Genomic DNA, 57,671 nt, shown 5'->3' on the forward strand with positions numbered 1-57,671 from the left:
AGAATCTGTCAATAGCCAATTACGTAAGGTTACTAAGAATAAACGGGTTTTTCCAAATGATAATGCTGTTTTTAAGACCTTATATTTGGCAATTGATTATATGACCAAGAAATGGGTTATGCCGATTCCAAACTGGAACGCAGCTATGGCTCACTTTTTGATAAAATTTGAAGGTAGAATTTAAGCCCTATGAAAAATTTACACACTTAATTAGAAAGGCTCAAATATATCTGTGAAGTGTAAGATTTTGTTAAAAAATATCCTATCTTTTCTTGATAAGATATTTAAAATTTATGTTGAAACGACGCACTGCAAGTGCGGGGTTTTTCTCCCAAAATGGGACAATAAATATACAGTACAGGAGTTTCGCAGTTAGCAAAATTGCGAATCAGCTAAAAGGCATCTAATGTTGTTCTGAATTGATGTTTTTATAACTTCCCAAGTTTGTTGATATAAAGTAATTTTTTCATTTATCCTCCTTTTGTTCATATCGAGCCAAGCAAATACAGCAAGGCAAATATGATTTCTCTGAGCTCGACCCGTGCGTGCCTGACAGCGTTCAATACCACAAGTTTGTTTTAATTCTCGATGATAAACTTCTATAGACCACCGTGCCTTAACAATTTTCTCTATTTGTTCACGTGTTGGATTTTCTAAGTTAGTTGTTATGTAATCAATGCGACCATTTTTTGCCACAAACTTAAATACCGTAACCCAACCGTATCCACGTAGGTGAATTTTTAGTCCCTCATCAGGAATCTCTAAACTTTCTAAGCTAACATTATGATTAACTTTTCTATTTTTTCTTAGGTTACTAACCCATGTCCAACCTAAATTACGTATATGTTTCAAATTCTCCAAACCGCTATACCACGCATCCATTACTACTGCATCAGGATTGATCCCTCTTTCCTTAGCTAAAGTAAGCATATCACAAAAATGCTCATTCTTTGTTTTTCCATCAGTTTCTTTATCATATATTCTATAATCTACAGGGGTAGATTGATCAGTTTTAGCATTGTAATGCAGTAAGTTGACCATCCCTATACCAGGTATAACATCATGTACAGCTCCAGAATATTGATAATGTACAAGCTCAATTTTCTTACTGTATTGCTTTGACAATAACGTGTCATCTCCCACTAATAAACAAGAAGCTTCCCTATCAATATATTTTGACACTTCTCTGTAGATCCCGCTAGGGCGGAAATCCTTACTATTTAACCATCGACTTGCACTATCATGAGATAGGTTTATTGGACTTACTTCAGATAATGCTTTACCACTATATCTTACGCTACTTGCTTGTAAAAATGATTTATATAAGTCTTTGCTACATTTTGATCTTGCCATGCTTAACTAAAACTCTTTCTTGCTAGATTAACATATTTTTTGCTAAGTGCGAAACTCCTGCAGTAAAGAAATTTACTAAGCAATTAGTAAATGATCAAGCTGCATCATCGAATACGATAATATCAAGGAAGAATTTTATTAAAAGAATTTGTGAATATTTAAAAGACAAATGGCATGGATATTCTGATGACAAGAGCAAACTACCATTGGCTGAACAATTGAAGAATGAAGCAAAATTTGTCGGGCAAAAAGCAAAATCACATATATCATCTAAAGCACCAACGTCACCACCTCCACATAATGAAAAAACAGAAGGTAAAGGAAGAGATTAGGAAAATTTTTAATAGACTTCTTGCAGCAATAGAATTATGTAAGAAGTCTAATCTTCGCATCAGCTGGTTTAATATATAACGGATCTATGGAGTTAGAGAAATTGTGCTTCCTTATTTTATCCGTCATATATTTACATATATGCACTGCCTTAACTCTAGTAAAACGAGGTAAGATTGTTAAATTTTTTATATCCCTAATCTTGTCGTATATCATCTCTACCCCACTACCTGCACAGACATTAATAGCAGCATTTTCTGTATTTAATAATTCCACAGCTTGGTCATAATTTATCAGTGACGGAATAGAAGGTTGTTCATCTTGATCAAAAACTTGGCTATATAATTGCCCTCTATATGCATTAAGAAAAATAAAAATTTTATCATAATTTTTTACTTGCCTGCTGGCTCTCCACCAGGAAAACTCAAAATTAGATATAGTAGTGCCCATTATATCTGTACTTAGCAAAATGCCTTTTGCCACTGATAAGCCTATTCTAATGCCTGTAAAACTACCTGGACCGTTTGTAACGGCTAAATAATCTAGGTCATGATAAGAAAGCTTTGCTATTTTCAATGCTTCTTCAATCATTGGCACAATAGTTTCAGCCTGCATGGAAGACCTTAATTCCTCAATATAGGCTAGAATAATCTGATCTTCAGAGATTGCAACAGATGCACTATTATTTGCCGTATCAAATGCTAAAATTTTCATTTATAATATATACTGCTATGATTTCAAGTTTTGTAAGTATACTCAATTATAATGACAATGGAAATAAATAGAACAATTTTTAGACTATACGACATTCGTGGCAGCAGTCTAATAGATATTAATCCAACTATTGCTTATAAAATTGGCTTTTGTTTTACCAAAATGCATATATCAAAGCAAGGGAATGAAATATTTATAGGATGTGATGGTAGATTAAGCTCCCCTGCCCTTTATCATGCTTTGGTTAATGGTATTATTTCAGCTAAGGGGAAGGTTACCTCAATAGGTATTGTACCCTCCCCTGTTTTATATTTTGCTGATAAAATATTTAAGCCACAAGCTAGCATAATGATAACAGGATCCCATAACCACAAAGATGATAATGGCTTTAAGTTGTTATCACAAGGAGAGTCTTTTTTCGACCAACAAATACAAGATTTACTAAATAATATTCTAAGTCAAGATTGGTCCACCAATCTTATTATACCAAAAAATTTTCTAGCACTAAGTAATATACGCAATTTAAATGTTACCGATAAATATCTAGATAGGATTTTGCAAGGAATAACTATAGAACCTCAAATAAAAGTCGCATGGGATCCTGCCAATGGTGCGGCTGGAAATATTATTGACTTATTAGCATTAAGATTACCCAACAAAAATATCGTTATAAATTCAGAAATTGATGGTAATTTTCCTAATCACCATCCAGATCCAACCATTCCCAAGAATCTAGAACAACTAATAGAGATAGTTAAGACTCAGGATTGCGATATTGGTATTGCATTCGATGGGGATGGAGATCGTATAGGCATTGTAAGTAAGAAAGGACGAATAATTTTAGGCGACCAAATTCTTGCTATATTGGCAAAAGATGTAATTGAGCAAAATCCAAATGCAACTATTATAATGGATATCAAATCAAGCAGTAGCATATTTAATCAGATTAAGTCCTATGGCGGAAACGTGATAATATGCAAAACAGGTCATTCCTTTATCAAAGATAAGATGCAAAAAACTAAGGCGTTACTTGGCGGTGAAACTAGTGGTCATATATTTTTTGCTGATAAATATTATGGATATGATGATGCAATTTATGCTGCCCTACGGTTTGTTGATTTACTATCAAGGTCAAAAAAAACTTTGGACGATATGATAGATGAGTTACCTAAATGTTATAGTACCCCTGAAATTAAGATTTCTGTATCAGATAACCTTAAATTTGATATTATTCAGCAAATAAAAGAGGATTTAAACAGCAGAAATATCACTTTTAACGATATTGATGGTATAAGGGTTGACTCACATAATATGCCCAATGAATCTCAAGGGTATGCATGGTGGTTACTAAGAGCTTCAAATACTGAAGCTAAAATTATTGCTAAATATGAATCAGATAGTTTGGAAAAACTAAATAGTCTAAAACTAGAGCTTTCATCTTTACTAGCCAAACATGGTTTGAAGCTATAGCTAACCCAAAAATATTTTAGCTATATACCCCAATTTGGGATAAGAATTGACAAACTCTTATCCCAAATTCGCGTTAACCACATATTTTAGCTACGGTTTTGTCGCATCTATAAATCATACTACATCAAGATTGTTAAAACTAAGGTTTTGGACATTATGATGCCATTAACATAGCAAAATTCTCAAAAGTAGAAAGATTATCATTAGCTCCAATTATTTGTCTTTTTTGCATCATACGAATATTTTCTATACCGGTAATAGTCATTTCTGCAGAATGAAAACTCTTAAAACCAAGCATTGGCTTTGTACGTTTTTTGATAAACCTATGATCTTGTTCTACAAGATTATTCAGGTATTTGGTCTGAATAACCTTAATTTTATAATCTTTAGGAACTTCTGTATTCAAATCATTAAGAGCAGCCGTATTACTACCGCTTTTATCAATTACTACTTTCTCAGGAAAATTATTCTCTCTAAAGGCTTTACGAAAAAATGCAAGTGCTGCAGGCTTGTCTCTATGCTTACGTAGCAGAAAGTCTACAGTATTACCAAGACTATCTAGTGCTCTATATAAATAAACCCATTTACCGTTTAATTTAATATAAGTCTCATCCATTCTCCAACTACTACCAACTGGCTTCTTTCTTTTTCTAACCACCTGATCTATCAATGGTACAAATTTTATAACCCATCTTTGTAATGTAGAGTGATCAATTTTTGCTCCCCTTATACTCATCATTTCTTCCAAATCTCGATAACTTAAAGAAAATCGGCATTTCATATAGACAAATAACATTATTATTTCTGGTGAAGAACAAAATCCTTTGAAATATGATAATAATCTTGCAGTAATACGAAACATCTTAACATCTTTTTTAGATCATTATATCAATCTTTTTTCTATTGTCCAACATATGCGACAGAACCTTAGATTGATCATAGGTTTGAAAAATAACGCGATAGCATTTCTGTATTTGCATATTAATAATTTTTATGAATGTTAATTATCTGCATGATAACATATTATTTAAATGTTATCACTACCTATATTACTGTTCCGCCTATTATTAATTTATTACATCGATGGTTGAGGTTATGTTATAATCTTCTGAAATCATCTAATTCTAATTAGGTATAGCTTGTTTAAGAAAATACTAAAAATAAAATTTATTTTTATAACTACTACATTGATTTTATTGATCAGCGGAATCAATTTTTGTATATTTTACTTATTTGTACCTAGTTTACTTGCAGAAAGTAAAACTCTAATAATTAAGCCTAAGTTGTCGATTGATCAAATTACTACGATATTAAATGATAATAAAATCATAAAATATCCTTATTTATTTGCATTTCTTACAAAAATATATTCATTAAAACATCCTATAAAAAGTGGGGAATATACTTTTACTCAAAATATTTCTCCAATGCAAACTTTAAAAATATTGTCCAGTGGCAAATCGATTATTCATAAAATGATTATACCTGAGGGTATGCTTGTATATGAAATAATACAAAAGATTAATAATGAAGAACACTTAATTGGGGAGATTCTAGGAACAATTCCTGAAGGATTTTTAATGCCATCTACTTATTTTTTTTCATATGGTGATCAAAAAGAGCAGATCATTGATAAAATGCGAAAATTAATGTCCCTGCATCTTGACAAAGTCATGGAAAGATTATCACCCAATTCCCCATTAAAAACCCGTCTTGACGTCTTAATTTTAGCGTCCATTGTGGAGAAGGAAGCTAGCTTAGACGCAGAAAAACCTTTGATTGCTGCTGTATTTCTAAATCGCCTTACCAAACATATGAAATTGCAAGCAGATCCAACGACGATTTATGCTATAACACTTGGGAAAGATAAACTAGCAAGGCGATTAACTAAAAAAGACTTAGCTATCCAATCACCCTATAATACATATTATGTCTTTAATTTACCACCTGGAGCTATTTCTTGTCCTGGAGTAAAATCTTTAGAAGCTGTAGTAAATCCTGCTAAAATTGATTCATTATATTTTGTCGTTAACATTATGGGAGGGCATAATTTTTCTAATAACCTTAACGATCACAATAAGTACGTTGAGATGTATCGCAAAAGTTTAAAGGAGCATTAAGTATGGACAATACTGAATTTGCCAAATTGGCTGAAAAAACAATATCTTTAATTGCCGATACGATTGAGGCAGAAGATAAGAATTGTCTTATCGATATTGATTTTCAAGGTGATATTCTAACCCTAACTACTAACCAAGGAGTATTTGTTATTAACAAACACTCAGCTGCTAAAGAAATTTGGTTATCTTCACCGATTAGTGGTCCTTACCATTTTTATTATGTTGCTGGTAAATGGAAATCAAAATCCTCTGATGATCTAGTTGTTATTTTAGAGCAGGAGTTAAAAATTAATATGCTAAATTGTAGCTATTAGTTGTTATCTTAGATTTAAGGAATAATGTTTAAGATTCATAATACCCCTATTCGGGGTAAGAATTAGTTAATTCTTATTCCGAATTGGCTTTAATAGCAGGAAAAATGCATTCTTAAAAAGGTTTTGCGAATGCATTTTAAACCTTTCTGAAGCTAAAAACATGATTTTAAAATCAGATGTAGAGCCGTTTCAAATCTGATTGTTTCGATAATTTCACCGAATTTGGGATAAGAATTGATAAATTCTTATCCCAAATTCGCGTATGATGTTATATTATTGTACTCTTTATTCAATTCTCTAATCACCCACATCCATATAATACAAATTATACCAAATATTATCATTAAGTATATAGAAATAGATTGATAAGTTGCACAAGGCAAAATAATAAATATTAAAGACTGGAGAAGGGCACTTGCTGACTTTCCAAGCTTAGTACCAATTACGTCGGCAGCGGCTTTACCTTTTGTCTTAAGTTCGGTATCTAGAGGAACATATGACATTTCTTTTGTAGAATCAAATAAAGTATATTTACTTGATTTACTTAGAACATTGTTGACTAGCCCCATGGTAATAGCAATCAAAGAAGGATCGGTTAGCATAAAGCTAACTACGATTATGGCAGAAAACCCATCAAAGTTAGATACTGAGAAAAATAGCATGCCAGTTATAAAGACCATTATTGGCGTTATACTTGCTGCTGTAAACCAGCCCAACCTTCTTACAATATTAGAGCCGAGAATAACAAATAAAATGGTAAATATGCCAGTAATACTTAGATAACTGCCAACAAAAGCAGCAAATTCCGTCGGTGTTTTATAAATCTTTGAAGCTGACGCTTTCCAAGGTCCTTCGACTAAATTTATAGCTATACCATAACAAACAAGTAGTGTAGCAATTAATCTAATATATCTTGAAGAAATAACCATTTTAAAACTTTCTATAATAGTCATGGATTGTCTCTTGACAGAAAATTGTAGTTTTTCTACCTGAACTTTATCTAATATTTTATGGTTTAGTACCCAAAAAGTTGCTAATGCTACTACACCTAATACCAATACACAGCCTAATATAATTTGTACTGAAAGTTCAGTCTCTGTATGTTGTAGGTCAAACCTTTTAATTAAAGATTGATTTAAATAAGCTAAATTTTCTAGAAACTTCCCTGATATATAAAGTCCTGTTTGAGCAAAAAGTCCAAATAAAGGATAGAATCTTTTCGATTGTTCCACCGAGGTTATATTATTAACAAATTGCCAAAAAAGTAACGCAAATATCACGCTTGGCCATAATTCTGCTATAATATAAAACATGGAAAAACTCCAATTAGATAGAAGTAATATAAACCATTTCAAATTGGGATAAGATTTTATTAAAATGCCGGCATGTTCACTACTCAAATGTAATGCTAGATGATTAGGAAAAATATAAAAGGCAAATAAGGCAAAAAATAGTAGAAAAACTGACAATATAAGGTAAAATATATACTCCCCTTTTATGTTATTTACTAATTTCACATAGATTATTGACAGTAGGAATGCCGAAGGTAGAACCCCCCAAAATTTAAGAAATGATACAGTTTCAGTACCAATCATAGTATTAATAAGACTATCTTTTAAAGCTCTGATAATATTTTGTATAAATAAAATACAGAACATCAACAATGTTACACTTAGAAACTTAGATAATTCACGCCTTTCGATAGGAAAGACATATTCTGACAATCTATTTGTTAGTTTTGAGGTGGGGGATGTGTTGCGAGTTATAGAGAGATACGAAAAAATTCTAGAAATGACTGCCATATAAGACCTAACCTACTTATTTATTGGCTAGGGCTACATATTAAAGCTTATTGTCTTTAGTGTCAAGAAGAATAAGCACGAATTTGAGCAGGGTAATTAAAAATTATAATCAATAGTTGATATAAACATAAGTTTAACCGCTCCTGATATCATTAATTTTTGAAAGCAGCGAAGAATTGATACTAATATTATATCTCTTGCAGAATTCGCTTCTGCTAGGGAATTTGTAGGAGGACCGGAACGCAGAACCGCAACGTACTCAAACGTACGTGAGGATTCAACTACCGTACCGACGTACAAATTACCAGCAGAAGTAGAATTATGCAAGAGGTCTTTATTTTTATTGTCCCACTTTGGGAGAAAAACCCCGCACTTGCAGTGCGTCGTTTCAACATAAATTTTAAATATCTTATCAAGAAAAGATAAGAATGAATCATACAGATATTTTTTAACAAAATCTTACACTTCACAGATATATTCTTTTTGTGTTGTGACACTTTCTAAATGAGCCATATACAAATAGTTTCTAACTTTTAAGTTAGTACATACATTAGGCATTCATGCCGTAATATTAAGCTCTGCACTTGCAGTGCAGAGTGGTTAACTACGGTTCTACCTGCGTTGTTGTATTACCTGCTAAAGATATATCTGGAATCTCTTCTAGTGGTATTGTTATTATTGACAAGTTAGTATCTACTGAGCAACGAATATTTTCGTTCTTACTATCAGAACTTTCACATACTTCTATTGGAAAAACTATTGGGAGATCAACGTTTTTGTTCTTACTGCCAAAACTTTTACATGTTCTGTATACAGCAATCCGAACAGAACTTATAATAGCAAGACCAACAATTAAACCACCAGCTGTGTATAAAATTTCTCCTGTTGACATTGTATCACTAACATCCTGATTATGAGAAATTGGTTTTTTAGTAGTATCATTTTTAGGAGTAGTAATGCCATCAGAGGTAGTAGCACCCTCTACTGTATCACCCTCACTTATTGCACGTTTTGCAATATAATGTGCTGACAGATTATCATTATCATCTATCGAGTTAGGACGAATCATAGAAAGAGTTGTCAATAACAGCATATCATCTTTAGCTGTATATAACTTAAGAGGCTCTACTTCTTTAGAAAGAGGTTTATCTTGTTTTAAAAAATTATGTTCCCGGTAATGATTAGCCCAGTTTCCCTTATTATGTTTGTTACGTCCCATATTTTTTCCTCCTTGTACATTAACAAATTTGTTGCATTCAACTACTTTAGATAAAGTATCAATTAATATCAAGTAAAATTATTATTTTAATAGCTAATATTCTAAATATAATAGCATATTAAAAATTACTATATATATTTGGTGTTAAAAAGATTATTTCAGTATCTTTATGATTGACTAAATAGGATTATTATAGTGTATATTAAATTTTGCTAGATTTCACGTTTAGCAAAAAATATATAAAAACATTTTAGGAGCATATGATGATAAAAAAAAATAGATTAATTACTACTATAATAGGATTACTATTACTAAGTTCAAATAGCTTAGCAAGTACAACAGCTGTAAAATCAAATGCCAATAAAACTAATGTTAGTAGTAGTGGCACTAATGATGAATTACAAGAAATTGAGAGAGATTTCAAGTCTTATGCTGCAGGAGTTTCTGCAAAATTGAGAGAAGAAATACAAGCATATCGTATAGCAGTTGCTAAACTTAATGGTCAAAAACGTGACTTATATAATAAAATCTCACAAGAAGCTCAAGAGTATTTTCGTAAGGAGCGGGAATATAAAAAAAGAATACTATCCTTAAGCAAAAATTCAGCTAAAAACCAAGAGGATACTAGCTCTATTGAGAAAAAATCTGACAAAAAAGATTTGCCTAAATAATGCTTTATGAACAATTTCAGCAGAATATTGAAAAGCTAGTTGATAGACCTCACCTGAGGTCTATCGCATTGGCTATTTCAGGTGGTTCTGATTCCATAGCCCTTTTAATGTTAACACATAAATGGGCTAGCACTAATAGTATTAAGCTAGTAGTGATGTTAGTTAATCATCATTTACGAGAGCAGGCTAAGTTGGAGCATGAGTATGTACGAGACTTAAGCCATAAATTGGGACATAGATATCACCAGCTTCATTTCGATCACCAAAATAATTTTTCTAATTTACAAGCAAGAGCTAGAGAAGGTCGTTATAAATTAATGACTGATTTATGTAGCAAATTAGATATATTGACAATTTTAACAGCACATCACTTGGATGATTATATAGAGAATTATTGTCTAAGATCAGAAAAAAAAAGTAGTATATTTGGACTTAGTAGCAGCAATATTAATTGGTATAATAATGTTAAAATAGTGAGACCATTGTTTAACATTCCAAAACAACAGTTAGTTGCATATTTAGTTACCAATAATGTAAAATGGTTTGAAGATGAATCTAATAAATCTGACAAATATCAACGAAATATCATTAGAAAAAAGCTATCCCTAGAAGGAGAATATATAAAGAATCAAATAACTTCTCAACAATCTAGAATTAACCAAGTAGTAGAAGAGAAATGGCAACCGGAATTGATTGCTTGCATCGCAGAATCAGTAAAAATTTATGATTTTGGTTTTGCTACTGTAAATTTATTAAAATTTGCAGAATTTTCTAGTGCAATAACACTACAGGTAATCAGTTTTGTACTTATCATTATTAGCGGTAAGAACCGTGCCAGTAGATCAGGCTCAATAAGCATGATAACAGAACTATTACAACAAAAAATAGACTTTATTAAGACACTCCATGGTTGCGTGATTAAAAAAATTAGTAATAATCTAATAATTTACCGAGAATTTGGTAGGAATTTACCTATAGATATTAGACTTAATAATGTAGATGCATGGGATGGTAGATTTTATTTCTATATCAATAGACCTCTTGTAGAATTCGCTCTAGCTCAGGAATTTGCAGGATATCCGGAACGCAGAACCACATCATACTCGAATGCATGTGAGGATTCGAGTACCGCACCGACGTCCAAATTACCAGCAGAAGTAGAATTATACAAGAAGTCTAATAATTCAGGCTATTTGATCAGTAACCTAACGATCAAGGATTATAGTAAAATAAGGCAAGATTTAGATTTTAAAATACTGAAAGACGCAAGTTTTAACAATCATATAGCTATTTTATTCACCCTACCAGTAGTCAAGATACTTGAAAAAGTTATAGCCATACCCCATATATCGTATTATAATGACCAAGGTTTGAGAAGCAGGCTTAGTGTTTCTTTCTCTCCCAATTTTATATCGCGTTTTACACATTTCTGTTAGGTGAGTAGTAGATGAATAATCAAAGTAAGAATGTTCTAATTTGGGTGTCGGTTTTTGTTTTAATGATACTTGTTTTTCATGCATTTCAAAATGATGGTTTTATTGGAGGAAGAAGTAATATCGCTTTTTCAGATTTTTTAACCAAAATTGATGAAAAATCAATTAGTGCTGTTAAAATTCAGGGTAGAATGATTGAGGGAACTCTAAGCGATGGATCTTCTTTTTCGACTTATGCTGCTGACTATCCAGATCTAATAAATCGCCTAAATAGCAATTCGGTTCATATTGAAATAGTGCCACCTGATACAAAAATGAACTTGTTGTTTAACATATTTGTTTCGTGGTTTCCAATGATTCTTTTGATAGGTGGGTGGGTGTTTTTCATGCGTCAAATGCAAGGTGGAGGAAAAGCCATGGGTTTTGGTAAATCTAAAGCTAAGCTAGTTTCAGACAAAGGCCCAAAAATTACTTTTAAAGATGTTGCTGGAATTAACGAAGCTAAAGAAGAATTAACTGAAATTGTTGATTTCCTTAGAGACCCAAGCAAATTCCAAAAACTTGGTGGTAAAATTCCAAAGGGATGTTTACTTATAGGATCACCTGGAACAGGTAAAACTCTCCTAGCAAAAGCTATAGCCGGCGAGGCAAATGTCCCATTCTTTAGTATATCTGGCTCTGATTTTGTTGAAATGTTCGTTGGCGTTGGTGCTAGCCGTGTCCGTGATATGTTCGAACAAGGTAAACGCAATGCTCCTTGTATAATTTTTATTGACGAAATAGATGCAGTAGGTCGCCACAGAGGTATTGGTATGGGTGGTGGCAACGATGAACGTGAACAAACACTAAATCAAATGCTGGTCGAAATGGATGGGTTTGAGGATAATGAAGGGGTAGTTATTATTGCTGCAACTAACAGACCGGATGTATTGGATCCAGCGTTGCTAAGACCTGGGAGATTTGATCGCCAAATTACTGTTCCTAATCCAGATATTGATGGTAGAGAACAAATTTTACAAGTACATTTGAAGAAAATAAAATGTGCCTCAAATATAGTAGCTAGAATCATAGCTAGAGGAACTCCTGGATCTTCAGGAGCATATCTTGCTAATCTTGTCAATGAATCTGCATTAATTGCTGCTCGCAAGGGTAAAAAAGAAGTAAGTATGACAGATTTAGAAGAGGCAAAAGATAAAGTGTTAATGGGTGTAGAAAGACGTTCTATGGTTATGTCAGATGAGCAGAAAAAACTAACTGCTTATCATGAGGGAGGGCATGCATTGGTTGGGTTGTATTGTCCTGCTTCTGATCCAATTCACAAAGCAACTATTATTCCAAGAGGTAGGTCACTTGGAATGGTTATGCGACTTCCTGAAAATGATCGTTTTTCTATGCCACGTGATAAAATGGAAGCTGACATAGCGGTGGCAATGGCTGGCAGGGTAGCTGAGGAGCTTATTTTTGGCAGAGATAAAGTTACTTCTGGGGCTTCTTCAGATATTAAAATGGCAACCCAAATGGCTAGAGCTATGGTAACGGACTGGGGGTTAAGTGATGCAATAGGACCAGTATATCATGGTTCGAGTAATGAAGATCTATATACTAGTGGTAGGGGAGCAGGTCATACTTCTGTACATACAGCAGAATTAATTGATACAGAAGTAAGAAAAATTATTGAAAAAGGTTATGATTTTGCCAAAAATATATTAACTACACATATTGATCAACTTCATTTGTTAGCTAAATTATTGATTGAACATGAGACATTGTCTGGTCAGCAAATTAAAAACTTGCTGAGTGATAGATCAATGAATTCAGAAGAGGAAAATTTATTTCCAATAAAAAATGACTATGGTGGTACTGTAAAAGTTAAGAAACTAAATCAGAAAAGAACAGCTGGGTAATTTAAAAGTCGTGGCTATGGTAAAGAAGTGTGCTTGATGTCACCCCACAACTGTTGAAAGTTAAAAATCGTCTATTAGCGAAGTGCTGTTGTAAGTCTTAAACCGTCATTGCGAGGAGTCGCTGCAAGCGGCGACGTGGCAAGGAGGTCTTGACTATCATGAAGATTGCCACAGTGCCTAACGGCGCTTCGCTAATAGACGATTTTTAACTTTCAACAGTTGTGCCGTCTACGCGGGGATGACATCTTTTCACCATTGATTACAACTTGTAAATTGCTCTGAAATATAGTTAGAATTTTAGATGAGGAATAAACATGGCAGAACTTAGATTACCACCTAATTCTAAAGTCCGTAAAGGTACTACATATAAACATTCTGGAGAAGCGGTTAAGTTACGTAATATCAGAATTTATAGATATGATCCAAATTCTGAAGAAAATCCTAGAATTGATATTTATGAGTTAGATCTATGCAAAACAGGTCCAATGGTTCTAGATGCCTTAATTAAAATAAAAAATGAAATAGATTCTACATTGACTTTTAGGCGTTCTTGTCGTGAAGGAATTTGTGGTAGCTGTGCGATGAATATAGATGGAACTAACACACTTGCTTGCATTAAGGCTATTGAAGAAATTCGTGGAGATGTCAAGATATATCCTCTACCGCACATGAAGGTAGTAAAAGATTTAGTACCTGATATGTCGCATTTCTATGCTCAATATGAATCGATAGAACCTTGGCTAAAAACTGACAGTCCGCCACCTTCCAATACTGAAAGATTGCAGTCTCTTAAGGATAGAGAAAAACTGGATGGTTTATATGAATGCATATTATGTGCGTGTTGTTCTACCTCTTGCCCAAGTTATTGGTGGAATGGTGATAAATATTTAGGACCTGCGATTTTACTACAAGCATATCGGTGGATTGCTGATTCTAGGGATGAGTATACTGGAGAACGTTTAGATGCTTTAGAAGATCCATTTAAATTATATCGTTGTCATACGATTATGAACTGTACAAAGACTTGTCCGAAAGGTTTAAATCCAGCTAAAGCTATTGCAGAGATAAAAAACGGTTTTGTCGCATCTATAAATCATACTACATCAAGATTGTTAAAACTAAGGTTTTGGACATTATGATGCCATTAACATAGCAAAATTCTCAAAAGTAGAAAGATTATCATTAGCTCCAATTATTTGTCTTTTTTGCATCATACGAATATTTTCTATACCGGTAATAGTCATTTCTGCAGAATGAAAACTCTTAAAACCAAGCATTGGCTTTGTACGTTTTTTGATAAACCTATGATCTTGTTCTACAAGATTATTCAGGTATTTGGTCTGAATAACCTTAATTTTATAGTCACCTTTTTGGTTAAAACCCCCAGCTTCAGCTGGGAAAGACTTCAGTCCTTGTTCTAATATTTCAATTCACTATAACTTGAATATATGATATTTTAATATACATAAGAGCAAGCTCTTCATGTATATTAAAATATCATATATGACAGATTATAACAAGACTAGCCACACTGTATTTTACCATCGCTTTCATGTTGTTTGGATCACTAAATATCGCTACAAAAGTATTGCAGGGTAACTTATAAGAATTAGGATCAGAGAGATAGCACAGGCATTAGTAATATCTCTTTAGAGTAATAGCGACTTCCAGTCTAGATATCAACCCACCAGCTTCAGCTGGTTGTTATTGAGAATCTTTAGGAACTTCTGTATTCAAATCATTAAGAGCAGCCGTATTACTACCGCTTTTATCAATTACTACTTTCTCAGGAAAATTATTCTCTCTAAAGGCTTTACGAAAAAATGCAAGTGCTGCAGGCTTGTCTCTATGCTTACGTAGTCTGTCCGGCAAAACTCTATAAGTCTTATAGATAATAGGGTTTAATGGCAGAAAATAGTTAACCACTCTGCACTGCAAGTGCAGAGCTTAATATTACGGCATGAATGCCTCATGTATGTACTAACTTAAAAGTTAGAAACTATTTGTGTATGGCTCATTTAGAAAGTGTCACAACACAAAAAAATATATCTGTGAAGTGTAAGATTTTGTTAAAAAATATCCTATCTTTTCTTGATAAGATATTTAAAATTTATGTTGAAACGACGCACTGCAAGTGCGGGGTTTTTCTCCCAAAGTGGGACAATAAATTGGTCTGGTCTAGAAGAATGGTTATCAAAAAATGTTTCTATTAAGAGATTTGGTAGAAATAGAAAATGTCATAGAGTGATGCTTGGTGTAACGATGCTACAAGCAATGTATAATTTTTCAGATTCATTAGCAGAGGAAGAACTAAAAGAAAACATGTATATAATGGACTGAAAAAATTAGACAAAGAAGCAGGTATTTTTGTTTCTCAATAAGTATAGAATAATAAATAAAATTAAAGAGAAACAAATGGGTAAAAAACAAATTAAAAATTTTAGTGCAGAAGCAAAAACTAAAATAGTATTAGAGATGTTAAAAGAAGAATCAACAATAGGTCAGTTATCGGTCAAATATGAAGTAACGGCTAAAACTATGCAAAACTGGAAACGACAATTTTTAGATAATGCGTCATTGGCATTTGAGCCAGCAAAAGCTGTTAGTGAGTACAAAGGGCAGATTAGTGAACTTAAGAATCAAAACGATGAACTTGCAAAAGCATTAGGTAAGGCTACAGTCGAGAGGGACTGGGCGGTGGGAAAGCTAAACAGCTTGGACTTATCAAATAAGAAAAGTCTTGTCGACCCCAAGCTGAGTACGTTAGCAAAGACAAGGCAATGTGAACTATTAAAGATAAGCAGATCTGGAGTATATTATAAAGCTAAAGTAATGAGCTTATATAATCTTGATATTTTAAATAGAATAGATGAAATATATACGGATAACCCTGAGTATGGTTATCGTTATATATACAAACAATTATTGGAAGACGGCTTTAATGTGGGCAGAGATAGGGTGCTTAAATATATGGGAATAATGGGTATAGAAGCTATTCATCCTCATAAAAAGCAATCTACTTTTGTGAAGGATGGTCAACATAAAATTTATAGCTATTTGCTTGAGCCGTACTGGCACAAATCAGGAACGAATAGAACTATTCATGTACCTTATGTTAATCAAGTGTGGAGTGGTGACATTACTTATATTAGAACTAACGGAGGATTTATGTATCTTGTGGCGATTATAGATTGGCATAGTAAGGCAATACTAAGTTATAAAGTATCTAATTCTATGGATGCATCACTTGTAACCGATGTATTAAAAGATGCACTGAATAAATACCCTGCACCACAAATATTCAATAGTGATCAGGGTAGTCAATATACTGGACATGAGCATACGGGAATTCTAAAAGAGAATAATATACAAATCTCAATGAACGGTAAGGGTAGAAGCATTGATAATATTGTGATTGAAAGATTTTTTAGAACTTTAAAATATAATTGTATATTTATAAATGATTTTAAAAATATCGCAGAACTTAAAGATGGTATTGATAAATACATGGATAAATATAACAATCAAAGATTCCATTCAAGTATTGGTTATAAAAAACCGATGAACGTGTATCTTGATTACTTACAAAATGCAGCTTAAAAATTATGTAAAATGGGAAACAAAATTAGTGAAAAATTTGTCTTGAAAAATCAGTCCAGTTTCATATATACCTTTATCGTTTAATTCTTTACATTTTTGATAAAGTTTTATCTGATCTGTTTCTGTAAAATCAAGTTTTGTATATTTAGTAAACAATGTATTATTTATAGGATGATAAGGAGGATCAATATAAACAAAATCACCTGTATTTGGAGAAATCTTACTGAAATCCTGATATTTTATATCAACATTTTGTAATAATTTACTACAAGCTAGTATATTTGTCTCATCAACTATTGCTGGATTTTTGTATTTCCCCATAGGCACATTAAACTCACCTTTGTTATTAACTCTATACAAACCATTATAACAGGTTTTATTAAGATATATAAAACGTCCAGCAACTTCTATGTCATTATCATTAGTTAACCACTCTGCACTGCAAGTGCAGAGCTTAATATTACGGCATGAATGCCTCATGTATGTACTAACTTAAAAGTTAGAAACTATTTGTGTATGGCTCATTTAGAAAGTGTCACAACACAAAAAGAATATATCTGTGAAGTGTAAGATTTTGTTAAAAAATATCTGTATGATTCATTCTTATCTTTTCTTGATAAGATATTTAAAATTTATGTTGAAACGACGCACTGCAAGTGCGGGGTTTTTCTCCCAAAGTGGGACAATAAATTGTTTCCGGATTTTATAGTAATATTCTTCACAATGATTGACTTTATGTTTTGCCAATAGCTTTATCAATTCTTGAGGTTTATTTTTAATCACGGCATATGTAATAACTAAATCTAGGTTTACGTCTGATATAGTCGCACCAGATGGGGCAAGAGCAAACAAAAGTGCTCCTCCTCCTATAAATGGTTCATAATAGCTTTTATAAGTTTGCGGTGTTCTTGAGGATAATTCTTTTATTAAACTTCTTTTTCCACCTACCCATTTTACAAATGGTTTTGCTTTATCGTCATTTTCAATTATTATGTCATCATTTTTTAGCACACTTTTTCCTATCCTTGATAAGGCTTCATTAAACGATATTCTTAAATTGTTTACTGATTCAATTTGCATAAGAATTTACCAAAATTTCATATGCCAAATATCTTTCGACATTACAAGAATATTATTAAACATACCACCTACTTTCTGATTCCTCTTTCACCTGTTGTTACCTGAAATAAGCAGTATCTAATTCTTTTTTAATAATTAAATTTTTAATCTAGATTTATCCCAATCTTTATTAAAAATCTCTAAACCGAAGTCTGTTAGTGGATGATCTAATAATTGCTTGATAATTTTACCAGACATTGTAGCAACATCAGCCCCATACATACTAGTTTGATAAACATGGTTAGGGTTTCTTATAGATGCAGCAAGGATTTTTGTTTGATACTGATAATTATCATATACTTGTCTTATATCACTTATTAAACTAATACCATTTTGACCTATATCATCAAGTCTACCGATAAAAGGCGATATATAATATGCTCCGGCTTTTGCAGCGATAAGAGCCTGATTCACAGAAAAGCATAAGGTCATGTTCACTTTTTTTTCTTTATTTGCAAAATATTGGCACACCTTAATACCATTCCATGTCATAGGTAATTTAATAACAATATTGCTGGATATTTCTAAAATTTTATTTCCTTGACTAATCATAGTATCAACATCATTTGCAACCACTTCAACACTAACGTCGGAAGTTATTATCTTACATATTTCTGCAATAGTTGAGACAAAATCATCTTTTGTCTTAGACATTAAGGAAGGATTAGTAGTTATACCATCAATTATACCTAATTGATTAATCTCATCAATTTCTTTAATATCAGCACTATCTAAAAAAATTTGCATTTAATTTAACCTCGACAAAATTGAATCAAGTTCTTCTAAATTACTATAGTGAAATACTAATTTTCCACCAATTGGGTAGTTTTCAATAGTTACTTTTATATTAAATCTTTCTGACAATGATTTAGCTAATAATTGTAGATCATTCTCTTTACTATTTTCTTTTAGAAATCTTTTCCCTACATGTCTATCATGTTCTGGGATTTTTGTATATTCATTTTTAGACCAATTTTTTACTATATCTTCAGTTTGTCGAACGCTTAAATCATTTTCAATAATATGGTTAGCTATTACCTCGGCCTGCTGATGATTAATTAGGCATCTTGCATGTCCCATAGTTAAAAGCCCTTCATTTATTTTATCTTTGATAGATTGTGGTAATTGATTTAATCTTAATAAATTAGCTACATGACTACGACTCTTGCTAAGTTTTTCTGCTAATTTCTCTTGTGTATAACCAAACTCTTTTATTAACCGCTCAAATCCTTCTGATTCTTCTATAACAGATAATTCCTCTCTTTGAATATTTTCAATTAGTGCTATCTCTATAATTTCTTTATCCCCTATATCTTTTACAATAGCAGGAATATCGCTAAGCTTAGCTATCTTACAAGCACGCCAACGTCTCTCACCAGCTATAATTTTATATTTTCCATCACTAGTTGAATTAACAATGATTGGTTGCAATAAACCATTATTACTTATGGAGTCAGCTAATTCTTTTATTTTATCATATTCAAATTTTTTCCTTGGTTGATTATTCCTAGCTTCAATTTTATCAATATCTATAATTTTTATTAATTCATCTTTTTCTACAATAAAAACCTCTTCTCCAAGCAAAGCCGATAACCCTTTGCCTAAACCTTTGTTTTTCATATATTTCTACCTAAAATCTCTTTTGTAAGTTCTATATAAGCAATAGAGCCAGTACATTTATGATCATAAATAATTGCTGGCTTGCCGTAAGATGGTGCCTCAGATAGTTTTACATTTCGCGGAATAACTGTCTTAAATACCAATCTTCCTAAGCATTTTCTAACATCATCCTCTACTTGCTCAGTTAATCGATTGCGCTTATCATACATAGTAAATAAAATACCGGCAATTTTTATTTTTGGATTTAAATTCTTTTCTACAATTTCAATTGTCTTTAGCAAATGACTTAATCCTTCTAATGAATAAAAATCACACTGCATAGGGATTAATACATAATCACAAGCTACTAACGCATTAACTGTTAGTAGGTTAAGAGCAGGAGGACAATCTATAATAATATAATCATATTTACTGACCAGCTTATTTAACAAATCTGATAATAAATATTCACGCTTTCTTATACTTAATAAATCCGATTCAGCACCGGATAAATTAGTGTTAGCTGTAATTAATTGTAAATTTGGAATATTCGTTTGTATTATGGCTTCTTCAATCGTTCTTAAACCAATTAATACCTGATAAATAGTAACTTTTCTATCTTGTTGGTTTATACCAAAACCAGTACTACTATTTCCTTGAGGATCTAAATCTATAACCAAGATTTTTTTATCCATTACAGATAAAGCTGTCGATAAATTTACAGTAGTTGTAGTTTTAGCAACTCCACCTTTTTGATTAACTATCGCAACTATTTTTGTCATATATGTTACTAATTTCTAGAATCTTACTATTATCAGAAGTCTCACTATCATACATAGAATGACAAAAAGACCATCTCTTTTTAGCAATTTCAATTTCTTTTTGATATTGCCCACCTTTAAATAATAAATACTTATTTCTTACATTAATATGTTGGGTATAAACAAATATTTTCTCTAACTGAGCACAGGCTCTAGAAGTTAATATATCACAATCTAATTTAACATTTTCTATTCGTTGATTAACCACATTGACTTTATTAGTAGAAATTTTAGAAGCTTGCAATAAAAAAAATAGATTTTCTTACATCAGATTCTACTAAAGTAACATTTTTTATTCCAGCAATAGACAAAACTATCCCTGGAAATCCACCACCCGAACCAACATCTATTAAATGAATATTTTAGTTATTTATATACTTCATTAGCTGTAAAGAATCTAAAATATGTCTTACCCAAAACTCACGCTCGGTATTACAAGAAACGAGATTAATAGTTTTATTCCATTTTAATGTCAATGATTGATACTTCTCAAGGGCATCTAATATTTCACGTGGAACATTACGACAGTCATACATTAATGTTTATATCTTGTTTTTATATAAATTATAATTGCTATTAAAGCAGCTGGAGTAACTCCAGATATTCTTCTAGCCACACCAATAGTCGCCGGTTTATGATACTGGAGTTTTTCTCTTACTTCTGTAGACAAGCTTGGTATTTTAAAGTAATCAATATTCTCATCTAATAATTCCAACTCTTCTTCTTTAAATAATTGAATATCTGCATTTTGTCTAATCAAATAAGAAGAATATCTTGATTCAATACAAAGATAATGAAGGATTTTTTTATTTAATGAAATAAGTTCTGGGAATATCTCTATTGTTTTATTAACACCAAAATTTGGTAGTCCTAGTAAATCAAAGGCTGTTTTATATGAACCATCTTGTGCGATAGACACACCCAAGTTAGCTAACTTAGTAGTTGTTAAAGAAATAGTTTTTACAATATTTTCTACCTTATGAATATCATCACATTTCTTACTAAAAATCTCTTTGCGTAAATTGGATATAACACCAATATCTATGGCCATTTGAGTTAGCCTTAAATCTGCATTATCAGCCCTAACAGAAAGTCTATATTCAGATCTGGAAGTGAACATTCTATAAGGCTCCACTGTACCAAGGGTAATTAAATCATCAATCATAACACCAATATAAGCATCTGCTCTAGTCAAAATAAAATCTGATTGATTTTTTATCGATAAGGCTGCATTAATGCCAGCCATAATTCCTTGCCCCGCAGCTTCTTCATAGCCAGTGGTGCCATTAATTTGACCGGCAAAATACAAACCTTTAATTTTTTTTGTTTCTAACGTTACTTTTAATTCTCTTGGATCGACATAATCATATTCTATTGCATATCCTGGTTTTAACATAGTGGCATTTTTAAGACCAGGAATTGTTTTTAGCAATGCTAATTGTATATCTTCAGGCAACGATGTAGATATACCATTTGGGTATATAGTATGGTCGTCCAAGCCTTCAGGTTCTAAAAATATTTGATGACTTGCTTTAGAGAATCTAGTAACCTTATCCTCGATGGATGGACAATATCTTGGTCCTATACCCTTGATTTGTCCAGAATACATAGCTGATTTATCTAAATTATTCCTAATAATTTCGTGGGTTTGTTCAGTTGTTCTAGTAACGAAACAATTTATTTGCTTTATCTTAACAGAATTTGTAAGTTCGGAGAAAGGACGTGGCACGGTATCTCCAGCCTGCACTTCTACTTCGTTATAATCAATTGTTCTTCCATCTATTCTTGGAGGGGTACCAGTTTTTAACCTGCCAAGAGAAAAACCAAAAGATTTTAAAGTGTTAGATAAACCGTATGACGGCTTTTCACCTATTCTACCCGATGGGATTTTTTTAGTTCCTATGTGAATGAGTCCGGATAAAAACGTACCTGTGGTTAATACAACTTTTTGACACTCAATACGCGTACCATTATCTAAGGTTAATGCCTTTACTTTAGAGTCGTGGACTTCAATATTTTCTACAGACGCACATAAAATTGTCAAATTTGGGTGATTTATCAAGGCATTAAGCATAGCTTTCTTATAAAGTTTTCTGTCAGCTTGAGCTCTTGGTCCCCAAACTGCTGGTCCTTTACTTTCATTGAGCATCTTATAATGGATACCGGCTTGGTCTATAATTTTACCCATGAGTCCGTCAAGTGCATCTATTTCTTTTACTAAAGTGCCTTTTGCTACCCCACCTATTGCAGGATTGCAAGACATTTCACCAAGATTATCTAATTTTAGAGTAATTAAGAGAGTATCTACACCTAAACGCGCAGAAGCCGAAGCTGCCTCGCAACCAGCATGACCACCACCAATAACTACAACGCTATATCTCATATAGACTATAATTATTCTACAATTTCTTTTTCAGTAAAGAAAATTTTTATCTCTCTTTCAGCACTTTCCAAAGTATCAGAACCGTGAATACTATTAGCCTCGATATTTTCTGCAAAATCTCTCCTAATTGTGCCTAGTTCAGCATTTTCTGGGTTAGTAGCTCCCATTATTTTACGATTTTGTAAGATAGCATTTTCCCCTTTAAGCACCTGTAAAACAACAGGACCAGAAATAATGCCCTCTATTAAACTACTAAAAAATGTTCTTGATTTATGTTCTGCATAAAAATGCTCTGCTTGATCTTTAGTTAAAATGGTCATTTTTTGAGCTACTATTTTCAGCCCATTATTTTCTAAATAAGAATTAATCTTACCAATTATATTTCTTCTCGTAGCATCTGGCTTAATCATTGAAAATGTATATTCTTGAGTCACAGTAAACCTTTATTAATTTATTGTTAATATTTATATAAATTTATATATTTTTGGCAAGCAAATTCTGATAACATGGTTAAAGTGGTACTTTATGCAATTTTTCTAGAACTATAATTCCAAGTTAAGGAAAAAAGTATTGCCCCCAAGAAAGCAGACAAGATAAAGAATAAAAAAACACCATTCCAACCTAAATTATCAGAAATCCAACCAACACATACCCCAGCCAATGCAGCACCAAGATAACCAAATAAGCCTGAAAGACCATTAGCTGTACCAACTGCTTGTTTATTAGTAAAATCTGCTGTAGCAACACCTATTAAGACTTGCGGTCCAGATACAAAAAAACCAGCCAAAGCAAGAATAATCATGCTAAATATTTCATACTCGTTTGGTATTTGCCAAAATAAAATAAGAGTAAAAGCCAAAACAAACATAAATACTGAACCAACTGGACCACGTCGTCCTTGAAATAAATTGTCTGACATCCATCCAGCAACAACACCACCAATTAAACCTAAAATATCATAAGAAGCAACTTGTAGACCAGCTTGAGCAATAGTAACGTTTTTTAGTTCACGTAAAAATACGGGTGCCCAAAAAATTACACCTGACCGTACAATATAAACAAACATATTAGCAAAACACACATACCACACTAACTTATTACAAAATACAATTTTTATTAGTTGACGCGTTAATAAATTATCACCATTGTTTCCAAGAGATATATCACATTCTTTATACTCTTCTACTATGGGCAAATTAACCTCATTGGGAGAATTACGTAATCTATTAAATAAAAATAACGATATTAATAATGCCACTATTCCAGGAATTATAAATGCTGCTTTCCAACCATAAACGTCTATTAAATAGCCACACACTATCATAGTAGTTGCTCCGCCAATTTGATTAGAAGTAGCCCCTAAAGACCATTTCATTCCTAATTCCTTAGAAGCGTACCAATAAGTCAACATACGTGTTGCAGGCGGCCATCCCATGGATTGAAACCAATTATTCAGAATCCATAAAAAACCCAGTAAGGTTATACTAGAAGCAAAACCCGATAACAATGTTATGATGCCTACAAGGGCAAGACCAACCACCATAAATATACGAGCATTTGATCTATCGCTCAAGAATCCATTACACAACTTTCCTACACCATAAACTATAGAAGAGGCTGTTAAAATCCAGCCAAGTTGAGTTTTTGTTACCTCAAAATGATCCATTAAAGCAGGCATCGCAATATTAAAATTCTGACGACAAAGTATGAATGTCGAATAACCAATAATTATTGAATATAAAATTCTAATACGCCAACTATTATACTTTCTAGCATAAGGAGGTCTTTCTTTGAAGGATGTACTTATCATCGTTTCCTTAGGTTATTACTTGCAAACATTTGAAGGAAGTATATATGCTTGTCAGGAAAAATGCCACAAGCTATTATGTATTTTGTATCTAAAACTTATTTTTTATCAAATGTACTTGAGATCTATTGCGAACTAGATTAACCTCCTATAGAATCTAAGACAATAAAATTAATTCCAAACGACAATTATGACAAAATTATTAAGATTTTCTCTGTTTTTTGTTATACTCTTGCAATTATTATCATGCACTCCTGGTCCTCCTTACGAGATTAAGAGCCCTTGTGTGTCTGTTGAATCAACAGATTCTTCGAGTAGTGGCAACCCATGTGTTCGTAGACCGGTAAACTTAACTAGAGATATTGCCTAAAGGTTTGCTTTTATAGTAATGTACAAAATTAGTAGATTTTATAATTACCTAGTAGATTATATCTTGCCAGCAAGATGTTTGTCTTGCCAGCAAGATGTTTGTCTTGTGCTGAAATGACTGCCACTAAAGAGGAATTTTGTCTAAATTGTTGGAAGAAATTTGACTTTATTACAAAACCTTACTGCAATATTTGTGGTTGTAGATTAGATATATCAATTTTAGATGATATGTGTTGTGCAAAATGCTTTCAATATAAACCACATTATAACATATCCCGTAGTTTAATTAGTCTGTCCGGCAAAACTCTATAAGTCTTATAGATAATAGGTTTTAATGGCAGAAAATAATAAAGAAATCCATAAGAAAATGTTAAAATATGCTAATAAACCTTATGGATTTCAGTCAATATGCCAATAGAAAATATTATCAAATCACAAAAACAAGGAAAACTTTTTGGTTATAAATTAAAAGAAGAATTAAACTCAAATAATAAGCTATATAAATTAAGAGAATTAGTTAACCACTCTGCACTGCAAGTGCAGAGCTTAATATTACGGCATGAATGCCTCATGTATGTACTAACTTAAAAGTTAGAAACTATTTGTGTATGGCTCATTTAGAAAGTGTCACAACACAAAAAGAATATATCTGTGAAGTGTAAGATTTTGTTAAAAAATATCTTATCTTATCTTTTCTTTTCTTGATAAGATATTTAAAATTTATGTTGAAACGACGCACTGCAAGTGCGGGGTTTTTCTCCCAAAGTGGGACAATAAATTGGTCTGGTCTAGAAGAATGGTTATCAAAAAATGTTTCTATTAAGAGATTTGGTAGAAATAGAAAATGTCATAGAGTGATGCTTGGTGTAACGATGCTACAAGCAATGTATAATTTTTCAGATTCATTAGCAGAGGAAGAACTAAAAGAAAACATGTATTGGCAATATTTCTGTGGGTGGGAATATATAGAAACAGATATAGCGATGTCGGAAACTAGCATAAGAAGATTTCGTAATTTATTAGGTGAATCTGGATATAACGAGATATTAGCAGAGTTGATAAGAGTTGGAATAAGAACTAACACAATTAAAAAAAAAGATTTGGAATTGATAATTGCTGATACAACGGTACAAATTAAGAATATCAAGCACCCACATGATGTTTATTTAATGGATAAAGCTAGGCTTAGTATTGTGAAGCTTTGCCAAAGTTTGGGTATAAGTTTAAACGAAACCTACGCTAGAACCTATAAGCGAGATATAATAAAGCTCTGGAAGTATAAAGAGCATAGCAAAGCCAAGAAGCGTTGGAAAATAATGAAGCATTTAAAAACGTTACTTGGTCGTTTGGTTAGAATATGTGAGCGTGAGATAAAAAATCAGAAATTAAACTTATCTATCAGAGATCAAGAAGTATTGAAAAAAGTAAAACAAATACATAGCCAATCTGTTTTAAAAAGAGAAGAGAAAAAGCAATACAAAGAACAGAATAAAATATTGTATAGTTTTCATGCCCCTGAGGTAGAGTGTATAGGGAAGGGAAAACGAAACAAGCCATATGAGTTTGGCAATAAAGTTGCGGTAGTAGTCAGTGGTCGTAGAAATTTTGTACTGTCAGCAAAATCGTTTCATAATAATCCTTATGATGGTCATACATTGCAGCAGAGTTTTGAAGCGGTAGAAAATGTAACTGGAATAAAGATAAAAAAATCGTTTGTTGATCTTGGTTATACTGGCAGCAATGTTAAAGAGAAGAGTAAGGTATATACCCCAAAAACTCGGAAAAAGTTATTGAAAGAAGACAAGTGTATGATCAGGAGACGCAGTGCTATAGAACCAATAATAGGGCATTTGAAACAATATGGCAGGATGGGCAGAAACTTCTTGAAGGGTGTGATAGGAGATGTGATCAATCCAATAATCTCTGCTATAGGTTTGAATTTACGATGTATTGCCAATCATTTACACATCATGCCTAACTCTACATAAAAAAATTATCATTAAAAAACTTGCTAAACGATTAAAAAAAATCGTTAACAATAAGCTCATGTAAAAATTTTACTAAAACAGAAATTTTTCAATAAAATTGAAAACAATTTTTAATTTTAGTGCAAATATTAGAATTTTTTTTGTAAAAATTTTATTCAATCATAGATTATGGGGGGCTTTAAATATTTTTGGCGGACGGACTAATTAAATTTAACGAGCATAGCAAGAAAATAATTCATGCTTTTAAATATCAAGACAAAACCATTCTTTCCAAAACTTTCAGCAAATTACTTTATATACAATATCACAGCGAATTTTAAGATATTGACCTGATTATTCCAGTTCCAATGAATAGATTCAAAAGATTGTTTAGAATGTATAATCCTGCTTTGATTATGGCTCAAGAAATCAGCAGACTACTAAAAAAACCGGTAAGTCCTGACGTATTAATTAAGTCAAGATGGACCAAATCCCAAACTTTTTTATCTAAAAAAGAACGAGAAAAAAACTTATCAAATAGCCTTATATTCAATAAAAAATATCAAATTATAGACCAAAAAATATTATTAGTAGATGATGTATTAACCACTGGCACTACCATTAACAAATGTGCTAAAATCTTAAAGGATTCCGGGGCTAAGAGTGTTTATGTTATGACAATTGCCATGACATAAATACTCTTATATCCCCCTTTTGCACTCATTAAATTGAGGATAAGCTACTTAAAAATTCACTTTAACCTTCAAACTACCTTGGTGACCAATATATTTGCTGGCAATGTTAACATTATAGATAATACCACATTCCATCATATTATATTTCGCAGTGAAACCAGTACCAACAGTGAAGAAGGTCTTAACAGGTTTAACTGATTTAGTCGGTAATGGTTCATTTATCCCATCTAACCTTGCATCAATAATTGGTGCTTTTCCTTTGAAGTCATGATTAACGTAACCATGCAATTCTGGTATTAACAGTACTTTGTTAGCCTTCAGGGTTGCCGCAGTTCTTAACCCTAAAATACCTTCAAATTTATTGTACGACCTTTTCTTAACAACTAGGTTTTGGAATTTTGTACCAGTTTCCGTATAGCCAGCATCCTTAAATTGCGAATATCTGAACCCAATTGTTGGAGTAATCATTAACTTTTCAGAAGCTATATAATTATACCCTGTAAGTAATTGACCACTATAAGAGATAGATTTATACTTAGCAGCAGCAGTCTCTAGAGCAGTAACATTTCTTTTCACATTCGTTGCAATTAGGCGTCCTTCTGAGTTCCTAACCCTAGTTATACCATATGATGCTATAGCTTCAGTAAACCAATTATTGGTAAGATTATATAAACTATATAAGGAGAAGATATTAGTCTTACCATTAGTTTTATCACCAAATTTCTTATCCTGATGAGACATTTGTGTGTTAATTCGGCTATAAGCTGCACCAAGTAGCAGATTATCATTTACTAAACCATCAAATCCAACTATTCCACCAGCTGATTTCGCTTTATAACCACTAACTCCTTTATACGTTTCTTGGCAAGCAGTACCATAGAATGGACTACCCCATACTCCATACCTTAGCGTATCATCATCACTAGAGCCTACAGCTGATGCAGCATTTTTCATAGGTACTGAATTTCCCATCCTTGTTGCAGTAATTTGGGTATCAGCTTGAGCCATCAATCCTCTAATTATTTCAGATGTTGGATTTCTTGCAAGGCTCTCTCCTATTGGATTTTCATTACCAGGCAATATTCTATCCATCGCTTGAAGGGCATGCTCTCTATCCATCAAACCTATATTGTTCCTGAACTTACCAGCAGAACTATTACGATCTGTTACATTATTCAACAGTGTATAAAATTTCCGTTCTTCCTGTGATAGGGATTTACCAGCAATGTCTTTATCTATAACTTCCTTAGAAATGTCAGTTATATATAGTTTTAGATCACTAGAATCCATGGACCACTGTACGAAACGGTTTTGTTCACCAGTTGGATCAAGCTTAATTTTACTGTGATCAATTGCAACAAGACCCTGACCATCAACTGATGAAATCACAACATACTTAGCACCCCCCTCAGGAATTTTGTTAATATCAGTCCGAGCATTCACTTTTATAGTCAGCTGGTCTGCTTTCGATAAATCCAATTTACTACCTTTCTGAACCTCTATATTACCACCTGCTGCACTTGATGGGTCGTAGGCAGTAACTAATTCTACATCTCCTGTCAGCTGTGCCTGACCAGTATATTTTAATTGATTAGCTGCAAGATCTACGGTTAAACCTTTAGCTGCTAAATTACCAGTTATAGAGGCTGTTTTAGGTAATATAATTATCTTAGCTTTATCTGCTTTAATATTAGCAAAGCTGATATTTTGTTCTAATATTACAAACTTATCTGCAGCAAAATTTACTTCTTTCCCATTAGCAGTTTGTTTAAACCAAACATTATCGGTAAACGTTACCTTACCACCAGTAATTTTGGCATCAACCAGTACTGCCTTATCAAATTTTGCAATACCTTCATTTTTTATTTCATCCGAACCAATTTGTGTACTATAGGCAAAACTTTTCAATGATCTTGATATGCTAGCTCCATCTACAGTGGAGTTTGGCACAGATATAGTTCTGTTTATAGTACCAGCAAAAGTTGCAGTCTTATCACTAGCAATGGTTATTTGCTTAGAATAAACATCACCTCTTACCGTAGCATTCTTAGCAAAGGTTACATCAGACAATCTTAATTTATTTGTTCCAAGGTTATAAGCAAAGCTTCTATTCAAGTTGAAAATTACTTTACCAGTATTATTAGTTTGAGTTGATATATCGGAATAGACACCACTATTAATAGTAATTTTATGATCACCCAGTAATTTAATAGATTTTAACCTGTTCTTCTCTAACCCAATATCTTGTATTCCAGTGGTAAAATCTGCAGCTAATGCAAGAGTATGAACATTATTACCATTAGTCCTAATACCACCTACAGTACTTGTCCTTTCTAACGTTAAAGTTACCTCTTTACTAGCATTAGAGAAGTTAATATAATTCGCTGAAACTGCTTGGGTAAGCTTTACATCTGCTCCCGCTATGTCTAGAGTATCTACTGCATTAGTAGCACCTATTGCACTATTAACGATTATAGTTTCAGCATTACTAAATTGAACTGTACCTTGACCAGCTGCATGTCCCTTAATATTACGAGTTGTCACGCTGTTAGCAAACTCAGCAGTTGCTCCAGCAGATATTATGATGTCCTGATCATTAGCAGTTTGAACTTTGTCGCCAAAGACGGTAGTACCTTGGACTTGTATAGTACCAACGGGACTTGTTGCCGTTCCAACTACACCAGTAACTCTATTGTTGCCTTCGAATATTAAACCAACTGCATTTCCTCCTGTTGAGTTAATAGAACCTGTTAAATTAAAGTTATTAGCAAAAGTTAAATCACCAACACCTTTACCTTGAATTTCAGTAATAGTATAATTGCCACCTACTAATCTTACATTACCTGCCCCAGCTCTTAACATCTTTAAGTTAGTGATCAAGCTTGTTACTTCACCAATTCCTAGGAATTCTAATGTTCCCTTAGCATCACCAGTACTAGTTACACTACCATTGATTCTCTTACCAGCTTCCAACTTAACTGTACCATCATGATTTTGGAAATCTACATTACCTGTAATATTACCAACGGTAAGTACAGTATTATTAACAAATAAAATATTGCTATTAACATCACCCAATGTTAGTTCATTTACATTTAATTCTATATTTTTGCTATGAATGATAATCGCCCGAGTGTCAAATTTACCTCTACCTGAAAAAATTACCTTTTTTAATTTATTAACAGCAGTACCTAAAGATAAGCCAGCTCCATCAATCTTTAATTCTGCTCCATCATTAACAGAATCAAACTCAACTACACCTTTATTAGGAGCACCTGGATTTAGATTGTTTAGCAAAGTTATAGTTTTATTTCCAGCAGCACTATTCCGTAAGGTTAACTGAGCATCTGCATGGTCAAAAGTAATCTGATTATCAGCATGAGCATTTAAATTAAAATTAATGTGTTCTGCATCAAGTATATAATTTGCTGGACCGGCAGGTGTAGGCACATCAGCAGACGCTGCTCCAATATGAATTTCTTCAATCTGTGCCGAGGTAGTACTTTTATCGGTAAATGTTGCCCCATTAATAATGCTCAACTTATTTGCATGCTGGACATTAAGCTTATTATGAACAGCAGGAGTATTATCCCCTGCGATGGTAACTCGACGAGAAATACGTAATTCACCTAGCTTATTACCAACAATACCAAGGGTTTCTCCACCGGTTACAGATTGCACAGTTAAAGTGCGAGTGTCATCACCATCTAGCCACACGATTCCTCCATCACCAGCAAAACCACCATGACCATCAGGAACTCCTCCTGATAAGTTAGCATGAAAGATTATAGTACTATTATGTCCGCTTGTAAATAAGCCCAACATCGAATCTGCATGCATAAAATTAATATTTTGATTAACAGCAACACCAATACCAGGATTAACTCGACCAAGGAGAGTAACATCAGCAGCTGAGGCATCTATTGCTAGAGCCTTATTATTCCCTACTCCAGCAGCACCTATATTTATGGTTTTAATCTTTCCAATCTGTGCATTTGTAGCTACGAGCAGGCTAGTATTAACATTTAAAGTACCATTAGCACCACCTTGTATTGTTGACTTGAAAAAACGAAGTGTTATTCTCCCTCCAGGACCATCAGCACCGTTAAATTCTAATGTTCCACCAGCATTAAAATTAACTCCTCCTACAAAATCACCACCAATTTTTACAGTACTAGCAGCAGCAAAGTTAAGTTTATTAGTATAGACATTTTGTTTTAATATAACATTTTTACCAGCTGCATTAATATTAATTCGGGAAATAAGCCTATTAAGAGCAGGATTAGCATTAATAGCACCAATACCCCCAGTTACTTCACCATCTCCATCGAAGGTTAATATTCCTTCACCACTACCTTGCGTAGTGATATTACCATCGATTGTCTTGCCATCTGTCAGCTTAATTGTACCATCATTATGGTTGAAATGCACATTACCAGTAATACCTTCATGGGCATGTAACGTAGCAACTTCATTAAAAGTAAAAGTCTGAGCCTTAGCTGCTTGCCGTAAGTGTACATCACCAGCTCCCTCGAAATTAACCGCTGCTAAAGCCTTAGTAGCACCAATACCCCCAGTTACTTCACCATCTCCATCGAAGGTTAATATTCCTTCACCACTACCTTGCGTAGTGATATTACCATCGATTGTCTTGCCATCTGTCAGCTTAATTGTACCATCATTATGGTTGAAATGCACATTACCAGTAATACCTTCATGGGCATGTAACGTAGCAACTTCATTAAAAGTAAAAGTCTGAGCCTTAGCTGCTTGCCGTAAGTGTACATCACCAGCTCCCTCGAAATTAACCGCTGCTAAAGCCTTAGTAGCACCAATACCCCCAGTTACTTCACCATCTCCATCGAAGGTTAATATTCCTTCACCACTACCTTGCGTAGTGATATTACCATCGATTGTCTTGCCATCTGTCAGCTTAATTGTACCATCATTATGGTTGAAATGCACATTACCAGTAATACCTTCATGGGCATGTAACGTAGCAACTTCATTAAAAGTAAAAGTCTGAGCCTTAGCTGCTTGCCGTAAGTGTACATCACCAGCTCCCTCGAAATTAACCGCTGCTAAAGCCTTAGTAGCACCAATAGCCCCGGTTACATTACCAGCTCCTGCGAAGTTTAATATACCAGCAGCAGCACCAGCAGCAGCAGCACCACCAGTATTATCCACAGCACCATTGATTGTCGTACCAGCTGCTAGGTTAAGTACAGAAGCTATATCGGCAAGGTTAGTATTAGTAGCCCAAACATTACCGCCTAAAGTAACTGCTTCTGCACCGATATTTACGGCTGCTAAAGAAGCACCATTAGCACCAATCTGCCCAACTGTACCACCTGTTGTGAAGGTTAATACGCCCTGCTGATGTACACCAGCCGAGACACTGCCGACAGCTATATCCCCACCACCAGAATGAACTACAAGAGTTGAGCCTGCACCACCAAGCTCTACATTACCCAAGCCAGTGTAGGTATTGAGACCTGCATCGAAGCCATGATCAGCCACAGCAGCTGGAGTACCAGTTAAAGTTAAGGTGTGACCAGCTTCTATCTTTATAGGTAACCTACCAGCACCTGCACCAGCACCATGAGCATCAGGCACTATAGAACCGATTGACAGATTTTGACTAACCCTAAGTATGCCGGGATTATGGTTAGCTAGGTTGATAGCTGTAATAATAGCATCTAGTCTGTTAGCATTAAGTGTAAAATCATCACCATAGGTGAATGCCTCATTATCCTGAGGTGCATAAATAAAATCAGCTGGATTGACAACCACTCCATGCTGATCAATTGCATTCCAATGATTTTGACCTCCAACTGGAGTATCACTCAACTCCGCATTGCCTATCATCAAAACAGCATCCGGAACAGCCCCGCCAAATGCCACACCACTACTGCCTAGACCAGCTACAACTGAGGCGATTGCACTACTAGCCAGTAAATATTTAAAGGATTTTTGTTTTTTTGCCATCATTTTACCATTCTATAATTAAAAAAAATAATTCATGTCTAGATACCTGCCATCATTACGTTATCCCTATCTCTCTTAACGATGTCACCCCCTGCATAGCACAACCGTTGAAAGTTAAAAAGTCGTCTATTAGCGAGCGATTGTGCTATGCATAGGTAGCGGTCTAAAATAACTTAACTCAACCTGATCTTGGTCATTTTTTTATATCCCCTACCTACGCAAGGAATTGACATCAAACTGAGGTTAATACTTAAGTATCATCCCGAATGGGGAGAGTATCTTTGGTTCAAACTTCACCAATCTTATCAGATACTTAGCACATTCTGTGACTCTGCACAAGAACTTTTCTGTTGATTTTACACTAAAGTTGCAGAAAGGCAACCACGAAAAAACTCTTTCGTTTCACTATCATACTAGTGGTTCTGTCGCATATGTTGGACAATAGAAAAAAGATTGATATAATGATCTAAAAAAGATGTTAAGATGTTTCGTATTACTGCAAGATTATTATCATATTTCAAAGGATTTTGTTCTTCACCAGAAATAATAATGTTATTTGTCTATATGAAATGCCGATTTTCTTTAAGTTATCGAGATTTGGAAGAAATGATGAGTATAAGGGGAGCAAAAATTGATCACTCTACATTACAAAGATGGGTTATAAAATTTGTACCATTGATAGATCAGGTGGTTAGAAAAAGAAAGAAGCCAGTTGGTAGTAGTTGGAGAATGGATGAGACTTATATTAAATTAAACGGTAAATGGGTTTATTTATATAGAGCACTAGATAGTCTTGGTAATACTGTAGACTTTCTGCTACGTAAGCATAGAGACAAGCCTGCAGCACTTGCATTTTTTCGTAAAGCCTTTAGAGAGAATAATTTTTCTGAGAAAGTAGTAATTGATAAAAGCGGTAGTAATACGGCTGCTCTTAATGATTTGAATACAGAAGTTCCTAAAGATTATAAAATTAAGGTTATTCAGACCAAATACCTGAATAATCTTGTAGAACAAGATCATAGGTTTATCAAAAAACGTACAAAGCCAATGCTTGGTTTTAAGAGTTTTCATTCTGCAGAAATGACTATTACCGGTATAGAAAATATTCGTATGATGCAAAAAAGACAAATAATTGGAGCTAATGATAATCTTTCTACTTTTGAGAATTTTGCTATGTTAATGGCATCATAATGTCCAAAACCTTAGTTTTAACAATCTTGATGTAGTATGATTTATAGATGCGACAAAACCACAGATTATCCTACTGGACTTGGAGCCTTATATCCTTATGAAAGACAAACTCCAACAGTATCAAAAGTCAAGATTGATGCTCTGAAAAAACATTATAATATTCACAATCAAAGAACCTTAGAATTTTTCGTTGTCCATGCAAAAACTGATATATGGCATACCAATGAACTTATTAAGCTGATTAACAAACTTAATAGCATAGAACAAAAACAAGTACATTATGGAGCTGTGAAGGGGCCTAAATTACTCTGGCAATTTCTTGATGGGATGGAAGGGTTATATGCAAATTCATGCCATTAAGACTCATAAAATCCAATATGGTGAGTCATTACAAACTATATTGACTCAGTATATTGCAGATTTAAAAGAAGGTGATGTTGTAGCTATAACTTCAAAAGTAATTAGTGTATTAGAGGGAAGGTTTGTTAAAAAAGGTGATATTGATAAATATACATTAATTCTACAAGAGGCAGATCAAATATTAGAGACAGAAGAAAATAGGTATAATATTTACTTAACTATAAAAAATGGCTTACTAATTCCCTCTGCTGGTATTGATGAATCTAATGTCGATGGTGTTTATGTATTATATCCTCAAGCTGTTCAGAAAACAGCCTATTGGATTTGGCAATATTTACGCAGTAAACATAATATTCGCGATTTGGGAATTGTTATAACCGATAGTCATACAACTATTATGAGACAAGGTGTAACTGGAATTGCTCTTGGTTGGTGTGGTTTTAGCCCGTTATATTCCTATATTGGTAAGCATGATATTTATAATCAATCTTTAAATGTCACACAAATTAATATATTAGATTCATTAGCAGGAGCAGCTGTTTTTGTTATGGGGGAAGGCAATGAACAAACCCCTATAACTATTATTAAGGATGCTCCCCGTCTGACCTTTCTTGACAGACCTCTATCGGAAGAGGAAAAACTTAGCATTTTCATTAGTATGGAAGAAGATTTATATGGTCCATTATTAAAATCGGCGAAATGGGTGAGTTAAAAAGCGTGCAATAATGATCCAGTAAATGGATTAATGTACGTTGAAAAATAAGATTATTAACGGTAAGAGCTTCATTTTACTTAAAAACGATGATTGATATAAACCAGCAACAAATACTAAATAAAATTTCAGATATCACTTTTAGTGATAATACAAAATTAGTCAATATTATATCTAATATTATAATTAAGGATAAAAATATTGGGTTTGCTATTAATATTCTTGGTAAAGATTCCAAGGAAATCGATGAAATAAAAATTAAAGCCATTAAAAAATTAAATGAAATACCTAATATTGGGAAAATAACTATAGTTTTAACTAGTAGCAAAGGTGTAGCTAAAAAATCAACTAATTCAAAAGTTAAGCATTTCATTGACGGAGTAAAGAAGATAATATTGGTGGCATCCGGTAAAGGGGGAGTTGGTAAATCTACTATAACAGCATTGATAGCGGAGCAATTAAATCTTGAAGGATACAAGGTGGGAATAGTAGATGCTGATATTTATGGTCCGTCAATTCCGCAAATATTTGGTATTAGTGGTGTACCTGAAATAGTGTATAATAAAATGACCCCTTTAAAATCGCGGGGCATTGAAATTATTTCTATTGGATTTCTTATTAAGGATAATTCAGCTATTGTTTGGCGTGGTCCGATGGCCAGCAAGACCATTTATCAACTATTATCTCTCACCCATTGGCAGGAGTTAGATTATTTAATTATTGACATGCCTCCTGGTACTGGTGATATTCACTTAAGTATTTTAGAAAATTACCAACTAGATGGAGTAATAATAGTAACTACTCCACAAAAAATGGCTGCAATAGATGTCGTTAGATCGATTGATTTATACAGAAAATTTAACCTACCAATTTTAGGTATTATAGAAAATATGAGCTATCTAGTTGAACCAAGTTCGGGAAAGAAAATTCAGATATTTAACGGTAATAGTGGAGAAAATTTTGCCAAAGAATATAATATACCTTTAATCTGTAAGATTCCTATTGAACCCAAATTATCTTACAACTGTGATAACAGCACTAGCCTTACAGATATAGTTAAACTACCAATAAAACAATTTGTTTAATGATATACTCAAATGATTTGAATCTCAATAACAACCAGCTGAAGCTGGTGGGTTGATATCTAGACTGGAAGTCGCTATTACTCTAAAGAGATATTACTAATGCCTGTGCTATCTCTCTGATCCTAATTCTTATAAGTTACCCTGCAATACTTTGTAGCGATATTTAGTGATCCAAACAACATGAAAGCGATGGTAAAATACAGTGTGGCTAGTCTTGTTATAATCTGTCATATATGATATTTTAATATACATAAGAGCAAGCTCTTCATGTATATTAAAATATCATATATTCAAGTTATAGTGAATTGAAATATTAGAACAAGGACTGAAGTCTTTCCCAGCTGAAGCTGGGGGTTTTAACCAAAAAGGTGACTATAAAATTCATAAAAAAGCAGGCCATAAATAAAGCAGGATTATATGTCAAACATAATCAAGATAGAAGAAGCTCAACCCCTTAAAAGACCTGATTGGATAAAGGTTAAAGCACCAAATTCATATCAATATCATGATACAAGAAAACTAATTGAGAGTTTAAAATTAAATACAGTTTGTCAAGAAGCTGCTTGCCCTAATATAGGGGAATGTTGGGCAAAAAAACATGCTACAGTTATGATTTTGGGATCTGTCTGTACTCGTGCTTGTAGATTTTGTAATGTTAAAACTGGTCGTCCCGATTTACTCGATCCTCATGAGCCACAGAGACTAGCACAAGCCGTAATGAAATTAGGGCTTGAACATGTGGTAATTACTTCAGTTGATCGAGATGACTTAGATGATGGTGGGGCTGAGCATTTTGCCAATTGTATAAAGGAAATAAGACTAGTTGCTCCTAATACCACAATTGAAGTTCTAACCCCAGATTTTCTTAAGAAAGATGGGGCAGCTGAAATAGTGGTATTAGCAAAACCTGACGTTTATAATCATAATGTAGAGACAGTGCCTTCTCTATACAAAACTATCAGACCAGGAGCGAGATACTATAATTCATTAAGTCTTTTGCATAATGTGAAAAAATTAGACTCTGAGATTTTTACTAAATCAGGTATGATGGTTGGTCTTGGAGAAACAAACGATGAAATTATACAAGTAATGGACGATTTAAGGGAAGCTAAAGTTGATTTTCTAACTATAGGACAATATTTACAGCCAACCAAAAACCATGCAGCAGTTGCTAGATATGTTTCTCTAGAAGAATTTAAATATTTTGAAAGAGTAGCAAGAGTTAAAGGGTTTTTGATGGTTTCCGCCAGTCCATTAACCCGTTCTTCTTATCATGCTGGTGATGATTTCCAAAAATTAAAGGGGGCTAAGGCCTTGGTTTCGGCATAGTATAAGAAAATGAAAAAACTACCTAAAAAGCTTAATCTACCCGTAATAATATCGTTCTTACTCGGCATTACTATCGGGATAGGATATAATGAGGTACGAGAAACAGCTTCTTGGCACAGTTTTCATACCGAAACTGATAATTTAAATGTTTGTTTTACCCCGCCATCCGGCTGCGGATCATTAATAGCAAAAGAAATATCCAAGGCTAAGGATAGTATTTATGTTCAAGCATTTGGTTTAACTTCGCAAAATATAGTGGATCAACTAATTAAAGCTAAGCAAAACGGTGTTCAAATAAGGGTATTATTGGATCGTAGTAATTTACACGATAGATATTCTAAAATGCATGAATTAAAACGGGCTGGTATTGATGTTTCAATAGATAAAGTACCAGGTATTGCTCACAACAAAGTTATGATCATTGATAAAAGTAAGGTGATTACCGGTAGCTTTAATTTTACCAATGCAGCTGATAATAGAAATGCTGAAAACGTCTTATTAATAGAGAATAGAAATATTGCAGCAACTTATTTGCAAAGCTGGTTTAATCGTCAAGCAAAAAATTAATTAATTGAGGTATACTCGAATAATTCTGCGAATTTGGGTTAATTAGTTCTGACCGAAACTATAGCAGACATTCCTGGTATCAAATTACTAGTAATATCTTTAGGAGTCTCAAAAGGTTCTGTCGCATATGTTGGACAATAGAAAAAAGATTGATATAATGATCTAAAAAAGATGTTAAGATGTTTCGTATTACTGCAAGATTATTATCATATTTCAAAGGATTTTGTTCTTCACCAGAAATAATAATGTTATTTGTCTATATGAAATGCCGATTTTCTTTAAGTTATCGAGATTTGGAAGAAATGATGAGTATAAGGGGAGCAAAAATTGATCACTCTACATTACAAAGATGGGTTATAAAATTTGTACCATTGATAGATCAGGTGGTTAGAAAAAGAAAGAAGCCAGTTGGTAGTAGTTGGAGAATGGATGAGACTTATATTAAATTAAACGGTAAATGGGTTTATTTATATAGAGCACTAGATAGTCTTGGTAATACTGTAGACTTTCTGCTACGTAAGCATAGAGACAAGCCTGCAGCACTTGCATTTTTTCGTAAAGCCTTTAGAGAGAATAATTTTCCTGAGAAAGTAGTAATTGATAAAAGCGGTAGTAATACGGCTGCTCTTAATGATTTGAATACAGAAGTTCCTAAAGATTATAAAATTAAGGTTATTCAGACCAAATACCTGAATAATCTTGTAGAACAAGATCATAGGTTTATCAAAAAACGTACAAAGCCAATGCTTGGTTTTAAGAGTTTTCATTCTGCAGAAATGACTATTACCGGTATAGAAAATATTCGTATGATGCAAAAAAGACAAATAATTGGAGCTAATGATAATCTTTCTACTTTTGAGAATTTTGCTATGTTAATGGCATCATAATGTCCAAAACCTTAGTTTTAACAATCTTGATGTAGTATGATTTATAGATGCGACAAAACCTATATAGAAACAGATATAGCGATGTCGGAAACTAGCATAAGAAGATTTCGTAATTTATTAGGTGAATCTGGATATAACGAGATATTAGCAGAGTTGATAAGAGTTGGAATAAGAACTAACACAATTAAAAAAAAGATTTGGAATTGATAATTGCTGATACAACGGTACAAATTAAGAATATCAAGCACCCACATGATGTTTATTTAATGGATAAAGCTAGGCTTAGTATTGTGAAGCTTTGCCAAAGTTTGGGTATAAGTTTAAACGAAACCTACGCTAGAACCTATAAGCGAGATATAATAAAGCTCTGGAAGTATAAAGAGCATAGCAAAGCCAAGAAGCGTTGGAAAATAATGAAGCATTTAAAAACGTTACTTGGTCGTTTGGTTAGAATATGTGAGCGTGAGATAAAAAATCAGAAATTAAACTTATCTATCAGAGATCAAGAAGTATTGAAAAAAGTAAAACAAATACATAGCCAATCTGTTTTAAAAAGAGAAGAGAAAAAGCAATACAAAGAACAGAATAAAATATTGTATAGTTTTCATGCCCCTGAGGTAGAGTGTATAGGGAAGGGAAAACGAAACAAGCCATATGAGTTTGGCAATAAAGTTGCGGTAGTAGTCAGTGGTCGTAGAAATTTTGTACTGTCAGCAAAATCGTTTCATAATAATCCTTATGATGGTCATACATTGCAGCAGAGTTTTGAAGCGGTAGAAAATGTAACTGGAATAAAGATAAAAAAATCGTTTGTTGATCTTGGTTATACTGGCAGCAATGTTAAAGAGAAGAGTAAGGTATATACCCCAAAAACTCGGAAAAAGTTATTGAAAGAAGACAAGTGTATGATCAGGAGACGCAGTGCTATAGAACCAATAATAGGGCATTTGAAACAATATGGCAGGATGGGCAGAAACTTCTTGAAGGGTGTGATAGGAGATGTGATCAATCCAATAATCTCTGCTATAGGTTTGAATTTACGATGTATTGCCAATCATTTACACATCATGCCTAACTCTACATAAAAAAATTATCATTAAAAAACTTGCTAAACGATTAAAAAAAATCGTTAACAATAAGCTCATGTAAAAATTTTACTAAAACAGAAATTTTTCAATAAAATTGAAAACAATTTTTAATTTTAGTGCAAATATTAGAATTTTTTTTGTAAAAATTTTATTCAATCATAGATTATGGGGGGCTTTAAATATTTTTGGCGGACGGACTTTCTAAAGCTACTAGCCGTTTCTTAAGATTATTGAGATCGTTCCTAAGCCAGATAGATCTAATGCCGCCGGGAGATACTAAAATCCCATCTTTTTTTAATTCGTTCGATACACGAAGTTGACCATAAGCGGGGTACTCTATTGCCATGTCTAATACCGCTTTCTCTACAATAGGATCAACTCTATTAGCCAATATGGGTTTCTTACGGCTTATTTCATACAAGGCTTCATCGCCACCATTCTCATATAATTCCTTGAATCTATAATAACTATCTCTGCTATACCCCATTGTCTTACATGCACTAGATACATTTCCTAAGCTTTTTGCTAGTTCAAGTAATCCTATTTTTGGTCTTATTATTTTCTGATTTAAATTCATTTTAATCTCCATTTAATAATTTGTTTATTTTACTAAATGTAAGATTAAATCTCAACTACTTCAACACATTATATGCATTTGTTAAACATAATGTTCTATTATCCAAAGTAAAATCAGCAGTTTTACAAGTACTGATTCCGCGACAATCTGATTGAGTACGGCATGTTGGGACAAAAAATTGTGCATCTATCACGTTATCTGCAACTGGTGTAAGCCCTTCTCCATATTCTTCTAAAGTAGCACCCCAAATATTTAGTGTTTGCAGTAACCAATTATTTGGTATTAAATAATTGGTTGAAGGTTTATTGTCCCACTTTGGGAGAAAAACCCTGCACTTGCAGTGCATCGTTTTAACATATAATATGTAGAAATGCAGTATTATAAGAAAACAAGTCATACAATATACGACTGTACCTATCATATAGTTTGGGTAACGAAGTATAGATATAAAGTATTAATAGGAGATATTGGGAAACGCACCAAAGATCTAGTACAGGAGATATGTAAAGATAATGGAGTTGAAATAATAAGAGGCAAGGTTGCCGCTAATCACGTGCATATATATGTATCAATACCTCCATATCAAAGTGTTAGCAAGCTGGTACAATATTTGAAGGGTAAGAGTTCTAGAAAGATTCAGCAAGAATTTCCGGAATTAAAAAAGAGATATTGGGGTAAACATTTATGGGCTACAGGATATTTTGTAAGAACTACAGGTAATGTCACAGATCAGATGATCAAAGCCTACATAGAAAAGCATGAAGGTAAAGATGATGCTGTGGGAGACTTTCAAGTTGAAAATTAGCTGAGGCTAAAGGCATGAATGCCTCATGTATGTACTAACTTAAAAGTTAGAAACTATTTGTGTATGGCTCATTTAGAAAGTGTCACAACACAAAAAGAATATATCTGTGAAGTGTAAGATTTTGTTAAAAAATATCTGTATGATTCATTCTTATCTTTTCTGAGTCTGTCCTATAGTTTGTGTAAGTTGCAAAGAAAGCAGTAAGAGATTACTGTAAAAAAAGTAACTTAAGCAAGCAAGGAGGAATTATGGCTAAAAAATTAGATACAGATAAAGATACATTAGACATCAGTAATCAGCTAGTAGAAGAATTATTATCAAAAGCAGTCCATCGGAGTTATTTGGTCGAGATGGTTTATTTCAACAGCTAAAGAAGCAAATAGTTGAGAAAATATTAGCAAGTGAGTTGGATCATGAATTAGGATATTCAAAACATAGCAAGATGCCAAAAGTAGATAATAATCGTCGTAATGGTAGCTATGAGAAGACAGTAATTGATGGGGATGGTCGTAAGCTGACAGTAGAAGTACCAAGAGATCGGGAAGGAGAGTATAATCCTCAATTAATACCAAAAGGGCTGAGGAGATTTAATGGATTTGATGAGAAAGTGATATCCCTTTATGGTCGCGGTATGACAGTCAGCGAGATCCGAGGGCATTTAGAAGAAATATATCAAACTGATGTATCTGGTGACTTGATATCCACCATAACAGATGGGGTGATAGAAGAAGTAACTAGGTGGCAAAATCGTTGTTTAGATAGGGTGTATCCAATATTATACTTGGACTGTATCTATGTAAAATCTAGAGACAATCACATAGTAATAAATAAAGCAGTATATTTAGCACTTGCTGTAAATATAGAAGGGAAAAAGGAGTTACTTGGCATTTGGATAGGCAAAAATGAAGGTGCTAAATTTTGGATGCAAGTAGTTACTGAGTTAAAGAATCGAGGAATTGAACAAATTTATGTTGCTTGTGTGGATGGTTTAAAGGGCTTTCCAGAAGCTATAAGCAGTGTATTCCCGAGTACTATAGTACAATTATGTATTGTACATATGGTTCGCAATTCAGTAAAGTATGTGTCATATAAAGATTTAAAAGAGGTCACATCAGATCTAAAACAAATTTATACAGCTAATAATGACGAAATGGCACGTTTAAAACTTCAGCAATTTGGTGTAAAATGGGATAAAAAATATCCGGTAATTTCTGATATTTGGCAACGTAATTGGTCTGGGATAATACCGTTTTTTGCCTTTCCTGAAGAGATCAGAAAGGTAATTTATACTACTAACACTATAGAATCTGTAAATCGTCAAATTAGAAAAATTATCAAAAATAAGGGGGTGTTTCCAGATGATAAGTCAATTCAAAAAATAATATTTTTATCCCTACAAAATGCAGCCAAAAAATGGACCATGCCTATTAAAGATTGGTCTTTAGCTTTAAATCAATTTGAAATACTTTGTGGAGATTTTAAATATGATTTATTGGAAAATAAAAAATGAACTTACACAAATTAAATGATTGACTCTCTTTTCTTGATAAGATATTTAAAATTTATGTTGAAACGACGCACTGCAAGTGCGGGGTTTTTCTCCCAAAGTGGGACAATAAATGTTGATATATGCTATCAATTGACAATGGCTGTGCCAAAGCGGGTTTAATCGTAAATAATAAAATTAATAGTTTAATAATTAATATATTCTTCATAGTCATTTAAACATACAAATTTGAATAATAAGAATCCTAGCAGAAATACTAATTGATATCTAGGGGAATTTAAAAGTCAGTCTTATAACATTACTAACATATAGTTAGAGTCAATCATTTAATTTGTGTAAGTTCATTTTTTATTTTCCAATAAATCATATTTAAAATCTCCACAAAGTATTTCAAATTGATTTAAAGCTAAAGACCAATCGAAACTGGACTGATTTTTCAAGACAAATTTTTCACTAATTTTGTTTCCCATTTTACATAATTTTTAAGCTGCATTTTGTAAGTAATCAAGATACACGTTCATCGGTTTTTTATAACCAATACTTGAATGGAATCTTTGATTGTTATATTTATCCATGTATTTATCAATACCATCTTTAAGTTCTGCGATATTTTTAAAATCATTTATAAATATACAATTATATTTTAAAGTTCTAAAAAATCTTTCAATCACAATATTATCAATGCTTCTACCCTTACCGTTCATTGAGATTTGTATATTATTCTCTTTTAGAATTCCCGTATGCTCATGTCCAGTATATTGACTACCCTGATCACTATTGAATATTTGTGGTGCAGGGTATTTATTCAGTGCATCTTTTAATACATCGGTTACAAGTGATGCATCCATAGAATTAGATACTTTATAACTTAGTATTGCCTTACTATGCCAATCTATAATCGCCACAAGATACATAAATCCTCCGTTAGTTCTAATATAAGTAATGTCACCACTCCACACTTGATTAACATAAGGTACATGAATAGTTCTATTCGTTCCTGATTTGTGCCAGTACGGCTCAAGCAAATAGCTATAAATTTTATGTTGACCATCCTTCACAGAAGTAGATTGCTTTTTATGAGGATGAATAGCTTCTATACCCATTATTCCCATATATTTAAGCACCCTATCTCTGCCCACATTAAAGCCGTCTTCCAATAATTGTTTGTATATATAACGATAACCATACTCAGGGTTATCCGTATATATTTCATCTATTCTATTTAAAATATCAAGATTATATAAGCTCATTACTTTAGCTTTATAATATACTCCAGATCTGCTTATCTTTAATAGTTCACATTGCCTTGTCTTTGCTAACGTACTCAGCTTGGGGTCGACAAGACTTTTCTTATTTGATAAGTCCAAGCTGTTTAGCTTTCCCACCGCCCAGTCCCTCTCGACTGTAGCCTTACCTAATGCTTTTGCAAGTTCATCGTTTTGATTCTTAAGTTCACTAATCTGCCCTTTGTACTCACTAACAGCTTTTGCTGGCTCAAATGCCAATGACGCATTATCTAAAAATTGTCGTTTCCAGTTTTGCATAGTTTTAGCCGTTACTTCATATTTGACCGATAACTGACCTATTGTTGATTCTTCTTTTAACATCTCTAATACTATTTTAGTTTTTGCTTCTGCACTAAAATTTTTAATTTGTTTTTTACCCATTTGTTTCTCTTTAATTTTATTTATTATTCTATACTTATTGAGAAACAAAAATACCTGCTTCTTTGTCTAATTTTTTCAGTCCATTATAATCTTTAATAGGCATGGTCCATTTTTTGGCTGCATTTTGTAGGGATAAAAATATTATTTTTTGAATTGACTTATCATCTGGAAACACCCCCTTATTTTTGATAATGAGTCTGTCCTATAGTTTGTGTAAGTTGCAAAGAAAGCAGTAAGAGATTACTGTAAAAAAAGTAACTTAAGCAAGCAAGGAGGAATTATGGCTAAAAAATTAGATACAGATAAAGATACATTAGACATCAGTAATCAGCTAGTAGAAGAATTATTATCAAAAGCAGATCCATCGGAGTTATTTGGTCGAGATGGTTTATTTCAACAGCTAAAGAAGCAAATAGTTGAGAAAATATTAGCAAGTGAGTTGGATCATGAATTAGGATATTCAAAACATAGCAAGATGCCAAAAGTAGATAATAATCGTCGTAATGGTAGCTATGAGAAGACAGTAATTGATGGGGATGGTCGTAAGCTGACAGTAGAAGTACCAAGAGATCGGGAAGGAGAGTATAATCCTCAATTAATACCAAAAGGGCTGAGGAGATTTAATGGATTTGATGAGAAAGTGATATCCCTTTATGGTCGCGGTATGACAGTCAGCGAGATCCGAGGGCATTTAGAAGAAATATATCAAACTGATGTATCTGGTGACTTGATATCCACCATAACAGATGGGGTGATAGAAGAAGTAACTAGGTGGCAAAATCGTTGTTTAGATAGGGTGTATCCAATATTATACTTGGACTGTATCTATGTAAAATCTAGAGACAATCACATAGTAATAAATAAAGCAGTATATTTAGCACTTGCTGTAAATATAGAAGGGAAAAAGGAGTTACTTGGCATTTGGATAGGCAAAAATGAAGGTGCTAAATTTTGGATGCAAGTAGTTACTGAGTTAAAGAATCGAGGAATTGAACAAATTTATGTTGCTTGTGTGGATGGTTTAAAGGGCTTTCCAGAAGCTATAAGCAGTGTATTCCCGAGTACTATAGTACAATTATGTATTGTACATATGGTTCGCAATTCAGTAAAGTATGTGTCATATAAAGATTTAAAAGAGGTCACATCAGATCTAAAACAAATTTATACAGCTAATAATGACGAAATGGCACGTTTAAAACTTCAGCAATTTGGTGTAAAATGGGATAAAAAATATCCGGTAATTTCTGATATTTGGCAACGTAATTGGTCTGGGATAATACCGTTTTTTGCCTTTCCTGAAGAGATCAGAAAGGTAATTTATACTACTAACACTATAGAATCTGTAAATCGTCAAATTAGAAAAATTATCAAAAATAAGGGGGTGTTTCCAGATGATAAGTCAATTCAAAAAATAATATTTTTATCCCTACAAAATGCAGCCAAAAAATGGACCATGCCTATTAAAGATTGGTCTTTAGCTTTAAATCAATTTGAAATACTTTGTGGAGATTTTAAATATGATTTATTGGAAAATAAAAAATGAACTTACACAAATTAAATGATTGACTCTTGATAATTTTTCTAATTTGACGATTTACAGATTCTATAGTGTTAGTAGTATAAATTACCTTTCTGATCTCTTCAGGAAAGGCAAAAAACGGTATTATCCCAGACCAATTACGTTGCCAAATATCAGAAATTACCGGATATTTTTTATCCCATTTTACACCAAATTGCTGAAGTTTTAAACGTGCCATTTCGTCATTATTAGCTGTATAAATTTGTTTTAGATCTGATGTGACCTCTTTTAAATCTTTATATGACACATACTTTACTGAATTGCGAACCATATGTACAATACATAATTGTACTATAGTACTCGGGAATACACTGCTTATAGCTTCTGGAAAGCCCTTTAAACCATCCACACAAGCAACATAAATTTGTTCAATTCCTCGATTCTTTAACTCAGTAACTACTTGCATCCAAAATTTAGCACCTTCATTTTTGCCTATCCAAATGCCAAGTAACTCCTTTTTCCCTTCTATATTTACAGCAAGTGCTAAATATACTGCTTTATTTATTACTATGTGATTGTCTCTAGATTTTACATAGATACAGTCCAAGTATAATATTGGATACACCCTATCTAAACAACGATTTTGCCACCTAGTTACTTCTTCTATCACCCCATCTGTTATGGTGGATATCAAGTCACCAGATACATCAGTTTGATATATTTCTTCTAAATGCCCTCGGATCTCGCTGACTGTCATACCGCGACCATAAAGGGATATCACTTTCTCATCAAATCCATTAAATCTCCTCAGCCCTTTTGGTATTAATTGAGGATTATACTCTCCTTCCCGATCTCTTGGTACTTCTACTGTCAGCTTACGACCATCCCCATCAATTACTGTCTTCTCATAGCTACCATTACGACGATTATTATCTACTTTTGGCATCTTGCTATGTTTTGAATATCCTAATTCATGATCCAACTCACTTGCTAATATTTTCTCAACTATTTGCTTCTTTAGCTGTTGAAATAAACCATCTCGACCAAATAACTCCGATGGATCTGCTTTTGATAATAATTCTTCTACTAGCTGATTACTGATGTCTAATGTATCTTTATCTGTATCTAATTTTTTAGCCATAATTCCTCCTTGCTTGCTTAAGTTACTTTTTTTACAGTAATCTCTTACTGCTTTCTTTGCAACTTACACAAACTATAGGACAGACTCTATAGTTATCTTGAAATCTATAAAATGGCATGTTATAATTTTATTTTTTGGTCTTAGTGATCGATATAAATTGATATATTATATGTTATAATTATGGCTAACGTTTTTTTTAATGGTCCTGCCGGTCGGATCGAAGGGCTTTATACTAAATCTAGTAATCCTAAAGCCCCCCTTGCTTTATTATTACATCCACATCCGCTTTACGGTGGTACTATGAATAACAAAGTGATTTACAATATATATAAATCATTAGTAGCTAATGGGTTCACAGTACTCAGAATTAATTTTAGGGGCGTTGGACGTTCCCAGGGAGAGTTTGATAACGGTATTGGCGAAATGACTGATGCGGCAACAGCACTTGACTGGCTACAACTTAACAACCCTACTAGCAGTCTAAATTTGATAGCGGGGTTTTCTTTTGGAGCATGGATAGCCATGCAACTAATCATGAGAAGACCAGAGATTAATAATTTTATTGCGATATCTCCGCCAGTGAATAAATATGATTTTTCGTTCTTATCTCAATGCCCTATTTCTAGCTTTGTAATACAAGGTGACAATGATAGTATTGTACCCGAAGAATCAGTGCTTGAATTAGTAGATAAATTATCTAAGCAAAAACATATAACTGTCGATTATAAGATTATCCAAGGAGCCGATCATTTTTTTCGGAACAAGCTTGGTGAATTTACCCAAGCAATTAATGATTACTTACAATTAAGGTTATTGAATCATCAGGTTACGCATTTAAAGAAGGATTTTTTTACTGAAGAAAATTTAGCAAACAAACCGCTACAAAAAGTTTTCTTAGATTAACTGCAATTAACAATTAATTATAAAGAGTTAGATTTTTATGGCAACAAACCAAGAAGAAATTAAACAATCTTTACATACCCAATTATTTACAACTTTAGTTAACCACTCTGCACTGCAAGTGCAGAGCTTAATATTACGGCATGAATGCCTAATGTATGTACTAACTTAAAAGTTAGAAACTATTTGTGTATGGCTCATTTAGAAAGTGTCACAACACAAAAAGAATATATCTGTGAAGTGTAAGATTTTGTTAAAAAATATCTGTATGATTCATTCTTATCTTTTCTTGATAAGATATTTAAAATTTATGTTGAAACGACGCACTGCAAGTGCGGGGTTTTTCTCCCAAAGTGGGACAATAAAACTTACAAAGTCAAATGGTAAAGATCAAGTTGTAAATGATAGAATCTCTAAAAAATGTGAAGAACTTGCTAGTAGTGTAATAGCACTCGCTCAAGAGCCATCAGACTCTAATATTGATTTGTATAAAAAGAAAATGCGGAAACTTACACATTCTAAATACATTGTAAGTGAAATATTAAAGGTAGTTAACCACTCTGCACTGCAAGTGCAGAGCTTAATATTACGGCATGAATGCCTAATGTATGTACTAACTTAAAAGTTAGAAACTATTTGTATATGGCTCATTTAGAAAGTGTCACAACACAAAAAGAATATATCTGTGAAGTGTAAGATTTTGTTAAAAAATATCTGTATGATTCATTCTTATCTTTTCTTGATAAGATATTTAAAATTTATGTTGAAACGACGCACTGCAAGTGCGGGGTTTTTCTCCCAAAGTGGGACAATAAATTTGAAGAAAAGCAAATTAATAATTTTGATGAACTAAGAGCATTTTATAAAAAAAACATAAAAGAAAATCTCAATAATATGAAAGAGATAGCAAGAGCAGCAGACACAGTAGCTAAATTTAGTAATGTACCTCCTGAATTTAAAAACGGTCAGTGGTTAGAAACTTTTGCTAAATCTCCTATTAAAGACCCAGTAGCCTATGCAGGTCACCATAATATTGAAATTGAAGGAAAAAGTGCTTTACAGTGGGCTAGCGAACATGATTATCAAATTAAAGTGCCTGCTCAACCTGTAACAACAACTGTTCAAGAACAACAATGGCAAAAGAGTCAAGATGGTAAATGGCAAGAGGTAGAAGTCTCAATGCCGAAGGTTCAAAAAAGTGTAACAAGTTTGAATCCAACAGAATATGTTGCAGATATAGAAAAACGTCTTGAATCTTTGGAAAATAAAATTGAATACTTTGTAAAAGAGACAGTAACAGCAGGTAAAAAGATTACTATAGAAAAACTAGAAAGGTTTTACGACAAATTATGGTTTTGTCGCATCTATAAATCATACTACATCAAGATTGTTAAAACTAAGGTTTTGGCTCTGTACAAATAAGTGTGTAAATTTTTCAAAGGTTATATAAAAATATAATATAACAAAAGGAGAAATTATAATGCACCAAAAACAAAATGAAGCAATGAATCAAGCGATAGATTTATTAATAAATAATGATACAGATATATCAACATTACTTAAAGAGGATGGTTTATTAAAACAATTAACCAAACGGCTTGTAGAGAAGGCATTGCAGTCAGAGATGAATAATCATTTAGGATATGATAAATATTGTCATACTGATAGTGATAATGTTCGTAATGGTAGGAATGTAAAGAATCTAGTAACAAATAATGGAGTTGTAGAGATTGAGGTTCCAAGGGATAGAAGTAGTACATTTGAACCTGCATTAATTCCGAAGCGTCAAAGACGTATTGAAGGATTTGATGATAAAATAATATCATTATACGCTAAAGGAATGAGCTTATCTGATATTAAGATTCAAATGCAAGAATTGTATGGAGCTGACGTTAGCGAAAGTTTGATAAGTCAAATTACTGATGATGTAATTGAGGATGTCAAGATATGGCAAAGCCGACCATTGGATCGAGTATATGCTATAGTATTTTTTGACTGTTTAGTAGTAAAAGTACGTCAAGATAAACGAATTATCAATAAGTCTGTATATGTAGCATTAGGTATTGATTTATCTGGAAGGAAGGATATTTTAGGATTGTGGATCAGTGAAAATGAAGGAGCGAAATTTTGGCTTGGTAATTTTACTGAGATGAAGAACAGAGGTATGCAAGACATGCTTATTGCTTGCAGTGATAATTTAACCGGTATGTCTGAGGCAATAGAAGCAGTTTTTCCGAAAACCGAACATCAATTATGTATTGTACATCAGATTAGAAATAGTTTAAAATATGTATCATATAAAGACCGAAAAGAATTAGCGGCTGATTTAAAGCCTATATATACTGCTAGCACAGAGGAAGAAGCACATCTTGCTTTAGAATCTTTTGAAGCTAAATGGAGTAAACAGTATCCACAAATTGCTAAATCTTGGTATGTTCATTGGGAAAATTTAATGGTTTTTCTAGGATACCCTGAGGCGATAAGGAAAGTAATATACACAACTAATAGTGTAGAATCTGTCAATAGCCAATTACGTAAGGTTACTAAGAATAAACGGGTTTTTCCAAATGATAATGCCGTTTTTAAGACCTTGTATTTGGCAATTGATTATATGACCAAGAAATGGGTTATGCCGATTCCAAACTGGAACGCAGCTATGGCTCACTTTTTGATAAAATTTGAAGGTAGAATTTAAGCCCTATGAAAAATTTACACACTTAATTAGAAAGGCTCAAGGTTTTGGACATTATGATGCCATTAACATAGCAAAATTCTCAAAAGTAGAAAGATTATCATTAGCTCCAATTATTTGTCTTTTTTGCATCATACGAATATTTTCTATACCGGTAATAGTCATTTCTGCAGAATGAAAACTCTTAAAACCAAGCATTGGCTTTGTACGTTTTTTGATAAACCTATGATCTTGTTCTACAAGATTATTCAGGTATTTGGTCTGAATAACCTTAATTTTATAATCTTTAGGAACTTCTGTATTCAAATCATTAAGAGCAGCCGTATTACTACCGCTTTTATCAATTACTACTTTCTCAGGAAAATTATTCTCTCTAAAGGCTTTACGAAAAAATGCAAGTGCTGCAGGCTTGTCTCTATGCTTACGTAGCAGAAAGTCTACAGTATTACCAAGACTATCTAGTGCTCTATATAAATAAACCCATTTACCGTTTAATTTAATATAAGTCTCATCCATTCTCCAACTACTACCAACTGGCTTCTTTCTTTTTCTAACCACCTGATCTATCAATGGTACAAATTTTATAACCCATCTTTGTAATGTAGAGTGATCAATTTTTGCTCCCCTTATACTCATCATTTCTTCCAAATCTCGATAACTTAAAGAAAATCGGCATTTCATATAGACAAATAACATTATTATTTCTGGTGAAGAACAAAATCCTTTGAAATATGATAATAATCTTGCAGTAATACGAAACATCTTAACATCTTTTTTAGATCATTATATCAATCTTTTTTCTATTGTCCAACATATGCGACAGAACCACTCGCTTATGCTGAAGAATTTAAAGAAGCCACGAAACCTCGACCTGCAGCGTACTCAAATGTGTGTGAGGAGCAGAGTACCGGGAGCATGAATAAATTACCAACAGAAGTAGAGTTTGCCAAAGATATCTATTGATCACCACGTTCCAACCAATGTCCTTCAGCTGGTGACAAGTCACTTGCCACAGCTCTTCTGTCGTCAAATACAAAACATTCTCCTTGCCATAACCTATTACGATTATGGGTCACTTCTAAATATTGTAAAATACCGCCTTTAAGATGGTACACATCATTAAAACCCAGTTTCTTCAAATAGGCTGTTGATTTCTCGCATCTAATCCCACCAGTACAAAACATTGCTACTTTTTTTCCAGCAAGTAATTCTTTATTCTGCTCTACCCATTTGGGAAATTGCTTAAACGTTTCTGTCTTCGGATCTATAGCCCCTTTAAAAGTACCTACACAAACTTCATAGTCATTTCTAGTGTCTACTAATACCACACTATTTTGGCTAATAAACTTGTCCCAGTCCTTTGGTTCAATATACTCTCCTTTAAGATTTGCAATATCAAGATACCCAACTGTCATAGCAATAATTTCTTTTTTCAGCTTTACTTTTAATTTTTGAAAGGGATGGATATCACAATAATTTATTTTAATATTTACATCTTCCGCAGATGTAAGTTTTATAATTTCATCTATTAAAAAATTTACCTCTTCTTTTGTCCCAGAAATTGAACCATTAAATCCTTCTAGAGCTAAAAGAATAGTACCCCTAATTCTTCTTTTTTTACCAATAAGTAAAATCTTTGGCAGCAAAATCTCAAGGTTTTCTAGGTTAGTAAAACTATAAAAACTTAATACTGCTATTTTATCATTATCCATACTGACTTCATTACTACTAATTTTCAGATTTGGTAACTGGCAAGGCTATAAACATAGAAACACCCCGTCTCTGTACCAACAAGATTATATTTTGCTTTTTAATAGATTGGGCATTGTCATACAATATATTTAATTGATCTATAGAAGCTATAGGTTGTTGATTGCTCGCTATTACTAAATCACCAATTTTAAAACCATAATTTTTTTCATCTTTTGCGATATCAGTTACAATAATGCCCTCAACTTTACTTTTAATAGCAAATTTTCGTTTAAGGTTATCTGTTAAATTACTAAAAGTAACATTATTTTTTACAACAGAAAATTTATTATCAGAAGTTTTATCGCTTACCTTGTCGTTTACTTTTTTAGGCTCTATATCTTCTTCACTACTAATCTTGCCACTTAATTCTTGATTTTTGCCATTTCGTACAACGATAATTTTTACCTCTTGATCGACGGTAGTTTCAGCAACCATTATCTGCAGCCTCCTAGAATTTTTTACCGGTTGTCCAGCAAATTCTATTATTACATCCCCAGGTTTTATACCAAATTTATCAGCTGGACCATCTTTTTGTACTTCCACTACTAACGCTCCCGAAGCTTCTTTTAACTCAAACCCTTCAGCTATTTCATTAGTTACTTCTTGAATTACTACCCCAAGCCTACCGCGATTAATTTTTCCATTTTGCCTTAGCTGGTCAATAATTGATTTAGCAGTATTAGATGGAATAGCAAATCCAATACCAATACTAGTCCCAGAAGGTGAAAATATTGCTGTATTGACTCCTATAACTTCACCATTAATATTGAACATTGGACCACCGGAATTACCATTATTAATAGCCGTATCAGTCTGTATAAAATCATCTACTATACCGTTAGTGTTATCAATATCACGTCCCTTTGAAGATATAATACCAGCAGTTACTGTTCCTCCAAGTCTACCAAAAGGATTACCAATAGCAATAACCTGATCTCCTACCCTAGCTTTACTGGAATCACCGAATTTTACAAAAGGCAAAGGAGTTTCGATCTCAATTTTTAAAAGAGCAAGATCAGTTTTTTTGTCACTACCTACCAATTTGGCTGATAGCTCCCTATTATCCGTTAATTTTATGTGAATCTCATCTGCATTTGCAACTACATGATGGTTGGTAACAATAAAACCTGTAGGATCTATAATAAAACCAGAGCCAAGGGGAACAGATTTAGGATTTGAATACATCTCATCAAAATCAAAAGGTAGATTAAAACGCTCCAAAAGTTCATTAAAATGATCGAATGGAAAACGCTCAAAAGATTTTTTATGAGAATCCTCTAATTTTTGGTTATATTGTACTGTATACACATTTACCACAGCTGGAATAAGTGGCTCAACAATGTCTGCAAAACTATAATTATGGGATTCAGGTATCTTTATTGGCACTGACTGTAAATTATTAGATTCCTCAGGAGTAATTTTGCTTGGCTGGATATTTTCAGCAAAAACAGAAGATGCCAACCACATAGTCATCAGAAAAGTGACAATTAAATACCTTAGTAAATTGTTAAACTTACAAATATTTTGGACCATATCATCTACCCAATTACTAATCATTTTTACTCTCTCAATGTCATTCTATTTACCCAAATTTAGATATTTAAATAGCCCTGCTTCCGGAGACAACACAAAAGAAGTATCATCTTTCTTTAAAGTATTTTTATATACTTCCAAGGATCTATAAAATTTATAGAATTCTGGATCAACAGAATAAGCAAGATTATATATCTTAGCTGCCTCCATGTCACCATCACCTTTTATGATTTGAGATTGCATATAAGCTTCAGCAAGTAATATTTTACTTTCTTTGTCAGCTCTTGATCTTATACGAGCCCCTTCTTCTTGTCCTTCAGCTCTTATTTGGGTAGCTTCTTTTTCACGAGCAGTTTGCATGCTACGATAAATTGCTGCACTATTCTCTTTCGGTAAATCAGCTCTTAAGATTCTAACGTCAATTACATCAAGTCCAAAATTCTTTGCTTCCTCATTAACCTGATTTAAGATATTTGACATTATGTCAGACCTTGCACTTGTAAGAAGACTAGTCAAAGGTAATCTACCTATAACCTTTCTCATTGAAGATTCTAGGTTTTTATTAAGTCTAATTTTAACACCTTGGTAGTTATGTACAGTTTTGTAAAACATCACAGGATCAACAATACGAAATTTGGCAAAAGCATCTACGATTACCCTTTTTCCATCAGAAGCAGTTAGCTCTTTTGCTTCCGCCTCTACATTTAAGATACGTTTATCAAAAAATTCAACATTCTGAATAAATGGAATCTTTATATTTAATCCTGGACTTTCAATGGTTCTCATTGCTTCACCAAATTGAAATACCACAGCGGAATGGCGTTGATCAACAGTAAATAAAGCACTGGTAACTGATAATAATAATCCAAAAACTACGAAACTTATATAATAAATTGTCTTCATCCAGCACTACTCCTTAATTTTATTTTGCTGAATTGCCATATGCGGCAAAACGCCATTAGTACCCATAATAACTTTGCTGGTATCCATTAGAATATTTTCTATAGCTTCTAAGTAAAGGCGATCCTTAGTTATTAACTTATTAGCAACATATTGTGTATATACAGCAGCAAACCTTTTGCTGTCTCCTTCAGCTCTTGAGATAACCTCTTGTCTGTAACCTTCTGCTTCTTGGACAATTTTAGCTGCCTGCCCTCTAGCTTTAGGTAAAATATCATTATTATAGGATTGTGCTTGATTTATCTCACGTTCTTTATCGGCTTTAGAAGTTTGTACATCCCTATAAGCATCAATTACTTCAGCTGGCGGCTCAGCTTTTAGTAACTGCACTTTCTCAATACCAACACCAGCATTATAATGATCAAGGATTTTCTGTGTTAAAGCTTCAATCTTATTAGTGATTTCTTGTTTTTGGTCTGATAATATCGAAGAGATAGGAGTATTGCCTATAACTTCTCTTATAGCACTTTCAGCAGCTGTTTTTACAGAATCTTCTGGATTAACAATATTAAAAATATATTTTTCTAAATCAGTAATATGCCACATTATATCACAATTTAGTGCAACAATATTCTCATCGCCAGTAAGCATAGTACTTTCAGCAGCCACAGCTTTGGTGTTGTCCACATTAGACCTAAGGCTACTTGTTGATCTATAGCCGATCTCAATTCTACGAGACTGGTTTACCTTCTCAACTACTACCTGTTCAAACGGTAATGGAAGGTGATAATTCAAACCAGGGAATCCTTTACGAACAAACTTACCAAACCTCATTACTGCAGCTTCTTCTCCTTCCTTAACTTCATAAACTCCGGAGGCAAACCAAACAGCAACTAACGACAACAAAACTAACACCATTATGTTATTGTTGAAGCCAAACTTATTATAGAAATCATTAAGGTTAAACTTATTTTTTTTCCTTGGCCTAGTAAATATATTATATTCACTTTTTTCTTCCTCTTCAGAATCTTCCCAAGGGGATTTTCTTAGAACCTGAGTATATATTCGATTAAACATTTTCTACTATTGCTTTTTGTTAATTTGTATATTATATCACTAAATATAGTCAGAACGCCCTCGCAAAGCGAGGGGCTTGACGGTTATGAGCAGCCCAAAGGGCTGCCATTGTTAATTAAAATTCTCCTGATTCGTCAGAGCCTAAACTATCAAGTTGCTCTTGATTCTTAATGTAGTGTTTGATCTGATTCTCTTCAAATCCTACAGTTGAGACCGCATAACCTCTAGCCCACAACTTTTCTCCATTAAAATTACGTTTTCGTCTACTAAACTGCCTAGCAACGGCTATAGCACTTTTCCCCTTGATATAGCCTATTACTTCAGCTACAGAATATTTAGGAGGAATCTTGATGAGCATATGCACATGATCTTGTACCATATGCCCCTCTATGATCTTGCTCCCACGTTGAAAAGCTAACTCATGGAATACGTTCCCAAGATATTTTCTAACCTTCCCGTACAATTCTTTTTTACGACACTTTGGAGTTAACCACTCTGCACTGCAAGTGCAGAGCTTAATATTACGGCATGAATGCCTCATGTATGTACTAACTTAAAAGGGTTTTGTCGCATCTATAAATCATACTACATCAAGATTGTTAAAACTAAGGTTTTGGACATTATGATGCCATTAACATAGCAAAATTCTCAAAAGTAGAAAGATTATCATTAGCTCCAATTATTTGTCTTTTTTGCATCATACG

General features: G+C 33.1%; 66 protein-coding genes and 4 pseudogenes (2 of these 70 running past the window's edge). 39 read left to right on the forward strand and 31 right to left on the reverse strand.

Translation table 11 applies throughout. The features are described from left to right. Together AAHN00_RS07480 and AAHN00_RS07485 are read left to right on the forward strand one after the other, a co-directional pair. On the forward strand, positions 1-184 hold the 3' portion of the coding sequence (locus AAHN00_RS07480) for an IS256 family transposase (protein WP_342270940.1). 1,031 nt of this gene lie to the left of the window's left edge; the window shows 184 of its 1,215 coding nt (coding positions 1,032-1,215); the start codon falls outside the window, past its left edge; it ends in the stop codon at positions 182-184. 63 nt (positions 185-247) lie between these two features. Next, positions 248-376: a hypothetical protein gene (locus AAHN00_RS07485; protein WP_342272551.1), complete on the forward strand. Its 129-nt coding sequence runs from the start codon at positions 248-250 to the stop codon at positions 374-376. On the opposite strand, the gene AAHN00_RS07490 is transcribed toward AAHN00_RS07485, so the two are convergent. Next, positions 373-1,353: a transposase gene (locus AAHN00_RS07490; RefSeq protein ID WP_342271025.1), complete on the reverse strand. Its 981-nt coding sequence runs from the start codon at positions 1,351-1,353 to the stop codon at positions 373-375. The two genes, AAHN00_RS07485 and AAHN00_RS07490, sit on opposite strands and share 4 nt — an antisense overlap. 206 nt (positions 1,354-1,559) lie before the next feature. Between AAHN00_RS07490 and AAHN00_RS07495 the strand changes: the two genes are divergently transcribed. Continuing rightward, positions 1,560-1,685, forward strand: a complete 126-nt coding sequence (locus AAHN00_RS07495) for a hypothetical protein (protein ID WP_342272552.1) — start codon at positions 1,560-1,562, stop codon at positions 1,683-1,685. Positions 1,686-1,719: 34 nt separating this feature from the next. Here AAHN00_RS07495 and tsaB read toward each other — a convergent pair whose 3' ends face one another. Next, positions 1,720-2,397, reverse strand: a complete 678-nt coding sequence (gene tsaB, locus AAHN00_RS07500; RefSeq protein WP_342272553.1) for a tRNA (adenosine(37)-N6)-threonylcarbamoyltransferase complex dimerization subunit type 1 TsaB — start codon at positions 2,395-2,397, stop codon at positions 1,720-1,722. Between the two features lie 57 nt (positions 2,398-2,454). Here tsaB and AAHN00_RS07505 point away from each other — a divergent pair, with 57 nt between their 5' ends. Continuing rightward, positions 2,455-3,867: a phosphomannomutase/phosphoglucomutase gene (locus AAHN00_RS07505; RefSeq protein ID WP_342272614.1), complete on the forward strand. Its 1,413-nt coding sequence runs from the start codon at positions 2,455-2,457 to the stop codon at positions 3,865-3,867. A gap of 154 nt (positions 3,868-4,021) precedes the next feature. Here AAHN00_RS07505 and AAHN00_RS07510 read toward each other — a convergent pair whose 3' ends face one another. Then, entirely contained in the window at positions 4,022-4,729 is a 708-nt protein-coding gene (locus tag AAHN00_RS07510; protein ID WP_342270905.1) for an IS6 family transposase, read from the reverse strand. 289 nt (positions 4,730-5,018) lie between these two features. On the opposite strand from AAHN00_RS07510, the gene mltG reads away from it, so the two are divergent. Continuing rightward, positions 5,019-5,987, forward strand: a complete 969-nt coding sequence (gene mltG / locus AAHN00_RS07515) for an endolytic transglycosylase MltG (protein WP_410521440.1) — start codon at positions 5,019-5,021, stop codon at positions 5,985-5,987. Between the two features lie 2 nt (positions 5,988-5,989). After that, positions 5,990-6,301, forward strand: coding sequence for an iron donor protein CyaY (gene cyaY / locus AAHN00_RS07520; protein WP_341751403.1), 312 nt, complete (start codon positions 5,990-5,992; stop codon positions 6,299-6,301). A 245-nt stretch (positions 6,302-6,546) separates the two neighbouring features. On the opposite strand, the gene AAHN00_RS07525 is transcribed toward cyaY, so the two are convergent. From AAHN00_RS07525 to AAHN00_RS07540, 3 genes are all read right to left on the reverse strand, one after another. Next, positions 6,547-8,067 carry an Npt1/Npt2 family nucleotide transporter gene (locus tag AAHN00_RS07525; RefSeq protein WP_342272615.1) on the reverse strand — a complete coding sequence of 507 codons (1,521 nt, stop codon included), beginning with the start codon at positions 8,065-8,067 and terminating at the stop codon, positions 6,547-6,549. A 317-nt stretch (positions 8,068-8,384) separates the two neighbouring features. Beyond that, positions 8,385-8,600 carry a hypothetical protein gene (locus AAHN00_RS07535; RefSeq protein ID WP_342272555.1) on the reverse strand — a complete coding sequence of 72 codons (216 nt, stop codon included), beginning with the start codon at positions 8,598-8,600 and terminating at the stop codon, positions 8,385-8,387. A gap of 107 nt (positions 8,601-8,707) precedes the next feature. Beyond that, positions 8,708-9,322, reverse strand: a complete 615-nt coding sequence (locus AAHN00_RS07540; RefSeq protein ID WP_342270882.1) for a hypothetical protein — start codon at positions 9,320-9,322, stop codon at positions 8,708-8,710. A 263-nt stretch (positions 9,323-9,585) separates the two neighbouring features. Between AAHN00_RS07540 and AAHN00_RS07545 the strand changes: the two genes are divergently transcribed. The 4 genes from AAHN00_RS07545 to AAHN00_RS07560 all read left to right on the forward strand — a co-directional run bounded on the left by AAHN00_RS07545 (position 9,586) and on the right by AAHN00_RS07560 (position 14,469). Beyond that, on the forward strand, positions 9,586-9,993 hold the full coding sequence (locus AAHN00_RS07545; protein WP_342270883.1) for a hypothetical protein: 408 nt from the start codon (positions 9,586-9,588) through the stop codon (positions 9,991-9,993). Then, entirely contained in the window at positions 9,993-11,429 is a 1,437-nt protein-coding gene (tilS, locus tag AAHN00_RS07550; RefSeq protein ID WP_342270884.1) for a tRNA lysidine(34) synthetase TilS, read from the forward strand. Before AAHN00_RS07545 ends, tilS begins: the two co-directional genes overlap by 1 nt. Before the next feature lie 11 nt (positions 11,430-11,440). Then, positions 11,441-13,330: an ATP-dependent zinc metalloprotease FtsH gene (gene ftsH / locus AAHN00_RS07555; protein ID WP_342270885.1), complete on the forward strand. Its 1,890-nt coding sequence runs from the start codon at positions 11,441-11,443 to the stop codon at positions 13,328-13,330. Between the two features lie 314 nt (positions 13,331-13,644). Then, the gene (locus AAHN00_RS07560) at positions 13,645-14,469 is read left to right on the forward strand and encodes a succinate dehydrogenase iron-sulfur subunit (RefSeq protein ID WP_342270886.1); all 825 of its coding nucleotides are present in this window, start codon (positions 13,645-13,647) and stop codon (positions 14,467-14,469) included. Here AAHN00_RS07560 and AAHN00_RS07565 read toward each other — a convergent pair. Continuing rightward, positions 14,464-14,688 (reverse strand): annotated as a pseudogene (locus AAHN00_RS07565) (DDE-type integrase/transposase/recombinase); the annotation flags it as partial. The gene AAHN00_RS07560 and the pseudogene AAHN00_RS07565 sit on opposite strands and share 6 nt — an antisense overlap. Positions 14,689-15,034: 346 nt before the next feature. Then, positions 15,035-15,202 (reverse strand): DDE-type integrase/transposase/recombinase, encoded by a 168-nt coding sequence (locus AAHN00_RS07570; RefSeq protein ID WP_410521369.1) that lies wholly within the window; start codon positions 15,200-15,202, stop codon positions 15,035-15,037. A 137-nt stretch (positions 15,203-15,339) separates the two neighbouring features. Here AAHN00_RS07570 and AAHN00_RS07575 point away from each other — a divergent pair, with 137 nt between their 5' ends. From AAHN00_RS07575 to AAHN00_RS07585, 3 genes are all read left to right on the forward strand, one after another. After that, entirely contained in the window at positions 15,340-15,543 is a 204-nt protein-coding gene (locus AAHN00_RS07575; protein WP_342270887.1) for a hypothetical protein, read from the forward strand. Continuing rightward, a complete protein-coding gene (locus tag AAHN00_RS07580) occupies positions 15,446-15,670 on the forward strand; it encodes a transposase (RefSeq protein ID WP_342272616.1) in 225 nt (74 codons plus the stop codon). The genes AAHN00_RS07575 and AAHN00_RS07580 overlap by 98 nt, the downstream gene beginning before the upstream one ends. A gap of 75 nt (positions 15,671-15,745) precedes the next feature. Then, positions 15,746-16,930, forward strand: coding sequence for an IS3 family transposase (locus tag AAHN00_RS07585; protein ID WP_342270888.1), 1,185 nt, complete (start codon positions 15,746-15,748; stop codon positions 16,928-16,930). Positions 16,931-16,933: 3 nt separating this feature from the next. Here AAHN00_RS07585 and AAHN00_RS07590 read toward each other — a convergent pair whose 3' ends face one another. After that, the gene (locus AAHN00_RS07590; RefSeq protein ID WP_342270889.1) at positions 16,934-17,410 is read right to left on the reverse strand and encodes a Dam family site-specific DNA-(adenine-N6)-methyltransferase; all 477 of its coding nucleotides are present in this window, start codon (positions 17,408-17,410) and stop codon (positions 16,934-16,936) included. A gap of 52 nt (positions 17,411-17,462) precedes the next feature. Between AAHN00_RS07590 and AAHN00_RS07595 the strand changes: the two genes are divergently transcribed. Next, positions 17,463-17,639, forward strand: a complete 177-nt coding sequence (locus AAHN00_RS07595) for a hypothetical protein (RefSeq protein ID WP_342270890.1) — start codon at positions 17,463-17,465, stop codon at positions 17,637-17,639. A 35-nt stretch (positions 17,640-17,674) separates the two neighbouring features. On the opposite strand, the pseudogene AAHN00_RS07600 reads toward AAHN00_RS07595, so the two are convergent. From AAHN00_RS07600 to AAHN00_RS07635, 8 genes and pseudogenes are all read right to left on the reverse strand, one after another. After that, positions 17,675-18,010, reverse strand: a pseudogene (locus tag AAHN00_RS07600) (DNA adenine methylase); the annotation flags it as partial. Between the two features lie 135 nt (positions 18,011-18,145). Beyond that, entirely contained in the window at positions 18,146-18,796 is a 651-nt protein-coding gene (fsa, locus tag AAHN00_RS07605) for a fructose-6-phosphate aldolase (protein ID WP_342270891.1), read from the reverse strand. Further along, positions 18,797-19,669 (reverse strand): ParB/RepB/Spo0J family partition protein, encoded by an 873-nt coding sequence (locus AAHN00_RS07610; RefSeq protein WP_342270892.1) that lies wholly within the window; start codon positions 19,667-19,669, stop codon positions 18,797-18,799. Beyond that, a complete protein-coding gene (locus AAHN00_RS07615) occupies positions 19,666-20,430 on the reverse strand; it encodes an AAA family ATPase (RefSeq protein WP_342270893.1) in 765 nt (254 codons plus the stop codon). The genes AAHN00_RS07610 and AAHN00_RS07615 overlap by 4 nt, the downstream gene beginning before the upstream one ends. Then, positions 20,405-21,005 (reverse strand): annotated as a pseudogene (gene rsmG, locus AAHN00_RS07620) (16S rRNA (guanine(527)-N(7))-methyltransferase RsmG). Before rsmG ends, AAHN00_RS07615 begins: the two are co-directional and overlap by 26 nt. Continuing rightward, a complete protein-coding gene (gene mnmG, locus AAHN00_RS07625) occupies positions 21,005-22,852 on the reverse strand; it encodes a tRNA uridine-5-carboxymethylaminomethyl(34) synthesis enzyme MnmG (protein WP_342270894.1) in 1,848 nt (615 codons plus the stop codon). Before mnmG ends, rsmG begins: the two are co-directional and overlap by 1 nt. 11 nt (positions 22,853-22,863) lie before the next feature. After that, positions 22,864-23,286 carry a nucleoside-diphosphate kinase gene (gene ndk, locus AAHN00_RS07630; protein WP_341755341.1) on the reverse strand — a complete coding sequence of 141 codons (423 nt, stop codon included), beginning with the start codon at positions 23,284-23,286 and terminating at the stop codon, positions 22,864-22,866. A gap of 89 nt (positions 23,287-23,375) precedes the next feature. After that, complete coding sequence (locus AAHN00_RS07635) at positions 23,376-24,662, reverse strand: MFS transporter (protein ID WP_342270895.1); 1,287 nt, start codon at positions 24,660-24,662, stop codon at positions 23,376-23,378. A 187-nt stretch (positions 24,663-24,849) separates the two neighbouring features. On the opposite strand from AAHN00_RS07635, the gene AAHN00_RS07640 reads away from it, so the two are divergent. The 5 genes from AAHN00_RS07640 (at position 24,850) to AAHN00_RS07655 (ending at position 27,690) form a co-directional block, all read left to right on the forward strand. Continuing rightward, positions 24,850-25,029 (forward strand): DUF2706 domain-containing protein, encoded by a 180-nt coding sequence (locus tag AAHN00_RS07640; protein WP_341748385.1) that lies wholly within the window; start codon positions 24,850-24,852, stop codon positions 25,027-25,029. A 74-nt stretch (positions 25,030-25,103) separates the two neighbouring features. Continuing rightward, positions 25,104-25,340, forward strand: coding sequence for a double zinc ribbon domain-containing protein (locus AAHN00_RS15080; protein ID WP_410521370.1), 237 nt, complete (start codon positions 25,104-25,106; stop codon positions 25,338-25,340). A 96-nt stretch (positions 25,341-25,436) separates the two neighbouring features. Then, the gene (locus tag AAHN00_RS07645) at positions 25,437-25,616 is read left to right on the forward strand and encodes a hypothetical protein (protein ID WP_342270896.1); all 180 of its coding nucleotides are present in this window, start codon (positions 25,437-25,439) and stop codon (positions 25,614-25,616) included. Positions 25,617-25,729: 113 nt separating this feature from the next. Next, the gene (locus tag AAHN00_RS07650; RefSeq protein WP_342270897.1) at positions 25,730-27,016 is read left to right on the forward strand and encodes an IS5 family transposase; all 1,287 of its coding nucleotides are present in this window, start codon (positions 25,730-25,732) and stop codon (positions 27,014-27,016) included. A 395-nt stretch (positions 27,017-27,411) separates the two neighbouring features. Continuing rightward, positions 27,412-27,690: a ComF family protein gene (locus AAHN00_RS07655; RefSeq protein WP_342270898.1), complete on the forward strand. Its 279-nt coding sequence runs from the start codon at positions 27,412-27,414 to the stop codon at positions 27,688-27,690. A 48-nt stretch (positions 27,691-27,738) separates the two neighbouring features. On the opposite strand, the gene AAHN00_RS07660 is transcribed toward AAHN00_RS07655, so the two are convergent. Then, positions 27,739-33,678: an autotransporter outer membrane beta-barrel domain-containing protein gene (locus AAHN00_RS07660; RefSeq protein ID WP_342270899.1), complete on the reverse strand. Its 5,940-nt coding sequence runs from the start codon at positions 33,676-33,678 to the stop codon at positions 27,739-27,741. Between the two features lie 483 nt (positions 33,679-34,161). Between AAHN00_RS07660 and AAHN00_RS07665 the strand changes: the two genes are divergently transcribed. The 9 genes from AAHN00_RS07665 to AAHN00_RS07705 all read left to right on the forward strand — a co-directional run bounded on the left by AAHN00_RS07665 (position 34,162) and on the right by AAHN00_RS07705 (position 40,894). Next, positions 34,162-34,869 carry an IS6 family transposase gene (locus tag AAHN00_RS07665; RefSeq protein WP_342270900.1) on the forward strand — a complete coding sequence of 236 codons (708 nt, stop codon included), beginning with the start codon at positions 34,162-34,164 and terminating at the stop codon, positions 34,867-34,869. Between the two features lie 36 nt (positions 34,870-34,905). After that, on the forward strand, positions 34,906-35,229 hold the full coding sequence (locus AAHN00_RS07670) for an iron-containing redox enzyme family protein (RefSeq protein ID WP_342270901.1): 324 nt from the start codon (positions 34,906-34,908) through the stop codon (positions 35,227-35,229). Then, positions 35,210-35,941 (forward strand): coenzyme F420-0:L-glutamate ligase, encoded by a 732-nt coding sequence (locus AAHN00_RS07675; RefSeq protein ID WP_342270902.1) that lies wholly within the window; start codon positions 35,210-35,212, stop codon positions 35,939-35,941. The genes AAHN00_RS07670 and AAHN00_RS07675 overlap by 20 nt, the downstream gene beginning before the upstream one ends. An 89-nt stretch (positions 35,942-36,030) precedes the next feature. Beyond that, positions 36,031-37,026, forward strand: coding sequence for an Mrp/NBP35 family ATP-binding protein (locus tag AAHN00_RS07680; RefSeq protein ID WP_342270903.1), 996 nt, complete (start codon positions 36,031-36,033; stop codon positions 37,024-37,026). A 417-nt stretch (positions 37,027-37,443) separates the two neighbouring features. Next, a complete protein-coding gene (gene lipA / locus AAHN00_RS07685; protein WP_342270904.1) occupies positions 37,444-38,355 on the forward strand; it encodes a lipoyl synthase in 912 nt (303 codons plus the stop codon). A gap of 9 nt (positions 38,356-38,364) precedes the next feature. After that, a complete protein-coding gene (locus AAHN00_RS07690; protein WP_341751122.1) occupies positions 38,365-38,922 on the forward strand; it encodes a phospholipase D family protein in 558 nt (185 codons plus the stop codon). 179 nt (positions 38,923-39,101) lie between these two features. Further along, the gene (locus AAHN00_RS07695; RefSeq protein WP_342270905.1) at positions 39,102-39,809 is read left to right on the forward strand and encodes an IS6 family transposase; all 708 of its coding nucleotides are present in this window, start codon (positions 39,102-39,104) and stop codon (positions 39,807-39,809) included. A gap of 36 nt (positions 39,810-39,845) precedes the next feature. After that, complete coding sequence (locus AAHN00_RS07700) at positions 39,846-40,016, forward strand: hypothetical protein (protein ID WP_342270906.1); 171 nt, start codon at positions 39,846-39,848, stop codon at positions 40,014-40,016. Continuing rightward, positions 40,013-40,894, forward strand: a complete 882-nt coding sequence (locus AAHN00_RS07705; RefSeq protein ID WP_342270907.1) for a transposase — start codon at positions 40,013-40,015, stop codon at positions 40,892-40,894. The genes AAHN00_RS07700 and AAHN00_RS07705 overlap by 4 nt, the downstream gene beginning before the upstream one ends. 184 nt (positions 40,895-41,078) lie before the next feature. Here the strand turns inward: AAHN00_RS07705 and AAHN00_RS07710 are convergent. Beyond that, a pseudogene (locus AAHN00_RS07710) lies at positions 41,079-41,474 on the reverse strand (helix-turn-helix domain-containing protein); the annotation flags it as partial. Between the two features lie 55 nt (positions 41,475-41,529). Then, entirely contained in the window at positions 41,530-41,820 is a 291-nt protein-coding gene (locus AAHN00_RS07715) for a hypothetical protein (RefSeq protein ID WP_342270908.1), read from the reverse strand. A 24-nt stretch (positions 41,821-41,844) separates the two neighbouring features. Here AAHN00_RS07715 and tnpA (AAHN00_RS07720) point away from each other — a divergent pair, with 24 nt between their 5' ends. The 4 genes from tnpA (AAHN00_RS07720) to AAHN00_RS07730 all read left to right on the forward strand — a co-directional run bounded on the left by tnpA (AAHN00_RS07720) (position 41,845) and on the right by AAHN00_RS07730 (position 43,948). Next, positions 41,845-42,279, forward strand: coding sequence for an IS200/IS605 family transposase (tnpA, locus tag AAHN00_RS07720; protein WP_342270909.1), 435 nt, complete (start codon positions 41,845-41,847; stop codon positions 42,277-42,279). A 248-nt stretch (positions 42,280-42,527) separates the two neighbouring features. Continuing rightward, entirely contained in the window at positions 42,528-42,650 is a 123-nt protein-coding gene (locus tag AAHN00_RS15085) for a hypothetical protein (protein WP_342272418.1), read from the forward strand. Further along, complete coding sequence (locus AAHN00_RS07725; RefSeq protein WP_410521441.1) at positions 42,593-43,789, forward strand: IS256 family transposase; 1,197 nt, start codon at positions 42,593-42,595, stop codon at positions 43,787-43,789. Before AAHN00_RS15085 ends, AAHN00_RS07725 begins: the two co-directional genes overlap by 58 nt. A 33-nt stretch (positions 43,790-43,822) precedes the next feature. Continuing rightward, positions 43,823-43,948 carry a hypothetical protein gene (locus AAHN00_RS07730; protein ID WP_342270910.1) on the forward strand — a complete coding sequence of 42 codons (126 nt, stop codon included), beginning with the start codon at positions 43,823-43,825 and terminating at the stop codon, positions 43,946-43,948. Positions 43,949-44,127: 179 nt separating this feature from the next. Here AAHN00_RS07730 and AAHN00_RS07735 read toward each other — a convergent pair whose 3' ends face one another. From AAHN00_RS07735 to AAHN00_RS07745, 3 genes are read right to left on the reverse strand one after another with little or no spacing between them, the layout of a single operon-like run. After that, complete coding sequence (locus AAHN00_RS07735) at positions 44,128-44,256, reverse strand: hypothetical protein (RefSeq protein WP_342270911.1); 129 nt, start codon at positions 44,254-44,256, stop codon at positions 44,128-44,130. A 12-nt stretch (positions 44,257-44,268) separates the two neighbouring features. Then, on the reverse strand, positions 44,269-45,453 hold the full coding sequence (locus AAHN00_RS07740; protein WP_342270912.1) for an IS3 family transposase: 1,185 nt from the start codon (positions 45,451-45,453) through the stop codon (positions 44,269-44,271). Between the two features lie 34 nt (positions 45,454-45,487). Next, entirely contained in the window at positions 45,488-45,628 is a 141-nt protein-coding gene (locus tag AAHN00_RS07745) for a hypothetical protein (RefSeq protein WP_342270913.1), read from the reverse strand. A gap of 105 nt (positions 45,629-45,733) precedes the next feature. Here AAHN00_RS07745 and AAHN00_RS07750 point away from each other — a divergent pair, with 105 nt between their 5' ends. Next, the gene (locus AAHN00_RS07750) at positions 45,734-46,996 is read left to right on the forward strand and encodes an IS256 family transposase (protein WP_342270914.1); all 1,263 of its coding nucleotides are present in this window, start codon (positions 45,734-45,736) and stop codon (positions 46,994-46,996) included. On the opposite strand, the gene AAHN00_RS07755 is transcribed toward AAHN00_RS07750, so the two are convergent. Further along, positions 46,965-48,113 carry an IS256 family transposase gene (locus AAHN00_RS07755; protein WP_342270915.1) on the reverse strand — a complete coding sequence of 383 codons (1,149 nt, stop codon included), beginning with the start codon at positions 48,111-48,113 and terminating at the stop codon, positions 46,965-46,967. The genes AAHN00_RS07750 and AAHN00_RS07755 overlap by 32 nt on opposite strands. A gap of 180 nt (positions 48,114-48,293) precedes the next feature. Here AAHN00_RS07755 and AAHN00_RS07760 point away from each other — a divergent pair, with 180 nt between their 5' ends. From AAHN00_RS07760 to AAHN00_RS07785, 6 genes are read left to right on the forward strand one after another with little or no spacing between them, the layout of a single operon-like run. After that, positions 48,294-49,016, forward strand: coding sequence for an alpha/beta hydrolase (locus tag AAHN00_RS07760; RefSeq protein WP_342270916.1), 723 nt, complete (start codon positions 48,294-48,296; stop codon positions 49,014-49,016). 37 nt (positions 49,017-49,053) lie between these two features. Beyond that, entirely contained in the window at positions 49,054-49,185 is a 132-nt protein-coding gene (locus AAHN00_RS07765) for a hypothetical protein (RefSeq protein WP_342270917.1), read from the forward strand. A 36-nt stretch (positions 49,186-49,221) separates the two neighbouring features. Continuing rightward, positions 49,222-49,635, forward strand: a complete 414-nt coding sequence (locus AAHN00_RS07770; RefSeq protein WP_342270918.1) for a hypothetical protein — start codon at positions 49,222-49,224, stop codon at positions 49,633-49,635. Between the two features lie 36 nt (positions 49,636-49,671). After that, the gene (locus AAHN00_RS07775; protein ID WP_342270919.1) at positions 49,672-49,866 is read left to right on the forward strand and encodes a hypothetical protein; all 195 of its coding nucleotides are present in this window, start codon (positions 49,672-49,674) and stop codon (positions 49,864-49,866) included. A 41-nt stretch (positions 49,867-49,907) separates the two neighbouring features. Next, on the forward strand, positions 49,908-50,435 hold the full coding sequence (locus AAHN00_RS07780) for a hypothetical protein (protein ID WP_342270920.1): 528 nt from the start codon (positions 49,908-49,910) through the stop codon (positions 50,433-50,435). Between the two features lie 58 nt (positions 50,436-50,493). Next, entirely contained in the window at positions 50,494-51,708 is a 1,215-nt protein-coding gene (locus tag AAHN00_RS07785) for an IS256 family transposase (RefSeq protein ID WP_342270921.1), read from the forward strand. A gap of 51 nt (positions 51,709-51,759) precedes the next feature. Here the strand turns inward: AAHN00_RS07785 and AAHN00_RS07790 are convergent, their stop codons facing one another. From AAHN00_RS07790 to AAHN00_RS07825, 7 genes are all read right to left on the reverse strand, one after another. Beyond that, the gene (locus tag AAHN00_RS07790; protein ID WP_342270905.1) at positions 51,760-52,467 is read right to left on the reverse strand and encodes an IS6 family transposase; all 708 of its coding nucleotides are present in this window, start codon (positions 52,465-52,467) and stop codon (positions 51,760-51,762) included. Positions 52,468-52,661: 194 nt separating this feature from the next. Continuing rightward, positions 52,662-53,417: a rhodanese-like domain-containing protein gene (locus AAHN00_RS07800; RefSeq protein ID WP_342270922.1), complete on the reverse strand. Its 756-nt coding sequence runs from the start codon at positions 53,415-53,417 to the stop codon at positions 52,662-52,664. A gap of 16 nt (positions 53,418-53,433) precedes the next feature. Next, a complete protein-coding gene (locus AAHN00_RS07805) occupies positions 53,434-54,990 on the reverse strand; it encodes a Do family serine endopeptidase (protein ID WP_342270923.1) in 1,557 nt (518 codons plus the stop codon). A gap of 45 nt (positions 54,991-55,035) precedes the next feature. Beyond that, positions 55,036-55,893, reverse strand: coding sequence for a protease modulator HflC (locus AAHN00_RS07810; RefSeq protein WP_342270924.1), 858 nt, complete (start codon positions 55,891-55,893; stop codon positions 55,036-55,038). Between the two features lie 6 nt (positions 55,894-55,899). Further along, positions 55,900-56,967: an FtsH protease activity modulator HflK gene (hflK, locus tag AAHN00_RS07815; protein WP_342270925.1), complete on the reverse strand. Its 1,068-nt coding sequence runs from the start codon at positions 56,965-56,967 to the stop codon at positions 55,900-55,902. Between the two features lie 115 nt (positions 56,968-57,082). Further along, entirely contained in the window at positions 57,083-57,508 is a 426-nt protein-coding gene (tnpA, locus tag AAHN00_RS07820; protein WP_342270926.1) for an IS200/IS605 family transposase, read from the reverse strand. 79 nt (positions 57,509-57,587) lie between these two features. Then, positions 57,588-57,671: the final stretch of an IS6 family transposase gene (locus AAHN00_RS07825; protein WP_342270905.1), read on the reverse strand. 624 nt of this gene lie beyond the right edge of the window; 84 of the gene's 708 nt are visible here — the last part of the coding sequence; its start codon lies off the right edge, out of view; its stop codon occupies positions 57,588-57,590.

It is taken from the genome of Candidatus Tisiphia endosymbiont of Parasteatoda lunata (assembly GCF_964030955.1).
In the GTDB taxonomy this organism is placed as follows: Bacteria; Pseudomonadota; Alphaproteobacteria; order Rickettsiales; family Rickettsiaceae; genus Tisiphia.

Excerpts from the sequence above, each read along its gene's own strand:
- AAHN00_RS07490 (WP_342271025.1), bottom strand. The coding sequence starts at position 1,353 with ATGGCAAGATCAAAATGTAGCAAAGACTTATATAAATCATTTTTACAA.
- tsaB (WP_342272553.1), bottom strand. The coding sequence starts at position 2,397 with ATGAAAATTTTAGCATTTGATACGGCAAATAATAGTGCATCTGTTGCA.
- AAHN00_RS07505 (WP_342272614.1), top strand. The coding sequence starts at position 2,455 with ATGGAAATAAATAGAACAATTTTTAGACTATACGACATTCGTGGCAGC.
- AAHN00_RS07510 (WP_342270905.1), bottom strand. The coding sequence starts at position 4,729 with ATGTTTCGTATTACTGCAAGATTATTATCATATTTCAAAGGATTTTGT.
- cyaY (WP_341751403.1), top strand. The coding sequence starts at position 5,990 with ATGGACAATACTGAATTTGCCAAATTGGCTGAAAAAACAATATCTTTA.
- AAHN00_RS07540 (WP_342270882.1), bottom strand. The coding sequence starts at position 9,322 with ATGGGACGTAACAAACATAATAAGGGAAACTGGGCTAATCATTACCGG.
- AAHN00_RS07545 (WP_342270883.1), top strand. The coding sequence starts at position 9,586 with ATGATAAAAAAAAATAGATTAATTACTACTATAATAGGATTACTATTA.
- tilS (WP_342270884.1), top strand. The coding sequence starts at position 9,993 with ATGCTTTATGAACAATTTCAGCAGAATATTGAAAAGCTAGTTGATAGA.
- ftsH (WP_342270885.1), top strand. The coding sequence starts at position 11,441 with ATGAATAATCAAAGTAAGAATGTTCTAATTTGGGTGTCGGTTTTTGTT.
- AAHN00_RS07560 (WP_342270886.1), top strand. The coding sequence starts at position 13,645 with ATGGCAGAACTTAGATTACCACCTAATTCTAAAGTCCGTAAAGGTACT.
- AAHN00_RS07575 (WP_342270887.1), top strand. The coding sequence starts at position 15,340 with ATGGCTCATTTAGAAAGTGTCACAACACAAAAAAATATATCTGTGAAG.
- AAHN00_RS07585 (WP_342270888.1), top strand. The coding sequence starts at position 15,746 with ATGGGTAAAAAACAAATTAAAAATTTTAGTGCAGAAGCAAAAACTAAA.
- AAHN00_RS07590 (WP_342270889.1), bottom strand. The coding sequence starts at position 17,410 with ATGAGGCATTCATGCCGTAATATTAAGCTCTGCACTTGCAGTGCAGAG.
- fsa (WP_342270891.1), bottom strand. The coding sequence starts at position 18,796 with ATGCAAATTTTTTTAGATAGTGCTGATATTAAAGAAATTGATGAGATT.
- AAHN00_RS07610 (WP_342270892.1), bottom strand. The coding sequence starts at position 19,669 with ATGAAAAACAAAGGTTTAGGCAAAGGGTTATCGGCTTTGCTTGGAGAA.
- AAHN00_RS07615 (WP_342270893.1), bottom strand. The coding sequence starts at position 20,430 with ATGACAAAAATAGTTGCGATAGTTAATCAAAAAGGTGGAGTTGCTAAA.
- mnmG (WP_342270894.1), bottom strand. The coding sequence starts at position 22,852 with ATGAGATATAGCGTTGTAGTTATTGGTGGTGGTCATGCTGGTTGCGAG.
- AAHN00_RS07635 (WP_342270895.1), bottom strand. The coding sequence starts at position 24,662 with ATGATAAGTACATCCTTCAAAGAAAGACCTCCTTATGCTAGAAAGTAT.
- AAHN00_RS07640 (WP_341748385.1), top strand. The coding sequence starts at position 24,850 with ATGACAAAATTATTAAGATTTTCTCTGTTTTTTGTTATACTCTTGCAA.
- AAHN00_RS15080 (WP_410521370.1), top strand. The coding sequence starts at position 25,104 with ATGTTTGTCTTGCCAGCAAGATGTTTGTCTTGTGCTGAAATGACTGCC.
- AAHN00_RS07645 (WP_342270896.1), top strand. The coding sequence starts at position 25,437 with ATGCCAATAGAAAATATTATCAAATCACAAAAACAAGGAAAACTTTTT.
- AAHN00_RS07655 (WP_342270898.1), top strand. The coding sequence starts at position 27,412 with ATGGCTCAAGAAATCAGCAGACTACTAAAAAAACCGGTAAGTCCTGAC.
- AAHN00_RS07660 (WP_342270899.1), bottom strand. The coding sequence starts at position 33,678 with ATGGCAAAAAAACAAAAATCCTTTAAATATTTACTGGCTAGTAGTGCA.
- AAHN00_RS07665 (WP_342270900.1), top strand. The coding sequence starts at position 34,162 with ATGTTTCGTATTACTGCAAGATTATTATCATATTTCAAAGGATTTTGT.
- AAHN00_RS07670 (WP_342270901.1), top strand. The coding sequence starts at position 34,906 with ATGATTTATAGATGCGACAAAACCACAGATTATCCTACTGGACTTGGA.
- AAHN00_RS07675 (WP_342270902.1), top strand. The coding sequence starts at position 35,210 with ATGCAAATTCATGCCATTAAGACTCATAAAATCCAATATGGTGAGTCA.
- AAHN00_RS07680 (WP_342270903.1), top strand. The coding sequence starts at position 36,031 with ATGATTGATATAAACCAGCAACAAATACTAAATAAAATTTCAGATATC.
- lipA (WP_342270904.1), top strand. The coding sequence starts at position 37,444 with ATGTCAAACATAATCAAGATAGAAGAAGCTCAACCCCTTAAAAGACCT.
- AAHN00_RS07690 (WP_341751122.1), top strand. The coding sequence starts at position 38,365 with ATGAAAAAACTACCTAAAAAGCTTAATCTACCCGTAATAATATCGTTC.
- AAHN00_RS07695 (WP_342270905.1), top strand. The coding sequence starts at position 39,102 with ATGTTTCGTATTACTGCAAGATTATTATCATATTTCAAAGGATTTTGT.
- AAHN00_RS07700 (WP_342270906.1), top strand. The coding sequence starts at position 39,846 with ATGATTTATAGATGCGACAAAACCTATATAGAAACAGATATAGCGATG.
- AAHN00_RS07715 (WP_342270908.1), bottom strand. The coding sequence starts at position 41,820 with ATGCACTGCAAGTGCAGGGTTTTTCTCCCAAAGTGGGACAATAAACCT.
- tnpA (WP_342270909.1), top strand. The coding sequence starts at position 41,845 with ATGCAGTATTATAAGAAAACAAGTCATACAATATACGACTGTACCTAT.
- AAHN00_RS15085 (WP_342272418.1), top strand. The coding sequence starts at position 42,528 with ATGGCTAAAAAATTAGATACAGATAAAGATACATTAGACATCAGTAAT.
- AAHN00_RS07735 (WP_342270911.1), bottom strand. The coding sequence starts at position 44,256 with ATGGGAAACAAAATTAGTGAAAAATTTGTCTTGAAAAATCAGTCCAGT.
- AAHN00_RS07740 (WP_342270912.1), bottom strand. The coding sequence starts at position 45,453 with ATGGGTAAAAAACAAATTAAAAATTTTAGTGCAGAAGCAAAAACTAAA.
- AAHN00_RS07750 (WP_342270914.1), top strand. The coding sequence starts at position 45,734 with ATGGCTAAAAAATTAGATACAGATAAAGATACATTAGACATCAGTAAT.
- AAHN00_RS07755 (WP_342270915.1), bottom strand. The coding sequence starts at position 48,113 with ATGGCTAAAAAATTAGATACAGATAAAGATACATTAGACATCAGTAAT.
- AAHN00_RS07760 (WP_342270916.1), top strand. The coding sequence starts at position 48,294 with ATGGCTAACGTTTTTTTTAATGGTCCTGCCGGTCGGATCGAAGGGCTT.
- AAHN00_RS07765 (WP_342270917.1), top strand. The coding sequence starts at position 49,054 with ATGGCAACAAACCAAGAAGAAATTAAACAATCTTTACATACCCAATTA.
- AAHN00_RS07780 (WP_342270920.1), top strand. The coding sequence starts at position 49,908 with ATGAAAGAGATAGCAAGAGCAGCAGACACAGTAGCTAAATTTAGTAAT.
- AAHN00_RS07785 (WP_342270921.1), top strand. The coding sequence starts at position 50,494 with ATGCACCAAAAACAAAATGAAGCAATGAATCAAGCGATAGATTTATTA.
- AAHN00_RS07790 (WP_342270905.1), bottom strand. The coding sequence starts at position 52,467 with ATGTTTCGTATTACTGCAAGATTATTATCATATTTCAAAGGATTTTGT.
- AAHN00_RS07800 (WP_342270922.1), bottom strand. The coding sequence starts at position 53,417 with ATGGATAATGATAAAATAGCAGTATTAAGTTTTTATAGTTTTACTAAC.
- AAHN00_RS07805 (WP_342270923.1), bottom strand. The coding sequence starts at position 54,990 with ATGGTCCAAAATATTTGTAAGTTTAACAATTTACTAAGGTATTTAATT.
- AAHN00_RS07810 (WP_342270924.1), bottom strand. The coding sequence starts at position 55,893 with ATGAAGACAATTTATTATATAAGTTTCGTAGTTTTTGGATTATTATTA.
- hflK (WP_342270925.1), bottom strand. The coding sequence starts at position 56,967 with ATGTTTAATCGAATATATACTCAGGTTCTAAGAAAATCCCCTTGGGAA.
- tnpA (WP_342270926.1), bottom strand. The coding sequence starts at position 57,508 with ATGAGGCATTCATGCCGTAATATTAAGCTCTGCACTTGCAGTGCAGAG.